Source organism: Sphingobium salicis subsp. salicis, from assembly GCF_049472635.1.
Taxonomy (GTDB): Bacteria; Pseudomonadota; Alphaproteobacteria; order Sphingomonadales; family Sphingomonadaceae; genus Sphingobium; species Sphingobium yanoikuyae_A.
Map to the genome: position 1 here is coordinate 167,500 of NZ_JAYRCS010000001.1, position 56,984 is coordinate 224,483.

At 65.2% G+C, this 56,984-nt stretch carries 51 protein-coding genes (2 of these 51 only partly in view); 36 read left to right on the top strand and 15 right to left on the bottom strand.

Going from position 1 to position 56,984, the window contains the following annotated elements:
* Window positions 1-541 carry the 3' portion of a chromate efflux transporter gene (chrA, locus tag VHN57_RS00825; protein WP_278988238.1) on the top strand. Its footprint begins 650 nt before the window's first position, so the window shows 541 of its 1,191 coding nt (coding positions 651-1,191); the start codon falls outside the window, past its left edge; the stop codon is at window positions 539-541.
* An 87-nt stretch (window positions 542-628) separates the two neighbouring features.
* Complete coding sequence (locus tag VHN57_RS00830) at window positions 629-1,609, top strand: phosphatase PAP2 family protein (protein WP_278988245.1); 981 nt, start codon at window positions 629-631, stop codon at window positions 1,607-1,609.
* Between the two features lie 2 nt (window positions 1,610-1,611).
* On the opposite strand, the gene VHN57_RS00835 is transcribed toward VHN57_RS00830, so the two are convergent.
* Entirely contained in the window at window positions 1,612-2,988 is a 1,377-nt protein-coding gene (locus VHN57_RS00835; RefSeq protein WP_278988241.1) for an amidohydrolase, read from the bottom strand.
* A gap of 147 nt (window positions 2,989-3,135) precedes the next feature.
* Between VHN57_RS00835 and VHN57_RS00840 the strand changes: the two genes are divergently transcribed.
* A complete protein-coding gene (locus tag VHN57_RS00840) occupies window positions 3,136-3,381 on the top strand; it encodes a type II toxin-antitoxin system ParD family antitoxin (RefSeq protein ID WP_010337577.1) in 246 nt (81 codons plus the stop codon).
* Window position 3,382: 1 nt separating this feature from the next.
* Entirely contained in the window at window positions 3,383-3,691 is a 309-nt protein-coding gene (locus VHN57_RS00845) for a type II toxin-antitoxin system RelE/ParE family toxin (RefSeq protein ID WP_423282344.1), read from the top strand.
* 6 nt (window positions 3,692-3,697) lie between these two features.
* Here VHN57_RS00845 and VHN57_RS00850 read toward each other — a convergent pair whose 3' ends face one another.
* From VHN57_RS00850 to VHN57_RS00860, 3 genes are all read right to left on the bottom strand, one after another.
* Complete coding sequence (locus VHN57_RS00850; protein WP_423282346.1) at window positions 3,698-5,212, bottom strand: S10 family peptidase; 1,515 nt, start codon at window positions 5,210-5,212, stop codon at window positions 3,698-3,700.
* 66 nt (window positions 5,213-5,278) lie between these two features.
* The gene (locus VHN57_RS00855) at window positions 5,279-6,556 is read right to left on the bottom strand and encodes an MFS transporter (protein ID WP_423285952.1); all 1,278 of its coding nucleotides are present in this window, start codon (window positions 6,554-6,556) and stop codon (window positions 5,279-5,281) included.
* A 147-nt stretch (window positions 6,557-6,703) separates the two neighbouring features.
* A complete protein-coding gene (locus VHN57_RS00860; RefSeq protein ID WP_423282348.1) occupies window positions 6,704-8,101 on the bottom strand; it encodes a helix-turn-helix domain-containing protein in 1,398 nt (465 codons plus the stop codon).
* A gap of 147 nt (window positions 8,102-8,248) precedes the next feature.
* Here VHN57_RS00860 and VHN57_RS00865 point away from each other — a divergent pair, with 147 nt between their 5' ends.
* On the top strand, window positions 8,249-9,841 hold the full coding sequence (locus tag VHN57_RS00865) for an isocitrate lyase (protein ID WP_278988028.1): 1,593 nt from the start codon (window positions 8,249-8,251) through the stop codon (window positions 9,839-9,841).
* A gap of 334 nt (window positions 9,842-10,175) precedes the next feature.
* Here VHN57_RS00865 and VHN57_RS00870 read toward each other — a convergent pair whose 3' ends face one another.
* The 3 genes from VHN57_RS00870 to VHN57_RS00880 all read right to left on the bottom strand — a co-directional run bounded on the left by VHN57_RS00870 (window position 10,176) and on the right by VHN57_RS00880 (window position 15,047).
* Complete coding sequence (locus tag VHN57_RS00870) at window positions 10,176-11,984, bottom strand: DUF885 domain-containing protein (RefSeq protein ID WP_278988027.1); 1,809 nt, start codon at window positions 11,982-11,984, stop codon at window positions 10,176-10,178.
* 550 nt (window positions 11,985-12,534) lie between these two features.
* Window positions 12,535-12,723: a hypothetical protein gene (locus VHN57_RS00875; protein ID WP_423282351.1), complete on the bottom strand. Its 189-nt coding sequence runs from the start codon at window positions 12,721-12,723 to the stop codon at window positions 12,535-12,537.
* Complete coding sequence (locus VHN57_RS00880) at window positions 12,720-15,047, bottom strand: GH92 family glycosyl hydrolase (RefSeq protein WP_278988354.1); 2,328 nt, start codon at window positions 15,045-15,047, stop codon at window positions 12,720-12,722. Before VHN57_RS00880 ends, VHN57_RS00875 begins: the two co-directional genes overlap by 4 nt.
* A 115-nt stretch (window positions 15,048-15,162) precedes the next feature.
* On the opposite strand from VHN57_RS00880, the gene VHN57_RS00885 reads away from it, so the two are divergent.
* The 9 genes from VHN57_RS00885 (at window position 15,163) to VHN57_RS00925 (ending at window position 22,382) form a co-directional block, all read left to right on the top strand.
* Window positions 15,163-15,864: a glutamine amidotransferase gene (locus VHN57_RS00885; RefSeq protein ID WP_278988352.1), complete on the top strand. Its 702-nt coding sequence runs from the start codon at window positions 15,163-15,165 to the stop codon at window positions 15,862-15,864.
* Between the two features lie 154 nt (window positions 15,865-16,018).
* Window positions 16,019-16,705, top strand: a complete 687-nt coding sequence (locus tag VHN57_RS00890; protein WP_278988237.1) for a glutathione S-transferase family protein — start codon at window positions 16,019-16,021, stop codon at window positions 16,703-16,705.
* A gap of 99 nt (window positions 16,706-16,804) precedes the next feature.
* Window positions 16,805-18,256, top strand: a complete 1,452-nt coding sequence (gene leuC / locus VHN57_RS00895) for a 3-isopropylmalate dehydratase large subunit (protein ID WP_278988233.1) — start codon at window positions 16,805-16,807, stop codon at window positions 18,254-18,256.
* Between the two features lie 109 nt (window positions 18,257-18,365).
* A complete protein-coding gene (leuD, locus tag VHN57_RS00900) occupies window positions 18,366-18,959 on the top strand; it encodes a 3-isopropylmalate dehydratase small subunit (RefSeq protein WP_004210902.1) in 594 nt (197 codons plus the stop codon).
* 57 nt (window positions 18,960-19,016) lie between these two features.
* Window positions 19,017-19,340, top strand: coding sequence for a DUF1476 domain-containing protein (locus VHN57_RS00905; RefSeq protein ID WP_004210904.1), 324 nt, complete (start codon window positions 19,017-19,019; stop codon window positions 19,338-19,340).
* A 13-nt stretch (window positions 19,341-19,353) separates the two neighbouring features.
* On the top strand, window positions 19,354-19,587 hold the full coding sequence (locus tag VHN57_RS00910; RefSeq protein WP_004210906.1) for a BolA/IbaG family iron-sulfur metabolism protein: 234 nt from the start codon (window positions 19,354-19,356) through the stop codon (window positions 19,585-19,587).
* Window positions 19,588-19,651: 64 nt separating this feature from the next.
* Window positions 19,652-19,984 carry a Grx4 family monothiol glutaredoxin gene (grxD, locus tag VHN57_RS00915; RefSeq protein ID WP_004210908.1) on the top strand — a complete coding sequence of 111 codons (333 nt, stop codon included), beginning with the start codon at window positions 19,652-19,654 and terminating at the stop codon, window positions 19,982-19,984.
* A 434-nt stretch (window positions 19,985-20,418) separates the two neighbouring features.
* Window positions 20,419-20,787: a BlaI/MecI/CopY family transcriptional regulator gene (locus VHN57_RS00920; protein ID WP_004210924.1), complete on the top strand. Its 369-nt coding sequence runs from the start codon at window positions 20,419-20,421 to the stop codon at window positions 20,785-20,787.
* A complete protein-coding gene (locus VHN57_RS00925) occupies window positions 20,784-22,382 on the top strand; it encodes a M56 family metallopeptidase (protein ID WP_278986727.1) in 1,599 nt (532 codons plus the stop codon). The genes VHN57_RS00920 and VHN57_RS00925 overlap by 4 nt, the downstream gene beginning before the upstream one ends.
* A 7-nt stretch (window positions 22,383-22,389) precedes the next feature.
* Here VHN57_RS00925 and hemW read toward each other — a convergent pair whose 3' ends face one another.
* The gene (gene hemW / locus VHN57_RS00930) at window positions 22,390-23,565 is read right to left on the bottom strand and encodes a radical SAM family heme chaperone HemW (RefSeq protein ID WP_278986726.1); all 1,176 of its coding nucleotides are present in this window, start codon (window positions 23,563-23,565) and stop codon (window positions 22,390-22,392) included.
* Window positions 23,566-23,617: 52 nt separating this feature from the next.
* Between hemW and VHN57_RS00935 the strand changes: the two genes are divergently transcribed.
* From VHN57_RS00935 to VHN57_RS00945, 3 genes are all read left to right on the top strand, one after another.
* Entirely contained in the window at window positions 23,618-24,193 is a 576-nt protein-coding gene (locus VHN57_RS00935; protein WP_010337592.1) for a CAP domain-containing protein, read from the top strand.
* Window positions 24,194-24,313: 120 nt separating this feature from the next.
* Window positions 24,314-25,030 (top strand): hypothetical protein, encoded by a 717-nt coding sequence (locus VHN57_RS00940; RefSeq protein ID WP_278986725.1) that lies wholly within the window; start codon window positions 24,314-24,316, stop codon window positions 25,028-25,030.
* 134 nt (window positions 25,031-25,164) lie between these two features.
* Entirely contained in the window at window positions 25,165-25,785 is a 621-nt protein-coding gene (locus VHN57_RS00945; RefSeq protein ID WP_278986724.1) for a CAP domain-containing protein, read from the top strand.
* 27 nt (window positions 25,786-25,812) lie between these two features.
* Here VHN57_RS00945 and rdgB read toward each other — a convergent pair whose 3' ends face one another.
* Complete coding sequence (rdgB, locus tag VHN57_RS00950) at window positions 25,813-26,442, bottom strand: RdgB/HAM1 family non-canonical purine NTP pyrophosphatase (RefSeq protein ID WP_278986723.1); 630 nt, start codon at window positions 26,440-26,442, stop codon at window positions 25,813-25,815.
* 96 nt (window positions 26,443-26,538) lie between these two features.
* Window positions 26,539-27,255: a ribonuclease PH gene (gene rph, locus VHN57_RS00955; RefSeq protein WP_004210935.1), complete on the bottom strand. Its 717-nt coding sequence runs from the start codon at window positions 27,253-27,255 to the stop codon at window positions 26,539-26,541.
* Window positions 27,256-27,351: 96 nt separating this feature from the next.
* Here rph and VHN57_RS00960 point away from each other — a divergent pair, with 96 nt between their 5' ends.
* A complete protein-coding gene (locus VHN57_RS00960) occupies window positions 27,352-27,888 on the top strand; it encodes a DUF6438 domain-containing protein (protein ID WP_278986722.1) in 537 nt (178 codons plus the stop codon).
* A gap of 613 nt (window positions 27,889-28,501) precedes the next feature.
* On the opposite strand, the gene VHN57_RS00965 is transcribed toward VHN57_RS00960, so the two are convergent.
* Window positions 28,502-29,539 carry an IS110 family RNA-guided transposase gene (locus VHN57_RS00965; protein ID WP_125990357.1) on the bottom strand — a complete coding sequence of 346 codons (1,038 nt, stop codon included), beginning with the start codon at window positions 29,537-29,539 and terminating at the stop codon, window positions 28,502-28,504.
* A gap of 229 nt (window positions 29,540-29,768) precedes the next feature.
* On the opposite strand from VHN57_RS00965, the gene VHN57_RS00970 reads away from it, so the two are divergent.
* From VHN57_RS00970 to VHN57_RS00990, 5 genes are all read left to right on the top strand, one after another.
* Entirely contained in the window at window positions 29,769-31,052 is a 1,284-nt protein-coding gene (locus VHN57_RS00970) for a hypothetical protein (protein WP_278986721.1), read from the top strand.
* 351 nt (window positions 31,053-31,403) lie between these two features.
* A complete protein-coding gene (hrcA, locus tag VHN57_RS00975; protein ID WP_161733000.1) occupies window positions 31,404-32,447 on the top strand; it encodes a heat-inducible transcriptional repressor HrcA in 1,044 nt (347 codons plus the stop codon).
* Complete coding sequence (gene grpE, locus VHN57_RS00980) at window positions 32,444-33,007, top strand: nucleotide exchange factor GrpE (protein WP_278986718.1); 564 nt, start codon at window positions 32,444-32,446, stop codon at window positions 33,005-33,007. Before hrcA ends, grpE begins: the two co-directional genes overlap by 4 nt.
* Window positions 33,004-34,008, top strand: coding sequence for a cobaltochelatase CobT-related protein (locus VHN57_RS00985; protein ID WP_423282360.1), 1,005 nt, complete (start codon window positions 33,004-33,006; stop codon window positions 34,006-34,008). The genes grpE and VHN57_RS00985 overlap by 4 nt, the downstream gene beginning before the upstream one ends.
* Window positions 34,005-35,246 carry a threonine synthase gene (locus VHN57_RS00990; RefSeq protein WP_278987823.1) on the top strand — a complete coding sequence of 414 codons (1,242 nt, stop codon included), beginning with the start codon at window positions 34,005-34,007 and terminating at the stop codon, window positions 35,244-35,246. The genes VHN57_RS00985 and VHN57_RS00990 overlap by 4 nt, the downstream gene beginning before the upstream one ends.
* Window positions 35,247-35,285: 39 nt before the next feature.
* Here the strand turns inward: VHN57_RS00990 and VHN57_RS00995 are convergent, their stop codons facing one another.
* The gene (locus VHN57_RS00995) at window positions 35,286-37,475 is read right to left on the bottom strand and encodes a TonB-dependent receptor (protein ID WP_278987825.1); all 2,190 of its coding nucleotides are present in this window, start codon (window positions 37,473-37,475) and stop codon (window positions 35,286-35,288) included.
* A gap of 295 nt (window positions 37,476-37,770) precedes the next feature.
* Between VHN57_RS00995 and VHN57_RS01000 the strand changes: the two genes are divergently transcribed.
* A complete protein-coding gene (locus VHN57_RS01000) occupies window positions 37,771-38,454 on the top strand; it encodes a PadR family transcriptional regulator (protein ID WP_278987826.1) in 684 nt (227 codons plus the stop codon).
* 4 nt (window positions 38,455-38,458) lie between these two features.
* A complete protein-coding gene (locus VHN57_RS01005) occupies window positions 38,459-38,737 on the top strand; it encodes a DUF2218 domain-containing protein (RefSeq protein ID WP_004210943.1) in 279 nt (92 codons plus the stop codon).
* A 224-nt stretch (window positions 38,738-38,961) separates the two neighbouring features.
* Here VHN57_RS01005 and VHN57_RS01010 read toward each other — a convergent pair whose 3' ends face one another.
* Window positions 38,962-39,453, bottom strand: a complete 492-nt coding sequence (locus VHN57_RS01010; RefSeq protein ID WP_278986090.1) for an EF-hand domain-containing protein — start codon at window positions 39,451-39,453, stop codon at window positions 38,962-38,964.
* Between the two features lie 17 nt (window positions 39,454-39,470).
* A complete protein-coding gene (locus tag VHN57_RS01015) occupies window positions 39,471-40,277 on the bottom strand; it encodes a DUF4198 domain-containing protein (protein WP_278986092.1) in 807 nt (268 codons plus the stop codon).
* Window positions 40,278-40,411: 134 nt separating this feature from the next.
* Between VHN57_RS01015 and VHN57_RS01020 the strand changes: the two genes are divergently transcribed.
* The 3 genes from VHN57_RS01020 (at window position 40,412) to VHN57_RS01030 (ending at window position 45,773) form a co-directional block, all read left to right on the top strand.
* Window positions 40,412-42,505, top strand: coding sequence for a TonB-dependent receptor domain-containing protein (locus VHN57_RS01020; protein WP_278986094.1), 2,094 nt, complete (start codon window positions 40,412-40,414; stop codon window positions 42,503-42,505).
* A 4-nt stretch (window positions 42,506-42,509) separates the two neighbouring features.
* Entirely contained in the window at window positions 42,510-43,277 is a 768-nt protein-coding gene (locus VHN57_RS01025) for an energy transducer TonB (RefSeq protein ID WP_107917655.1), read from the top strand.
* 324 nt (window positions 43,278-43,601) lie between these two features.
* The gene (locus VHN57_RS01030) at window positions 43,602-45,773 is read left to right on the top strand and encodes a TonB-dependent siderophore receptor (RefSeq protein WP_278986095.1); all 2,172 of its coding nucleotides are present in this window, start codon (window positions 43,602-43,604) and stop codon (window positions 45,771-45,773) included.
* Between the two features lie 70 nt (window positions 45,774-45,843).
* Here the strand turns inward: VHN57_RS01030 and VHN57_RS01035 are convergent, their stop codons facing one another.
* A complete protein-coding gene (locus VHN57_RS01035) occupies window positions 45,844-47,670 on the bottom strand; it encodes a DUF885 domain-containing protein (protein ID WP_423282365.1) in 1,827 nt (608 codons plus the stop codon).
* Between the two features lie 188 nt (window positions 47,671-47,858).
* Between VHN57_RS01035 and VHN57_RS01040 the strand changes: the two genes are divergently transcribed.
* The 8 genes from VHN57_RS01040 to VHN57_RS01075 form a co-directional block, all read left to right on the top strand.
* Entirely contained in the window at window positions 47,859-48,326 is a 468-nt protein-coding gene (locus tag VHN57_RS01040) for a (2Fe-2S)-binding protein (RefSeq protein ID WP_048938979.1), read from the top strand.
* Window positions 48,323-50,506 (top strand): xanthine dehydrogenase family protein molybdopterin-binding subunit, encoded by a 2,184-nt coding sequence (locus tag VHN57_RS01045; protein ID WP_423282367.1) that lies wholly within the window; start codon window positions 48,323-48,325, stop codon window positions 50,504-50,506. Before VHN57_RS01040 ends, VHN57_RS01045 begins: the two co-directional genes overlap by 4 nt.
* Window positions 50,507-50,682: 176 nt before the next feature.
* Window positions 50,683-52,419: a quinohemoprotein amine dehydrogenase subunit alpha gene (gene peaA, locus VHN57_RS01050; RefSeq protein ID WP_278986098.1), complete on the top strand. Its 1,737-nt coding sequence runs from the start codon at window positions 50,683-50,685 to the stop codon at window positions 52,417-52,419.
* Window positions 52,416-53,864, top strand: coding sequence for a quinohemoprotein amine dehydrogenase maturation protein (gene peaB / locus VHN57_RS01055; RefSeq protein ID WP_278986099.1), 1,449 nt, complete (start codon window positions 52,416-52,418; stop codon window positions 53,862-53,864). Before peaA ends, peaB begins: the two co-directional genes overlap by 4 nt.
* Entirely contained in the window at window positions 53,861-54,241 is a 381-nt protein-coding gene (gene qhpC / locus VHN57_RS01060; protein WP_017501471.1) for a quinohemoprotein amine dehydrogenase subunit gamma, read from the top strand. Before peaB ends, qhpC begins: the two co-directional genes overlap by 4 nt.
* An 8-nt stretch (window positions 54,242-54,249) precedes the next feature.
* Entirely contained in the window at window positions 54,250-55,341 is a 1,092-nt protein-coding gene (locus VHN57_RS01065; RefSeq protein WP_278986101.1) for a YncE family protein, read from the top strand.
* Window positions 55,338-56,357 (top strand): hypothetical protein, encoded by a 1,020-nt coding sequence (locus tag VHN57_RS01070; protein WP_423282371.1) that lies wholly within the window; start codon window positions 55,338-55,340, stop codon window positions 56,355-56,357. The genes VHN57_RS01065 and VHN57_RS01070 overlap by 4 nt, the downstream gene beginning before the upstream one ends.
* Window positions 56,354-56,984: the beginning of an ABC transporter ATP-binding protein gene (locus VHN57_RS01075; protein ID WP_423282373.1), read on the top strand. The gene runs 1,070 nt beyond the window's last position; the window shows 631 of its 1,701 coding nt (coding positions 1-631); the start codon lies at window positions 56,354-56,356; the stop codon falls past the right edge of the window. The genes VHN57_RS01070 and VHN57_RS01075 overlap by 4 nt, the downstream gene beginning before the upstream one ends.

A 56,984-nucleotide genomic window follows, 5' to 3' on the forward strand; every position in this document is an offset into this window, starting at 1 on the left:
AGCGCGGCCCGACATGCTGCTGTTGTTCATCGCCGGGCTGAAGGGTGGGCTGCTCACCTTTGGCGGCGCCTACACCGCCATTCCCTATGTGCGCGGCGATACGGTCGGGCGCGGCTGGCTGTCGGACGGACTGTTTCTCGACGGGGTGGCGCTGGCCGGGATATTGCCGGCGCCGCTGGTCATCTTCGCGACCTTTGCCGGCTATATGGCCGGAGGGCTGGGCGGCGCGCTGGCGATCACGGCGGGCATGTTCCTGCCAGCCTTCGCCTTTTCCCTGATCTTCTATGAGCGGCTGGAGGCGCTGGTCGAAAATCCGGCGCTCCACCATCTGCTGGCCGGGGTCGCAGCGGCCGTGGTCGGGGTGATCGCGGCAACGCTGGTGCAACTGGGCTGGGCGGCGGCGATGCGGGCAGACCGGCTCTGGGCGGCGGGCCTGATCCTGCTGGTCGGCGCGCTCTGCGCCTGGCGGATCAAGGGGCGCTGGAGCATGCCGGCGATCATCGCGCTGGGCGGTGGCGCGGGCTGGCTGCTGCAGCCCTGACAGGGGCGCCATGCAACGGTTCATCGCAGCTTAAGCACGGGAGGCGGAAGGGCGGCCTTTCCGCCTTTCTTCCCGGACATATGCGTGATGCCGTCGATCGAAACCTCCTGGCCCCTGGCTGAGCCTGTTGCCGCGCAGACGGCGCGTCGGGTGCCGATTGTCACGCGACCATTGGCGATCCGGCGGCATTTCCTGACGGCGCTGGGCGTGAGCATGCTGCTGCTCGCCCTGCTGCTGGACATGGCAGGCCTGCGTATCGATTTCTGGCAGGTGAGCAGCATCGCCTATGGCGCGGCGGCGGCGCTGTTGCTGGCGCTGCGCTTCGGCCTGCCGCGCAGCGGCTGGCGCCATGCCGGGGTGGTGGCGCCATTTGCCACCTATGTCGGCCTGTTCACGCTGATCTCGGTCATGGGCGCGGCGGCCAGCTATCCCGTGGCGGCGTTGACCCATGGCTATGCCGACGCGACCTTGCAGCGCATCGACGAAGCACTGGGGTTCGACTGGCTCCATTGGTATCGGCTGACGGCGTCGCACCGGACACTCCAATTCCTGGAAACGGCCGCCTATCGCAGCATCTATGTGACGCCGGCCCTACTGCTATGGTGCATGGCGCGGGCGGGCGAGCAGGAACGGGCCTGGCGTTTCATCGCCACCTTCTGGCTGGCGGCGGTCATCACCCTGATCCTGTTCAGCCTGATGCCGGCGGTCGGGCCATTCTCTTATCTGTGGCACGAACCGATCCACTACATGCCCGAAAGCGAGCTGTGGCAGCAGGGGCTGATCCCGGCGCTGCGGACGCATGCGGTCCATGCCATCGATCTGGGGCAGTTGCGCGGGATCGTGTCGGCGCCCAGCTTCCATACGGCGGCGGCGGTGCTGTATATCGCGGCGGGGTGGCGGATCGCGGCGCTGCGCTGGCCGATCGTCGTGCTCAATGCGGCGATGCTGCTGTCGACGCCGGTCGAGGGCACCCATTATCTGATCGACATGATCCTGGGCCTGGGCGTGGCGCTGACCGCGCTGGCGCTGATGGACATGCATCGGCGCCGCTGCGCGGCCAGCGCATAAGCTCAATCCTTCTTCAGGATATCCATGGCGAGGACGGTCATCGCCTCGCTGGCGGTGGCGATCACCTTGTCGGCCTCCGGCGCCCAGAATGGACTATGCAGCGAGGGCAGGGTGATCTGGCCGGCCTCGGCCGCCGCCATCTTGTCGGCCGGCACGCCGCCGACCCAGAAGATGAAGCTGTTGATCGACTTGTCGGCGCGGTAGAAGCGGCCGAAATCCTCGCCGCCCATCACCGCCGGGGTCTTGACCACGCGGCCCTCGGCGAAATGCCCCTTGAGCAGCGCGCCCATCTGTTCGGCAAATTCGGGCGGATTGTAGGTGGACGGGGTGAACTCGTCCTTGACGCTGACGACCGGCATCTTGTCGTCGGGCACACCCGCCGCAATCGCCTCGCCACGGGCGATCCGCTCGATCCCCTTGATCAGCTTGGCGCGGGTCTCGTCCGAATAGCTGCGCACGGTCAGCAGCAGCAGCGCCTGGTCGGGGATGATGTTGTGCTTGGCGCCGGCCTGGAAGCTGCCGACGGTGACGACGGCGGGATCCTGCGGATCCTGTTCGCGGCTGACCAGGGTCTGCAGCGAGGTGACGATGCGCGAACCCAGCACGATCGGGTCGCGGGTCGTCTGCGGATAGGCGCCATGGCCACCCAGCCCCTTCACCACGATATCGACGCTGTCGACATTGGCGAGGGCATAGCCCGGCGTATAGCCGACGACGCCGGCCTGGAGATTGGCGGCGTCATGGAAGGCGATGGCGTGGGTCGGGCGCGGGAAGCGGGTGTAGAGCCCGTCCTCCAGCATGTCGCGGGCGCCCTTGCCCACTTCCTCGGCCGGCTGGAGGATCATCACCAGCGTGCCCTTCCACTTGTCCTTGCTGGACGACAGCAGCTTGGCGGTCTCGATGAAGGCGGTCATGTGGGTGTCATGGCCGCAGGCGTGCATCACGCCGGTCTCGACCCCCTCGGGCGTCTTGGTGCGGACCTTGGACGCGAAATCGAGGCCGGTCTGCTCGACCACCGGCAGGCCGTCCATGTCGGCGCGGATCAACAGCACGGGGCCGGAGCCGTTCTTCATCACCGCGACGACGCCGGTGCCGCCGACCTTCTCGGTCACGTCGAACTTCATCGCTTTCAGGCGCTTGGCCAGCTTGGCGGCAGTGTTCACCTCCTGCAGCGAAAGTTCGGGATTGGCGTGCAGATCGCGATAGAGGGTCATCAGCCCCTCCATGTCCCTGGCGATCAGGCCGGGCAGTTCGCTCTGCGGCGTTGGGGTAGGCTGGACCATGGCCGGCTGAGCCGGCGGCGGCGCAGCCGGGGTTTGGGCGACGGCGATGGACGAAAAGCTGACAGCGGCCAGAAAGGCCGTGAGCGCGTGGCGCATATGATTGAATCTCCCTTGCTGGGCAGGAGCATAAGGGGATTTTACGGGCGTTAAAGGGGATTGTTGCGATGGCGAGGCATGCCTGTGAAGCCTTCGAATGATTGGCAATCTTTGCCAATTTGCGATAGGATAGGGCAGGAGCAACCTATGGCGACAATGAATATTTCTCTGCCCGATCCGATGAAGAACTGGGTCGAGGCACAGACGGCAACCGGCCGTTACAGCAATGCGAGCGATTATGTGCGTGACCTGATCCGGCGCGATCAGGAGCGGCTGGCGAAGGTCGCCCATATGCAGATGCTTGTCGATGAAGCGCGGCAGGGCGGGATCAGCGACGAGACGATGGAGGATATCCGCGTGCGGGCGCTGCATCAGGCCGGGTTGAAGCGCTAATATGGCGCGCTATCGTCTGACCCGCGCGGCGTCGGACGATATCGCAGCGATCTTCATCGACGGGATAGAACGGTTTGGGCTGGTGCAGGCCGATCTCTATCATGCCGGGTTGGCGGCGGCTTTCGACCTGATTGCCGAATATCCTTTTGCAGTGCGATTGCGGGACGAGATCATGCCGCCAGTGCGGGTGCGCCGCTTTCGGGCGCACCTGATTCTTTATGATCTGGTCGAGGATAGCCGGCCCCTCATCCTGCGCGTCCGCCATGGTCGGGAAGACTGGCAGGCGTTGGAGGAAGGGCCGGATCGATAGAGCCGCTTAGCGGGCGTTGATGAACGCCCGGATATCCGCGCTCAGCTTGCGCAGGTCGTCGGGGCGGACATACATCATGTGGCCGGCATCATAATAATGATACTGGATCCGCGCGGGATCGAAGCCGGTGCGGCTCATCGCATATTCGGCGCCGAAGAAGGGCGTGGCGAAATCATACCAGCCCTGGCCGACGAACACCTTGAGGCCGCTATTCTCGCGCAGCGCCTTGCTCAGATAAGGGGCAACACTGGCGTAAACTTCGCCGTCGCGGCCGCGCTGCCCCTGCAGCTTCCAGTCCCAGCCGCTGACCCCGCCGATCGTCACATATTGACGCTCGGTCTTGTACTTCAGCTCGTCGCGGGCATAGCTGTTCATCGCGGCGGTATAGGCGCCGTCGATCGCGTAGAAGCTGGGGTCGTTGTCCGGCTCCTCGCCGGCCGCATCATAATCCTTGCCGGTATAGCGGGTGTCGAGGCGGCCGATGGAAACGCCGCGATCGCGCAGCAATTCCTTGTAGAAACGGCCGGGCGAAATGCGCAGTTCGGCATGGTCGACAAACTGCTCCGACAGGCCGGTGAGGCGGGCCAGTTCGGTGCGGACGCTGGCGCGTTCCTGGTCCGACAGCTGGTTGCCCTTCAGCAGCGCGGCGGCATAGGGGCCGATGGCAAAGGCGCGGGCCTGCTGGGCGGCTTCGGCCACGGTCGCGGGCGGATTGCCCATCTTCTTGTGATACCAGGCGGTCGTCGCCATCGAGGGGAGGTTGAGGATATAGGGCATTTCATTGCCCTGCACCTCGGCCGAGGCGCCGAAGTCGAGGATCGACGAGATCAGGATGATGCCGTTGACCGCGACGTCATTATAGCTGCCTTCCAGCTCGTTGATGAGCGCGACCGAACGGGTGGTGCCATAGCTTTCACCGCCGATGAACTTGGGCGAGGACCAGCGGCCATTCTCATTGAGCCACAGACGGATATAGTCGGCGATCGACTTGGCGTCGGCGGAGACGCCCCAATAATCCTTGGGATCCTTCTTGCCGATGGCGTGCGAGAAGCCGGTGCCGACCGGATCGATGAAGACGAGATCGGTGACGTCGAGCAGCGATTCGGCATTGTCGACCAGCGGATAGGGCGGGGCGCCGTCATCCTGCGCATCGGGCAGCACCACGCGCTTGGGGCCGAAGGCGCCCATGTGGAGCCAGAGCGAGCCCGAGCCGGGGCCACCATTATAGAGGAAGGTGATCGGGCGCTTCTTGTCGCCGCCATCCTTGACATAGGAAGTGGCATAGATCGCCGCGAGCGGCTTGCCATCCTTGTCCTTCAGATAGGTTTCGCCGGTGGTCGCGGTGTAGCTGATCGCCTTGCCACCGAACACGCCCTTATGATGGGTGACCGAGACATTGGGGGCGGGCACGCCAGCTTCGGCGGCCGGTGCCTCGTCCTTCTTCTTGTCCCCGTCCTGGGCCTGGACGGCCATGGGCATGATGGCCAGCGCGAGCGCGGCCAGCGAAATCGTCAAACGCATTAAGGATGCTCCCCTTTCTTTTGTGGCGCACTGGCTAGCGGAGAGAGGGACGTGCGGAAAGGGGGCTCAGCAGGGCAGTTGTCGCTTTGGCGCGCTTTCGGGAAGGCGCCATAGCACCGGCAATACGCCGAGCGCGACGATCGCGATCAGCCAGCCGGGGGCCGATGCCCATCCGCTGGCCTGCGTCAGTTGGTGCGACAGATAGGGCGTAAGGCCGCCGAACAGGGCCGTCGCACTGGTGGCGCCAAAGGCGAGGCCACTCAGCCGTCCTTCGCCGGGAAATTGTTCGGCCGTGGTCACGGCGCCGACCGCGCTCACTGCTCCGCCCAGCGCCGCTAGGAGGATTGCGCCGATCAGCGCGCCGCCCAATGCGCTTCCCTGCGCCATCAGGGCAAAGAGCAGGGCGGGCAGGGCGATCCCCGCCAGCGCCAGCGCGATCAGCACTGGCCGCCGTCCGATCCGGTCGGACAAAGCGCCGACCAGCGGCGTCACCAGGATCACAACGAGCGCCGCCAGCGTTGAGAGTGTCAGCGCATCGGCCTCGCCCATGCGGCCGGTGCCGATCAGGAAGCTCGGCACATAGACGATGCCGACATAATAGGTGATCGACCCCAGCGCCGAAATGGCAAAGCCGCGGCCGATCGCCGGTCGATAGGCGCGCAGGCTGAGGCGCAGGGGCTGGACCGGGATGCTGCCACGGGCCCGCTGCGCCAGGAAATCGGGCGATTCCTCGATCCGCGACCGCGCCAGCAGGATAAGCGCCGCCAGCCCCGCACCGACCAGGAAGGGGATGCGCCAGCCCCAGTCGGCCAGCGCCGCCTCGTCCAGCAGCGCCACGGTCAGGGCGGACAGCGCCACCGCCAGCAGCCCGCCGACCTCGCTCGCCGCCGACGCCAGCGATGTGATGAGGCCCCGCCGGCCGGGCGGCGCTCCTTCCAGAAGATAGGCGACGACGCCGGTATATTCGCCCCCGACCGAGAAGGCCATGACACAGCGCAGCGCCAGCAGCAGCCAGCCCGCCATCGCTCCGGCCTGCGCCTGCGTCGGCAGCAGCGCGGTCGCCAGCATCGCCGCGCTCATCAGCGCCATCGACAGCAACATGGTCGGCCGCCTGCCATGGCGATCGCCGATATAGCCAAAGAATATCGCCCCTAATGGCCGCATCAGATAGGCGATCGCAAAGCCCGCCAGCACATGGCCCACGCCCGCCGCGCCCCCGCCATAGAAGATGCGCGACAGCAGGGTGGCGAGATAGAGATAGAGGGTGAAATCATACCATTCGACGATGGTCGACAGCCCGGCAATCGCCAGCGATCGCTTCGAGAGGCTCTGCGGCTGCCCCATCGGCGGCGTTTCCTCATCCATCAGAGCCTACCCCCAATCCGTTTGCTTCGAGCCTGTCGAGAAGCGGCAAGCGCCGACCTTCATGTCCCGCTTTCCTCCGTTTCTCGACAGGCTCGAAACGAACGGGGCGGGTTGGCGCGCCATGCTCTAACCATCGGCAAAGCCGAACGGCGCCCGCGTCCGCCGATAATCGTCGGGCAGCATGTCGCGGCCGATCGGCGGGGCGGACCGAGCCATGCACTGGCTGCGGTGGCACAGGCGACAGGTAACGCCGATCGGCGTTGGCGCGGGCGGCGGCGCATCCTGGCTATAGACCAGCCGATGGGCATGGTCGGCCGCGCAGCACAGCGCGATCGCCCGCTCCACCTTGGCCGCGCCCCAACTGCCGCCGCCGGCCGTCACGGTGCGCGCGATCGAGAAGAAGCGCTGGCCGTCGGGCAGTTCCAGCCATTGCGTCACCACCTCGCGCGGCGTCTCGAACACGCGATGCACCGACCAGAGCGGACAGGAGCCGCCATGGCGGGCAAAGGGGAAGCCGGCCCCGTCCAGCCGTTTGGAGACATTGCCGGCCGGATCGACCCGCAGGAAGAAGAAGGGCACGCGCTCCTGCCCCGGCTTCTGCAACGTAGTGAGGCGATGCGCCGCCTGCTCGAAGCTGACGCCGAACTGCCGGGCCAGCGCCTCGACATCATAGCGCTTCGCCTCCACCGCCTTGGCGAAGGCACCATAGGGCATCAGGATCGCCGCCGCGCCATAGCTGGCCAGCGCCCGCCGGGCGAGCCGCCGGCCGCTCTCGCTGGCGAACTGCCCGTCCTTCAGCAGCGCGTCGAAGCCCTTGCGCATTTCCAGATAGGCGATCTGCAACGCGAGCTGGAAGGCCGAGCTGGCGCCGTCCAGCGCATCGTCCAACAGTACCGCGTCGCGATGCCGGTCCAGCCGCCGCATCGATCCCGCCATCACGTCCGACGGCAATCGCCGCACCCGCAAATTGTGCCGCGCCTTGAGCCAGCCGGCCAGCCCCCCCTCGGCCTCCGCTTCCGCCGCCAGCTTCTCGGCCGCATCGTCGAGCAGCGGAAAGCTGTTGCGCCGCGCAGCGATGAAGCGCCGCGCCTCCGCCACCGGATCGGCGCCATCCTCCTGCGGCTCCGCCTCCGCCCCCCGGTCCGCCAGCGCCAGATGCTCCTCGCGATAGCTGGTATAGAGCCGCAGCAAAGCCTCTGTAATGCCCGGATAATTGACCGCGACATCGCCGGTCGCCAGTTGCGGCAGGTCGATATCGGCGAACATCGGGTCTTTCAGCACCGCCTGCAGCCGCGCCGTCTGTTCCGTGCCGCCGTCGCCCGCCACTTCGGCCATGTCGAGCTTGTAGGTGCGGGCGAGGCGTAGCAGCATGTCGGCGGTCAGCGGTCGCTGATTGCGTTCCAGCAGCGCGACATAGGAGGCGCTGATCTCCAGATCATTGGCCATGTCCGCCTGGGTCAGGCCCAGCTCGCGCCGCAGCCGCCGCAATCGCGGCCCCATATAGACGGGACGATCCTTGGCCATGACACCGACTCCTGTACGCTCTTTACAACTTTACAGCAGATTTTTGTAAAGATCGACAACTGGACTTTCGCAGGGGTGCCGCACCCCGTTTCCTGTGTCTACTTCGCTGTCATTCTTTCTTGCAGCTCACCCCGAGGGAATGACGACATGACCTATCAAAGTGAAATCGCGAAGGCCGACACGCTGATCGGTGGCCAGGGCCATTGGGACGGCATCGCGCCCGAATCCGTCGCCCGCATGCGCCTGCAGAACCGGTTCCAGAGCGGCCTCGACATCGCCCGCTACACCGCGAAGATCATGCGCGCCGACATGGCCGCCTATGATGCCGATCCGGCCAAGTACACCCAGTCGCTGGGCTGCTGGCACGGCTTCATCGGCCAGCAGAAGATGATCAGCATCAAGAAGCATTTCGGCACCACCAAGGGCCGCTACCTCTATCTCTCGGGCTGGATGGTTGCGGCACTGCGCAGTGAATTCGGCCCGCTGCCCGACCAGTCGATGCATGAAAAGACCAGCGTCCCCGCGCTGATCGAGGAACTCTATACCTTCCTGCGCCAGGCCGATGCTCGCGAACTGGGCGGCCTGTTCCGCGATCTCGACAAGGCCCGCGCGGAAGGCGACGAGGTCCGCGCCGCCAAGCTGCAGCAGCAGATCGACAATTACGAAACCCATATCGTTCCGATCGTCGCCGACATCGATGCCGGCTTCGGCAATGCGGAGGCGACCTATCTGCTCGCCAAGAAGTTCATCGAGGCCGGCGCCTGCTGCATCCAGATCGAGAATCAGGTCTCGGACGAAAAGCAGTGCGGCCATCAGGACGGCAAGGTCACGGTCCCGCATGAGGACTTCCTCGCGAAGATCCGGGCGGTTCGCTATGCCTTCCTGGAACTCGGGATCGACGATGGCGTGATCGTCGCGCGCACCGACTCGCTGGGCGCGGGCCTGACCAAGCAAATCGCCTTCACCCGGCAAGCGGGCGACATCGGCGACCTGTATAATGGCTTCCTCGATTGCGACCCGGTCGATGCCGGCGCGATCGGCCATGGTGACGTCCTCATCAGCCGCGATGGGCAGTTGATGAAGCCCAAGCGCCTGCCGTCGAACCTCTATCAGTTCCGCGCCGGCACCGGTGAGGATCGCTGTGTCCTCGACTGCATTACCGCGCTCCAGAACGGCGCCGACCTGCTGTGGATCGAGACCGAAAAGCCGCATATCGGCCAGATCGGCGGCATGGTCAGCCGCATCCGCGAGGTGATCCCCAATGCCAAGCTGGTCTATAACAATTCGCCCAGCTTCAACTGGACGCTGAACTTCCGTCAGCAGGTGTTCGACGCCTGGGTCGAAGCCGGCAAGGATGTCAGTGCCTATGACCGGGCGAGGCTGATGAGCGCGGACTATGACGCCACCGACCTCGGCGTCGAGGCGGACGAACGCATCCGCACCTTCCAGAAGGATGCGGCGCGGGAGGCCGGCATCTTCCACCACCTCATCACCCTGCCGACCTATCACACGGCGGCACTCAGCACCGACAATCTCGCCAGGGGCTATTTCGGTGATGCCGGAATGTTGGCCTATGTCGAGGGCGTGCAGCGGCGGGAAATCCGCGAGGGGCTAGCCTGCGTGAAGCACCAGAATATGGCCGGCTCCGACATTGGCGACGACCATAAGGAATATTTCGCCGGCGAAGCCGCGCTCAAGGCCGGAGGCACCCACAACACGATGAATCAGTTTGCGGCCTAAACCCTATCCCCGTCATCCCCGCGAAGGCGGGGATCCATCTCCCGACCTCGCGTCAGGAACCGGCGTTGGGAGATGGGTTCCCGCTTCCGCGGGAACGACGAAATAGAATCTGCCGCAGGCGCCCCATCTTCCCGGCGATATCCCGATGCTTGTCGGGAAGATGGGTTCCGCAAGCGTAACAAGCATGGAAGATTAGGGTTTCGCGGCCGGGGCCGTGAAGACAGCCAGTTCGCGGGGACTTCGACACTCCCTTCGCGATTTGGGTGGAGGGACCCTCGACGGCCCGGTGGCGCACCACCGGGCCGTTTTTTTGTCTGCCCCAAAGGGGAGGCGTTTAAGCGATCCCCGCCCGCTGGAGCACCGCCTGCTTCAATATGTCGAGCGGCATCGCGCCCAGCGTCAGCACCTCGTGGAACTGCTTGAGGTCGAACTTGTCCCCCTGCGCCGTCTTCACTTGCTCGCGCAGGTCGTTCCACACCGTATGGCCGATCTTGTAGCTGCACGCCTGGCCCGGCCAGACGGTATAGCGGTCGATCTCGCCCTGGCTGCGGCCGCGTGCGATGCCGGTGGTGGCGATAAGGTAATCGGTCGCCTTCTCGCGGCTCCAGCGCTTGGCGTGCATGCCGCTGTCGACCACCAGACGGGTGGCGCGGAACAGCAGCGACTGGAGATAGCCGACCTGGCCCAGCGGATCGCCCTTATACATGCCCATCTCGTCGGCCAGTTGTTCCGAATAGAGCGCCCAGCCCTCGGAATAGCCGCTGTAGAAGCCGCGGCGGCGGATCATCGGGATCGAATCTGATTCCAGCGCCACCGTCACCTGCAGATGGTGGCCCGGCACCGCCTCATGATGGGTCAGCGTCGCAAGGCCGAATTTCGGCCGGTCGAACGTGTCGCGCAGGTTGATGAAGTAAATGGCCGGCCGCGACCCGTCGAGCGAGGCATTCTGATAATAGCCGCCCGGCGCGCCCGCCTGGATCGTCACCGGCACACGGCGCACCTCGACCGGCGCCTTGGGCACGGTGTTGAACGCCTCGCCCAGCCGCGCCTGCATCGCCTTGATCTGGCTGTTGAGCTGTGCCAGCAGCGCCTCGCGGCCCGGATCGGTATTGGGGTAGAGCTGGTCGGGGCGCTTGTTGAGCGCGACCAGACGGTCGCCTACCGTGCCCTGGCTCATCCCTTCGCCCTTCAGGATCGCGTCGATCCGCGACGAGATGCTGGCGACCTGATCCAGGCCCATCTGGTGGATCTCGTCGCCGGTCAGCCGGGTCGTGGTCGCGGCCTCGGCGGCGGCGGCATAGAAGGCCTCGCCGTCGGGCAGACGCCAGCAGCCGGCATCATGCACCGCCTTGGCGCGCAACTGCTGCACCAGCGCGCGCTGGCGATCGACCGCGGGGAAGACCTTTTCCGCGACGATCTTTTCCGCCTGCGCCGCGCGTTCGGGCGGCAGGCCGGCGGCGGCCAGCTTCTTGGCAAAGCTCGCCACCAGCACGGTCTGGGCGGCGGGCTGGTCGCGCAGCGCCGCCTGCATCTTCATGGTGGTGTCGAGGATATAGTCGGGCGCGAACACGCCCTTGGCCGCGTCCGCCTTCTGCCGCTCCAGCTCGCCATCCATGCTGGTGGGGAAGGCCTCCAGCCGCGCCAGATAGGCATCGGCATCGGCTGCGTCCTTCACCCGGTGCTGGCTGTCGAGGAAATCGGGCGTCTCGCGATAGGAGCCGGTCAACTGGCTGAGGATATAAGGCGCATAGCGGCCCGCCGTCTCGCCATAGGCGAAACGTTCGCCACCCACCGCGCGGTCGAGCTGATAGGCGACGACATCATAGTCGAGCTGGCTGGCCGGGCTGAGCGCCGCACGGTCCAGGCCCGCCAGTTGCTTGGCCTGCGTCTTGGTGCGGGCGAGGTCGCGGGCCGCGCCGGCGGCGCTGGTGTCGCTGAGCTTGCCGCGCAGCGCCGCGCGGGCGCCGGTATCGAGGCCAAGGCGGGTCGCCTGTTCCGGGCTGTCGTCCAGCCGCTCATAGAAGAAGCCGTCCAGCATGGCGCGCAGGCGGGCATCCTGCGATCCCGGCTGCGCAAAGGCGCGCGGGGCGGATGCGGCCAGCGCGGTGGCGCCGCTGGTGGTGAGGAATTGGCGTCGGTTCACAAAATGCTCCCTGTTCTGGCCCTGGCGCGAACGGTCGCCCGCCCGCCGGGGTCGCCTTAGTGCCGCGCATGCAAGTGCTTGGCTAGAGCGGTTTTCGAACTGGTTGAATCAAGGAAACCGCTCTAATTATTTGTTTTGCCGCGATTTCTTAATCAGCAATCGATGCCGATTGCTTGGAAATCGCTCTAGGGGCGAGGGGGGAATGACGCGACAGTTGAAAGTTCACACCGTCATGCGTCGTGATTTCGGGGCGATTTTGGCGACAACGCGCCTGTCGCGCGCCCGTGAAGCGACAATGAAGCGACATTGGGGTCACGCTGAAGCGACAGCCAAGCGACTGCCGGGGGGGCTCGGAGCGCCAGCGCATTGGCCCCGCAGCGGTCGAGCCGGTGCCGGCGAGCCGATCGCGCAGCCGGCGGGCTGAGGGGGAAGAGGGAACTCCTGGACTATTCGATCCCGTCATCAATGCCTTTGCTTTCGGCCGCTTGGGCCGATCAGGCGGAAGGTGGGCGTGGCAGGAAGCGGGCCATGCGGGTGTGGAGCAAGGCGATCAGGTTCGCATCCATGAAGGCGTAATCGTCCGGTATGTCGAGGCAGACGATCCTTGTGCCGCCCAGCGCAGCATCTCATCGTCCAGCGGCGTTTCCGCATCATGGTCAGCGAAAATCTGCTCGGCGGTGGGGCTGCGCAGCTTGTTCTGGCTGCAGACGAAGAGATAATGCCGGTCTCGCGCCTTCACTTGCCATAGCCGGTCATGGAGAAGGGCCGCGCCTTCACGCCGGTCGCCCATGTCTTGTTGGGGCTGGCCTGCATGGTGAAGCGCAATTCGCCGCCAGCGCGGATTTCCGTGTCGGTGATATAGCCGCGATCGAGCGGCTTGCCGTTCAGCGTCACCTTGCCGACATAGCGATTGGCGTCGGAGAGGCCGTCGGCAATCACGGTGAAGCGCTGGCCATTCGGCAATGCCATGTCGGCGCGGTCGACGAAGGGGCGGCCGATCACATATTCGTTGCTGCCCGGCGCCACGGGATAGAAGCCCAGGGCGGTGAAGACCAGCCAGGCGGACATCTGACCCAGATCGTCATTGCCGGCCAGGCCCTCCGCCGTGGGCTTATACTGGCTGTCGACGATCTGCTTCAAGCGCTCCTGCGTGCGCCAGGGCTGGCCCGCATAGCTGTAGAGATAGGCGACATGGTGGCTGGGTTCGTTGCCATGGATATATTGGCCGATCAGGCCGGAAATATCCTCGGCATGGCTATAGTCGATCTTGCTATTGTCATAGTCGAACATGGCGTCGAGCTTGGCGATGGTTTTCGTGTCGCCGCCCAGCAGGCGGAACAGGCCGCCCTGATCGTGCGGCATGAACCAGCTATATTGCCAGGCATTGCCCTCCGTATAGTCGCTGCCATAGTTGATCGCGGTCGGATCGAAGGGGGTGCGGAAACTGCCATCCGCCTTGCGCGCGCGCAGGAAGCCGGTCTTCGCGTCGAAGCTGTTGCGCCAGTATTGGGCACGCTTCTCGAAGCGCTCTGCCGTGGCGGTGTCGCCCAACTGGCGGGCGAGGCGGGCGATGGTCCAGTCGTCATAGGCATATTCGACCGTCTTGGACGCGGCTTCGGGCTCGCGGTCGATGGGAACATAGCCAAGCTTCATATAGTCGCCGAGGCCGCCATAGGGGGCATAGTCGGCGCTGGCGACCATGGCTTTCAGCGCGGCGGCGCAGTCGATGCCCCTGATCCCTTTCAGGCAGGCGTCGGCGATGACCGGGACGGCATGATAGCCGATCATCGTCCAGGTTTCCTTGCCGCCAAACTGCCAGACGGGGAGGATGCCGAACGGGCTGGTCTTTTGCCCCGCGACCAGCGAGTTCACGAAATCGGCATTCTTCGCTTCGGGCTGGATCAGCGTCAGCAGCGGATGTTCGGCGCGGAACGTGTCCCACAGCGAGAAGGTGGAATGCATGGTGAAGCCGGTTCCTGCATGGACCTGATCATCCGGCCCGCGCCAGCGGCCGTCGGCATCGCTCCAGACGCTGGGCGCCATCAGGCTGTGATATAGGGCAGTGTAGACATTGGTGCGCATCGGCTTGGGCGCGTCGATCTGCACCGCACCCAGCGCATCGTTCCAGGCGGTGCGGGTCTTGGCGCGGATCGCGTCGAAATCGCCCGGTTCGCTGGCGAGGTTGGCGATGGCGCCATCCTCGTCCACGCCCGACAGCGCGACCTTCGCCTCCAGCGGCTTCGTCAGCGTGCCAAAGTCGAGCTGCGCCACCAGCGCGCGGCCGGAGAGGGAATCCAGCGTCTCGGGGCCGCGACCGGGGCCCTTGAAGCCCTTGTAGAGGATATCCTTCTCGGTGCTGACGAAGCGGTGGCCGGTCAGCGGCGCGGAAAAGCGGATGGCGAAGAAGATGCGCCGCGGCGTGGCCCAGCCGCGGACCTCGCGCGATCCGGTAATCGTGCCATCGGGGCGGATGCGGATCGAGGACCAGAGGATCTTGCCGGGATAATCATAGATGATCGAGCGCAGGTCCAGCACCAGATGCGCCGCCTTGCCGGTGGGGAAGGCATAGCGGTGGACGCCGACACGGGTGCCGGCCGTCATTTCCGCTCGCACGCCCGGATCGGTCAGGGTGACAGCATAATAGCCGGCCGAGGCGATTTCATCGGCCTTGTGCGAGCGGAAGCCGGGCGTCTTGTCGTCGCCAGCTTCCAGCGGGACCGTATCACCGCTGACCGGCATCACCAGGAAATCGCCCAGGTCGCTATGGCCCGCGCCGGAAAAATGGGTGTGGGAGAAGCCGAGGATCACCGGGTCTTCGTGGCGGTATCCGGCGGCCCAGTTATAGGTCTGGCGTGCTGGGCCGACATGGGTGTCGGGGGAGAGCTGGACCATGCCGAAGGGGGCGACGGCGCCGGGGAAGGTATGGCCTTCGCCCGAGGTGCCGATGAAGGGATCGACCGCATCGACCGGTGCGGAAGGCGCTTCGCTGGTCTGGGCGGAAAGGGCGGTGCCGGCGAGCAAAGTGGCCAGCAGGACGGGGCGAGCGATGCGGGTCAGGATCATGGCGCTGGGTTAAATCATGGCCGGGCGGCCGGGCCAAGCCGATAGCGGCAATTTTCTGTCCTCAAGAAAGGCTGGGCTGGCGTCGGCGGGTTTGGCTGGCTAGCTATCGGGAGTAATGAAAAGAGCGTTGATCGTCCGACATGTGCCGCGCGAGGGTGCGGCAGGCTATCTCCAGCCGATCGAGGCGGCCGGCTATCAGATCGAGCGGATCGATGTGGCCAGCCCCGATTTCGCCGATATCGACCTGACCGAGCCCGATCTGCTCATCATGATGGGCGGGCCGATGGGCGTCTATGAACAGGATGTGCATCCCTGGATCCCGGTGCAGATCGGCAAGCTTTCCGCGCGGCTGGCGGCGGACCGGCCGACGCTGGGCGTGTGCCTGGGCAGCCAGATGATCGCGGCGGCGCTGGGCGCGCGGGTCTATCCGGGTGGGCATATGGAACTGGGCTTTGCGCCGGTCAGCGTCAACGCGGCGGGGGCGGGATCGCCGCTGCGCCATATCGACGGCGTGCCGGTGCTGCACTGGCATAGCGACACGTTCGACCTGCCCGATCAGGTCGAATTGCTGGGGTCGACCGATCGCTATGCGCATCAGGCGTTCCGGCGCGGGGCCAATCTGCTGGCGCTGCAATTCCACGCCGAAATGGGCGAGGATCCGCGCTTCGAGGACTGGCTGACCCATTTCTGGGCCGATCTGGACGTCGCCGGAAAATGCGGCATCGCGCTGCGGAAGGATCATGATGTTCATGGGCCGGGCGCGGTGGCGGCGGGCCGGGCGATGATCGGCGAGTGGCTGGCGGGGATCAGGGTGTAAGGCACTGATCTCCCACCCAACTCCGCCAGGGTGCGCCGAGCTTCTTAATCCTGTCTGATAAGCTGAGCTTGTCAGGCCCGTGGATCGTTCCGCCTGTCGGTCCGTTTCCCGTTGCGCTAAGGGGACGCGCACCACGCACAGGGGAGATTGATCGATGGCCTATACGCTCATCACCGCCAACCGGAATTATTCGAGCTGGTCGCTGCGGCCCTGGCTGCTGATGAAGGGGCTGGGGATCGATTTCGTCGATCGGATCGAGCCCTTTGCCGCGCCGGTCAATTACAGCGCCTTTCGCAGCTTTTCGCCGACGGGACAGGTGCCGGCGTTGATCGATGGCGACCGGACGCTCTGGGATTCGCTCGGCATCCTCCTCTATCTGGCCGACCGGCATGAGGGCGTCTGGCCTGCCGATGCCGATGCGCGCGCCTTTGCCCAGTGTGCGGTGGCGGAAATGCACAGCGGCTTTTCCGCGCTGCGGTCGACCTGCACGATGAATGTCGGGGTGCGGGTGGAGCTGAACCTGATCGAGCCGGCGCTGAACAAGGATATCGCCCGGCTGCGCGAACTCTGGGAGCAGGGACTGGCGCGCTTTGGCGGGCCCTATCTGGCTGGCGCCGATTTCAGCGCGCTCGACGCCTTCTATGCGCCGGTCGCCTTCCGGGTGCGCAGCTATGGCCTGGATGTCGGGCCGATCGCGCGGGGCTGGGTCGAGACCATGCTGGCCCATCCGGCGATGCGCGAATGGGAACAGGCGGCGCTGGCCGAGACCTGGCGCGAGGAGGGCCATGAGGCGGAACTGGCGGCAGTCGGCCGCGTGGTCGAGGATTATCGCGCGGCGTAACATTATTGCTTCAGCCTTGCGAAAAACGCACATTATCCATCGCAAACTCCGTTTCTCCCCCTTTCCCCTGGCGCCTTACGGGTCTAGGGGGAGGGGACCATGGTTAAGCCACGCACCCTCTATGAGAAGATCTGGGACGCGCATGTCGTTGAACGGCGTCCCGATGGAACCTGCCTGATCTATATCGATCGTCACCTCGTGCATGAAGTGACGAGCCCGCAGGCGTTTGAAGGCCTACGCCTTGCCGGGCGCAAGGTGCGCCGGCCCGACCTGACCCTGGCGGTACCCGACCATAATCTGCCGACGACGCCGCGCCGCGACGCCGATGGTCATCGCATCCCGATCGCCGACCCGGAAAGCGCGCAGCAGCTTGCCGCGCTGGAACGCAACGCGCCCGAATTCGGCGTGCGCCTGATCGGCGACGCGGACCCGGAACAGGGCATCGTCCATGTCGTCGGCCCGGAACAGGGCTTCACCTTGCCGGGCACTACCCTGGTCTGCGGCGACAGCCATACCAGCTCGCACGGCGCGCTGGGCGCGCTGGCCTTCGGCATCGGCACGTCCGAGGTCGAGCATGTGCTGGCCACCCAGACCCTGCTGCTGAAACAGTCCAAGACCATGCAGGTCGTGGTCGAGGGCGAGCTGGGCTATGGCGTCACCCCCAAGGATGTGGCGCTGGCAATCTGTGGCACGATCGGCACCGCCGGTGGCACCGGATACGTCATGGAATATCGCGGGTCGGTATTCCGCGACATGTCGATCGAGGGCCGCCTGACCGTCGCCAACATGTCGATCGAGGCGGGCGCCCGGTCCGGCCTGTTCGCGCCGGACGAAAAGACCTTCGCCTATATCGAGGGCCGCCCGATGGCGCCCAGGGGCGCCGACTGGGATGCCGCCGTCGCCTGGTGGAAGACGCTGCACACGGATGAAGGCGCGGTGTTCGACAAGACGGTCGTGATCGACGCGGCCGACATCGTCCCCAACGTCACCTGGGGCACCAGCCCCGAGGATGTCGTGCCGGTGACCGGCGTCGTGCCCGATCCGGAAAGCTTCGCCGATGCGTCGAAGCGCGCCGCCGCGCAGAAGTCGCTCGACTATATGGGCCTCATCGCCGGGCAGAAGATGGAAGATGTCGCGATCGAGCATGTCTTCATCGGCAGTTGCACCAACAGCCGGATCGAGGATCTGCGCGCCGCCGCCGGCCTGCTGAAGGGGCGGCATATCGCCGCCGGCATCAAGCATGCGATGGTCGTGCCGGGATCGGGCCTGGTCAAGCGCATGGCCGAGGCCGAGGGGCTGGACCGCATCTTCCTCGACGCCGGTTTCGAATGGCGCGAGCCAGGCTGTTCGGCATGCCTGGGCATGAACCCGGACAAGGTGCCGGCCGGCGAACGCTGCGCGTCGACCAGCAACCGCAATTTCATGGGCCGTCAGGGTCCGGGGTCGCGCACGCATCTGGTCTCGCCGGAAATGGCGGCGGCCGCGGCGCTGACTGGCCGGTTGACCGATGTGCGCGCATTGATGGGTGAAAAAGAGGGGGTGGTCGCATGAAGAAGGTATTCTGGGTGTTGGCGCTGGGCGCGCTGGCCAGTGCGGCGATGGCCGCGACGCTGGGCCGTGCTGAGGACGGTCCCGCGGTGGAGGCGAAGCGGGCGCACTGATGGACAAGCTGACTACCGTCGACGGCCGGGCCTATCCGTTCGGGATGAAGAATGTCGACACCGACATCGTCATCCCGGCGCATTGGCTCAAGACGATTTCGCGCGCCGGCCTTGGCAAGGGTGCGTTCGAGGTGCTGCGCAAGGAACCGGGCAATGTCTTTGACGATCCCGAATATGCCGGCAGCCCGATCCTGATCGCGGGCGACAATTTCGGCTGCGGCTCCAGCCGCGAACATGCCGCCTGGGCGCTTGGCGACCTGGGCATCAAGGTGGTGATCGCGCCGAGCTTCTCCGACATCTTTTCGGGCAATGCGTTCAAGAATGGCATATTGACCGTGGTGCTGCCGCAGGAGGCGATCGACCGACTGATGGAAGTCGCCAAGACCGACCCGATCCATGTCGATCTGGAGCAGCAGAGCGTCACCACCCAATATCAGGATCGCTTCAGCTTCGAGATCGACCCGTTCCGCAAGCATTGCCTGCTGGGCGGCCTCGACGAGATCGGCCTGACCCTGGATGAGGCGGATGTGATCGACGCGTTCGAGGCGAAGGATGCGGCTTTGCGCCCCTGGCTGGTGCCGGCCGTTGCCTAAAGGCGCGGTTCCGCCTATCTCTGAACGCGACAGACGCATTTCAACAGGGCTTCACGCATGACCACTTTCGACGACCGCGAGCGCGCATTTGAAAATATGTTCGCGCACGACCAGGAGATGCAGTTCCGCATCCAGGCGCGCCGCAACCGCCTGCTGGGCGAATGGGCGGCCGCGAAGATGGGCCTGACCCCTGAGGAAACCGACGCCTATGCCAAGGCCGTCGTGCAGGCCGATTTCGAGGAAGCGGGCGACGAGGACGTCATCCGCAAGCTGCTGGGCGACATGACCCAGGCGGGCCTCGACATCGACGAAGCGGGCGTGCGCACCGCGCTCGACGAGCAGGCGGTGATCGCCCGCCGCATGTTCATCGAAGCGCAGTAAGGCAGGTATCGCCATGCCGATGGCAGCAGACGATATTGCCGAGATGATCAAGACCGCGATCCCGGATGCGCAGGTCGAGATTACCGACCTTGCCGGCGACGGCGATCATTATGCGGCGAAGGTCGTGTCCGAGAGCTTTCGGGGCATGAGCCGGGTGGCGCAGCAGCGCGCAGTCTATGCGGCGCTGGGCGGACGCATGGGCGGGGTGCTTCACGCCTTGCAACTGACCACCGCCGTTCCCAACTAACCGCCATAGCGACATATGCGTCCGCCGCGCGGCGACGCCAGACAAGAGAATTGGACCCAGTGAAATGACCGACGCCGTGCAGCAGCGGATCGCCGACATCGTCAACGGTAATGACGTGGTGCTCTTCATGAAGGGCACGCCGCTCTTCCCCCAGTGCGGCTTTTCCAGCCGCGCGATCGCGATCCTGGAGCATCTGGGCGTGAATTACGAGACGGTCGACGTGCTGCAGGACCAGGCGGTCCGCCAGGGCATCAAGACCTTCTCCGACTGGCCGACCATTCCCCAGCTCTATGTGAAGGGCGAATTTGTCGGCGGCAGCGACATTATGATGGAAATGTACGAGGCTGGCGAGCTTCAGCAGCTGATGACCGACAACGGCGTCGCTGCGGCGAACTGATCGCCGGCTCAGGGCGAAAGATCGAGGGGGCGGTCCGCTGGTCGGGCCGCCCTTTTTCTTGTCTGCAGTGCGGGCATATGAAGCCGGCCAGGGCCGGTTCAATGTGCTGCAAGCCCGGCTGACGATTAGGTCTGTGAAAGCTTCGGGAACGGCCACCGGGTGGGGGATGCCTGCGGAGACCGTGCCGGCATCCCCCGGTAGTTGAACGGTGGGTATGTGGGAAGAGAAGCATCCGGCGTGCCAGAAGTGGAAAGCCACGCATTCGTGCATGGTTCAAGGGTTAACGCCGCCAGTCGTCCGCTGTCGTTTGTAAGGTCGCCCGACACTTCCGTCGAAAAGCCATTTGGGCCGAGCCGCTTTCCTGATTGACTACATCCGTAATCGATGCGACTACATGTGTAGTTGGAGAGTCGGAACAGGGTCGGGATCAGGCAGTGAGCGAGAAGATCAGCGAAGCGGAACTGGTGGTGATGGAAGCGCTGTGGGAACAGGCGCCGGCAACCGCCAATGACGTCGCCGATCGCGTCACCGCCGAACGCGACTGGAGCCTGCAGACGGTCAAGACCTTGCTGTCGCGGTTGATGGCCAAGGAAGTGATCGCCGCCGATCAGGATGGCCGCCGCTTCCTCTATCGCCCGCTGGTGGCGCGCGAAGATTATGTGGCGAGCGAGTCCGGACGGCTGGTCAATCGCCTGTTCGGCGGTCGCATCTCTCCCCTGGTCGCCCAGCTGGCGAGCCAGGATCAGTTGAGCGCGGATGATATCGCGGAGCTTGAGGAAATCCTGAAGGGGTTGAAATCATGAGCGTCTGGATGGCCGAAACGCTGATCGCCACGACCCTGCTGATGGCGATGGTGATGATGTTGCGACGCCCGGTGGCGCGCTGGCTGGGGGCGGGGGCGGCCTATTGGCTGTGGCTGCTGCCGCTGGCCCGCATGCTGTTGCCAACGCTTCCGCGCGAGGTTGCCGCGCCTTCGCCGCTGCATAATGTCGTGGACCAGGCGGGCCTGCCGGCGCTGCTGGAGATCGCGCCTTCGCCCGCGGCACAGGCCGCAGCGACAAGCATCCCCTGGCTGGAAATGGCGATTGGCCTGTGGGCGCTGGGCGTCGTCCTGTTCCTGGTCGTGCAGGCGATCGGCTATGCCCGGTTTCGCCGCGACATATTGGCCGGATCGACGCCGCTGGGCGAGGAAGGGCGCATTCGCCTGATCACCAGTCCGCAGGCATCGGGGCCGCTCGCCTTCGGTATTTTCCGGCCCTATATTGTCCTGCCGGCCGATTTCGGGCTGCGCTATGACGCGCAGGAGCAGGATATGGCGATCGCCCATGAACGCGCCCATCATGAGCGCGGCGATCTGGCCGCCAACATGGTCGCGCTGCTGCTGCTGGCGTTGCACTGGTGCAATCCGGTCGCCTGGATCGCCTATCGCGCCTATCGCGCCGATCAGGAAACCGCCTGCGACGCGCGCGTCCTCTCGCTCTACGGCCAGGATCAGGCCCATGCCTATGGCCGTGCCATATTGAAGGCCGCCGGTGGTCGCCAATTCGCCGGCGCCTGCCATCTCACCCGCATCACCACGCTCAAGGGGAGGCTGAAAATGCTTTCGAGCCATGAAACATCGTTGAAGCGCATCAGCTGGGGCATGGCCGCCGTCGCCATGGTCGTTGCCACGGGCCTGGCCCTTACTGCATCGGGCAGCCGCGCCGCGCAGCAGATGGCGGCGATCACCGACAAGGTCGATCAGGCCGATTTCGCCAGGCTGACCAACCTGGTGTCGCAGCCTGTATCGGCGCGGGAGGCCCTGCCGCAGGCCGCGCCGGTTCCCGCCGCCGCGCCCATGCCGGCGGCAGCGCCTGCGCCGGTCGCCCATGCCGATCGCGTGCCGCCCGCAGCGCCCGTGCCGCCGGTTCCGGCCGCCGACATCGTGCCCCCGGTTCCGCCGGTCCCGCCCGTGCCGCCGGTGACGGTGCGCAGCGAGCCGGGCCGGGTGATCGTCACCCATGCCAATGGCCGGGTCGAAACCCATCGCATCCCGACCGAGGCGGAGATTGCCCGCATGGTGCCGGTGGTCGACGTGCGCGAAGGCTGCGAGGGTGACAAGGTCACCAGCCATCGCGAATTTGTCGATGCCAATGGCCGCCGCAACATCCGGGTGCGCATCTGCGAGCGGGCGATCGAGGCGCAGGCCCGCAAGGCGGAGCGGATCGCCATGCTGAACGCTCGCGATGCCGAGCGCATGTCCCGCAATGCCGAACGGGCGGGGCGCAATGCCGCGCGCGCCGGGCTGACCGCCGCCCGTGCCCAGATCGCCGCCAGCCGCATGCCGGAAAGCGATCGGGCCGAGGCACTGCGCGACATCGACCAGGAACTGGCCGACCTCGATCGCAATCCGGACTGAGGCTTTTTTAGACCGCCACCACTTCGGGCAGGATGGCGTCCAGCAGCAACATGCCCGCCGGGCTGACCTGAAGCCGGTTGCCGGTTCGCCAGACCAGCCCCAGATCATTCATCCGGTCGACCGCCCGATCATCCACCAGCGCGTCGATCGGCAGGCCCGAGAGGCCGGCGATCCGGGCCAGATCGACCCCTTCGCCCAGACGCAATCCCATCAGCAGCGCCTCGCGCGCCTTGTCCTCGGCCTGCAGCGGCACTTCCTGTTGCAGACCGTTGCCGTTGCGATCGACCGCGCCCATCCAGTTTTCCGGCTTCTTGTGGCGCAATGTCGCCATGCCGCCGCGGCGGCCATGGGCGCCGGGGCCGATGCCGACATAGTCGCCATAGCGCCAGTAGATGAGGTTGTGGCGGCTTTCCTGCCCCGGCCGGGCATGGTTGCTGATCTCGTAGGAAGGGATGCCGGCCTGCGCGGTCATCGCCTGGGTCAGCTCATAAAGGGTGGCGCCATGATCCGGGTCGACCGGTGTCAGCTTGCCCTGCGCGGCGAGCGTGGCGAAGCGCGTGCCCGGCTCGATCGTTAACTGATAGAGCGACAAATGGCCGGTGCCGAAGGAGAGGGCGCGCGCCAGCTCCGCTTCCCAGTCCGATTCGCTCTGGCTGGGGCGCGCGTAGATGAGATCGAAGCTCACCCGGTCAAAAATGCGACGAGCCGTGTCGAGTGCGCCCAGCCCCTCATCGACGTCATGGGCACGCCCCAGGAAGGCCAGCGCCTCATTGTCGAGCGCCTGCAGGCCGAGCGACACACGGTTGATCCCGGCGGCCGCGAGATCGCCGAAACGCGCGGCTTCCACCGAGTTCGGGTTGGCCTCAAGCGTGATCTCTATGTCGTTGGAAAAGCCCCAATGTCTTTCCGCCGCCTCGATCAGGGAAGCGGCGATGCGGGGCGGCATCAGCGACGGCGTGCCACCGCCAAAGAAGATCGAACGGAGCGGTCGCCGGCCGGTTTTTTCCGCTTCATGGGCAAGGTCGGCGAGCAGCGCAGCCTGCCACGCATCGGCGTCGATCCGGTCGCGCACATGACTGTTAAAATCGCAGTAAGGACACTTCGAAACACAAAATGGCCAATGAACATATAGGCCAAGAGCCTCGGTGAAAGCCGGTGGGGCGAGAAGGACTTCGGGTGACATGAGTGGACATATCTTTAGACGCGTTCAGCGCGGCCCGCTAGCGGCTGCACTGATGCTTTTCGGCGGGATGATCGCAGGGGCGGTCGCACCGGCATCGGCTTCGGTCAATCGCGACGTGTGGAATTATTATAATATCCAGCCGGCGCCGCGTTCCGACGCGATGCTGCGCCAGGTGGTGATGGACGTGCATAATCGCGAGCGCCAGTCGTTGGGCGTGCCCGCGCTGGCCTGGGACGATCGCCTGGCGGCCGATGCGGCCGGCTATGCGCGCCAGATGGTGCATACCAACCAGTTCCGCCATTCGCATGGCGGCGAGCGCGACGAGGAAATCGGCGAAAATCTGTGGATGGGGACGCACCGGGCCTATGGCTATACCGCCATGCTCGACGCCTTCATGGACGAACGCCGCGCCTTCGTGTTCAAGGCCCGCTTCCCCGACGTCAGCACGACCGGCAATTGGGAAGATGTCGGCCACTATACCCAGATGATCTGGCGCGGCACCCGTCGGGTCGGTTGCGCGCTGGGCGAAGGCGCCCAATATGATTATCTGGTCTGCCGCTATTATCCGGCCGGCAATGTGTATGGCATGAGCCCGTTCGATCGCGACTTTGGCGGCTGGCAGGGCTGAAGGCGTTTCCCAGGCGGATCATTTTTCCTCTCTGTCGATTATGCCTTGAAGCGCAGTCGGCAAAAGGGGGGAGGAAAAATGCAGCCCGTTTCAAGAACAAGGCCATGGGCCTGTATCAGCATGACGATCGCGCTGCTGGCTCTGGCTGCGTGCGGTTCACCGTCCCCGACGCCCGATAATCAGGGCGCTGCGCCCGAAAACGCCTCCGCCAACGCCGCCCAGCCGGACAAGGCACCGGCCCCCCGATCCACCCAGGCCGACCTGTCGCCCCTGTCCTGCACCGCCGAGATCGGCGCCGCAGCGGCCGAGCGCCGCGTGAAGCTGTGCATCAGCGTTTCGCCCGCCACCCATCCGCCCTGCAATGCCGCCAATAGCTGCGCGATGATCGAGGACGAGATCGCGCGCAGTTGCGCCCTGTTCGATGGCCAGGGCGAGCCGATGGCGGGATGCGCGCCCGAACCCAAGAGCATGGCGGCCGCGGCGGCCGTAGTGCAGCGTTATTATGCGGCGATCAACGCGCGCGACTATGGCACCGCCTGGAGCCAGTGGGGCGAGAATGGGCCGGCAGGGCAAACGATGGAAAAATTCCAGGCCGGCTTTGCCGCCACCCGCACGACCCATGTGACGATCGGCCGGATGACGCCTGGCGATGCGGGCGCCGGCTCCGTCTACCAGCCGGTGCCGGTGACGATCGACGCGGAGCTGACGGATGGCACGCGCCAGCATTTTGCCGGCACCTATGTCGTGCGGCGCGTCAATGATGTCGACGGGGCATCGGCCGCGCAGCGGCGCTGGCATATCGATTCGGCGAAGCTGCGACCCGTTTCGTCGGAGTGACGTGGACAGGCGATCGCCTGTACCGGACTATTCATCCCTGCTTCACACGATCGGGCGTTTAGCCGCAGCATCGCGTTCCGAACCGGCCGGGCCGGGGGAGAAGCGCGGGCTATCGGGTCGAAAGAATAAAGACGATGCGCGGGTGGAAATGGGGGCTGGCCGTTGCGACGGCCGCCATGATGCTGGGGATTTTCGGTGGCAAGGGAGAGGCTGCGCCTGCGCGGCGCGCGCTCAGCCCGGCCGAACAATATGGAATGGAAGAGGCCGATCGCGACGATGGGCTGCTGCAGGACGTGGTCCTGGGCATGCATAATGACGAGCGCAGTCGCTGGGGCCTGACCCCGCTCGCCTGGGACCGGACGCTGGCGGCGGATGCGGCGCGCTATGCACGGCAGATGGCACGGACCAACATCTTCGCCCACAGCCCGCGCGCGACCCGCGCGGTGCCGAGCGGCGAAAATCTGTGGATGGGGAGCCGGGGCCTCTATGATTATGAGGTGATGGTCGGCGCGTTCCTCAATGAACGGCGCTATTTCCGTCGGGCGGGCAAGATGCCCAATTTCAGCACCACCGGCCGCTGGCAGGATGTCGCCCATTATACCCAGATCATCTGGCGCGGCACCCGGTCGGTCGGCTGCGCGCTGGCCGAGGGCCGCAGCTTCGACTATCTCGTCTGCCGCTATTATCCCGCCGGCAACATGTTCGGCATGGGGCCGCTGGATGCGGCGCCGGTGCTGGCGGGCGGCGAGGAATAGGGGCGGCCGGGACCGCCCCCCATCCGATCAGATCACCGCTTTCACCAACTGGGCGAAGGCGTCGGCGCGGTGGCTCATCGCGTGCTTGGCGTCCGGGGCCATCTCGCCGAAGCTGATGTCGTGGCCGAGCGGCTGGAACATCGCGTCATAGCCAAAGCCATTTGCCCCGCGCGGCGGCCAGACCAGCAGGCCGTCGACCCGGCCCTCGAACGCCTCGACATGGCCGTCGGGCCAGGCGAGGGCGAGGGCACAGATGAAATGGGCGCCATGGCCGGCATCCGGCCCCTTGGCCTGCACCCCGTCCCACACTTTCTGCATCGCCATGCCGAAGTCCTTTTCCGGCCCGGCCCAGCGGGCGGAGAAGAGGCCCGGATCGCCGTTCAGCGCCTCGACGCACAGGCCACTGTCGTCGGCGAGCGCAGGCAGGCCGGAGAGGTCGGCCGCCTGCATCGCCTTCAGCTCGGCATTGGCGATGAAGGTGGTGCCGGTCTCGTCCGGCTCGGGCAGGTCGAGCGACGCGGCGGAGATCGGCTCGATGCCGTAGGGGCCGAGCAGGGCGGCGATTTCCCGCACCTTGCCGGCATTGTGGCTGGCGATCACCAGCTTGCCGGGCTTCAGCTTGCGGATCGCCTGTTCCTGTCCATAGTCGTCGCTCATCTGGCTCTACCCTGTGTCGTTCGTTTCGAGCGTAGTCGAGAAACGCACGAATGCGCTATCTGCTTCTCGACTTCGCTCGAAGCGAACGGATTTCAATTACCGACCCGTCGCCACATCCTGCGCGGCGAAGATCTTGGCGCAGCCGATGCGGGCGAGGCGGAGCAGGCGAAGCAGCTCTTCCTCGTCATAGGCCGCACCCTCGGCCGTGGCCTGCACTTCGGCGAACTTGCCGTCGCCGGTCAGGATCAGGTTGGCGTCGGTCTCGGCATTGCTGTCCTCGGCATAGTCGAGGTCGAGCACTGGCGTGCCTTCATAGATGCCGCAGCTGATCGCCGCGACCTTCTGGATGATCGGGTCTTCGCTGAGCGCGCCCGAGGCGAGCAGCTTGTCGACGGCGATGCGCAGCGCAACCCAGCTGCCCGAGATGGCGGCGGTGCGGGTGCCGCCATCGGCCTGGATCACGTCGCAGTCGATCACGATCTGGCGCTCGCCCAGCTTCTTGAGGTCCACGACGGTGCGCAGCGAGCGGCCGATCAGGCGCTGGATTTCCTGGGTGCGGCCCGATTGCTTGCCCTTGGCCGCTTCACGGCTGCCGCGGGTGTGGGTGGCGCGGGGCAGCATGCCATATTCGGCCGTGACCCAGCCCGATCCCTTGCCGCGCAGGAAGGGGGGCACCTTTTCCTCGATCGAGGCGGTGCAGAGGACACGGGTGTCACCGAAGCTGACGAGGCACGAGCCTTCGGCATGGATGGTGAAGCCGGGTTCCATGGTGATGTCGCGCATCTGGTCGGGCGCGCGGCCGGAAGGACGCATAATATTCTACTCCGAAGCGGTCAGGTGGCGGGCCTTAGCGCTCGGCTGCGCTGCATGCCAGTGCCAAGCGCCAAAAGTTGCGATAAGAGGGGCGCCATGAAGAGAGCGATGATGATGGGGCCGGTTGCGATGTTGGCGCTGGCGGGATGCGTGACCGACCGGGAGAAGGTGGAGCTGGAGCCGCCGACGGCCGCCGGCGACACGATCCGCTTCACCGCCGGCCGCTGCTTCGGCGCCTGTCCCGCCTATAGGCTCACGGTGACGCCCGATGGCTCGGGCCTGCTGGAGCCCGAGCGCTTCACCTCCGTCCCCGGTCCGACCCGCTTCACCGTCAGCGCCGCGCAATATCGCCAGCTGCGCACGGGCCTTGCCCCGTGGAAGCCGGCGACCGGCACGGCAAAGCGCATCGCCCAGGGCGAGAATTGCACCCGCTTCGCCACCGACATGCCGAGCTACACGATCGAATGGACGCGTGGTGGTGGTAAGGGCGGGGGCAAGGGCGCGAAACCGACCCGGCTCGATTTCCAGTCCGGCTGCATGGACAGCCGCTATGCGAAACTCCGCACGACGATCGGCGGGATACCCAAGACGCTGGGCATCGAACCGATGCTGAAGCCCAAGCCGGCAAGCTGAACCACCGCCCCGCGACGCGACAGCCCGAAGTTCACAGTGTCGCAGGGCTAAATTGCGTCGATTCCGGCGAATTGCGCCTGTCACGCGCCAGCGAAGCGTCAGCCACGCGACACGCGGGTCACGCCGACGCGACAGTCGCGCGCCTCTGACGCGACAGTGAGGCGACAGGGAAACGACAGCGACGCGACGGTTTTGGGCGTTGGGCGGGGGTGTGAAGGGGACGGCAGAGGCGCTCGGTTCCATCGCACAGCATAGATCAGAAGATCGGCGAATAGGAAAGGGAGGCGGGGATGCGCCCATCCAAGCCGTTCAATTGAGAAAATGGCGCACCGATGAGCGGTCAGTCCTCTGTGGATGGCTCCCGCGTTGCAAGTACAAATTGATGTTTTGACGTTCGGTCGGTTGCAGTCGTCTGTCCGGCCTACTGTTGCAGTCGGGAGGGACTGCTGGCCCTGATGGGGTCCGCAAACCAGGTCCCAATCGGCTTAACAGGCTATAACGCCTCTGACAGTCCATGGGTTGTCCTGGTTCCCGGTCTGACCGGTATCGCCATCACATCGCATCGCGCTTACAACATCGTGAAGCTGATCTCCTCAGCTTGAGCTCTTAGATGTCAGCCCGCCAGCATTGGGTTATGGCGTGCCTGATAGGTTTCCCCGCGCGTCATGAGCGCCCAGATGACCCTGGCCATCTTGTTGGCCATGGCCACCGTCGCGACCCTGACCGGCTTCTTCGCCAGCCACGCGAGAAGGCGCGGATCGGCAGTGTCGGGTTTGTATTTGGCATATCGGACCAATGCGGTTGCGCCGATGACGAGCAACTTGCGCAGATACTTGTCGCCCATCTTGGTGATACGACCGAGACGATCCTTGCCCCCGCTCGACTTCTGCAGCGGTGTCAGACCCAGCCAGGCTGCAAACTGACGCCCCGACCGGAACTGATGGGGATCGGTTACCGACGCAGCAAAAGCCGTCGCGCCAACAGGTCCAATGCCGGGGATGGTGGACAGGCGTCGTGCGAGGTCGTCACTACGTTGCAAGGCGCCAAGGCTCTTGTCGATTTCCCGGAGCCGGACATGTGTGTCGATCACTTGCTGCGACAGCATGGCAACCACCATTGTTGCCTCCACGGGAAGGCCTGTATCGACTTCTCCCTCAACAATCTGCCTTGCCATAGAAAGCGCCTTCTCAAGGCCTTCCGGAATGGCGATCCCGAACTCCGCCAACATACTGCGCATCATGTTCACCAGCTGCGTGCGCTGCCCCACCAGCAAGCTTCGGGCGCGATGCAGTGACAGCGCGGATTGCTGCTCGCGCGATTTCACAGCGACAAACCGCATCGTCGGGCGCGTGACCGCCTCGCAGATCGCCTCGGCATCGACAGCGTCATTCTTACCGCGTTTAACATAGGGTTTGACGTAGGCCGGTGGCATCAGACGCACCTCGTGACCCAACCCGATCAACTCGCGCGCCCAGTGATGGGAGGTGCCGCAGGCCTCGATTCCGACCAAGCATGGCGACAACTTCCTGAAGAACGGGAGCAACTGGGCTCGGCGCAACGCTTTGCGGACAACGACCTTGCCTGCTGCGTCTATGCCGTGAACCTGGAAAACATTCTTGGCCACATCCAGGCCGATCGTGGTAATCTCCATGGCGGATGGTTCCTTTGCTCGGGTTTGCCTGACAGCAAACCATCTTGGCACCTAGATGCCGTGAGCGGGAGCCATCCACCCTATCCGCTTATAACCACAACTGGGACAATTCTGCCGTTCCAGAACGGTGGGGCGAATGGCCGCTACTGTCAGAAACGAACGACATCGTTTGCGCAAGCCTCTTTGCCTTAGCGCTTGCTTCTGATCGTTTGCGGTCCATTTTACACTTATGGCCGATGAAGACACCCCGCTACCTATCGGTGAGCACGTCACCCGACAGTATCAGCAAATGCGACCCCTTATCGGACTGCTTGGGCTGTTCAATGGTGATGTTCGCCGTCAAGCTAGAGAGCTCGAAAAGCAGTTCGCTGATGTCGAACGCATGAAGGAAGACCGGCAGAAGTTCGCGGTGCGTTTCGGCCCGCGCGGCTGGACAATCTTCGATCGCCTTTCGGTCGAGGCGGTGCGGGTTGCGGTTGCCGAAAGCGACGATGACCTCGCAGATCAGGGCTTGGTGGTGCACCACCTCGATGCCGATATCCTCTCGTTCCTGGGATATCGATTCAACACCAGCCGGTTCGAGGCGTGGCACGATATCTACGAGCGCGCTGTCGAGCGGCTGCTTGCACAGGATTATCTGTCGGCGGTCCCGCTGCTGCTGATCATCATCGACGGCATCTGCACCACAAAAACGGGCAAGCATCCATTCTCGGGTGGCGCCGATGCGCCTGTTTTCGACACCGAGACGACCGGCCCGGGCGGGCTCTCCGGCGGGCTTGCAATTCTCGGCGCCACGCGTCGTAAACTCGATACCGATGCCATCGACAGCCCCTATCGTCACGGCATCCTACACGGCCTTAATCCTAATTTTGGGAACGCTCTGGTGGCGGCGAAGACGGTCAATCTGCTCCAGACGATGATCGACTATTTTGATCGGCGCGAAGACGAGGAGACACGCATCGCCAAAGCAGCTAAGGATCAACGTCAGCCATCTTGGTCGGAATTAGCTGCCACCGTTTCCGCGACGCAGGATACCAAGCGCAGAATCGAAGCGTGGAAGGCTCGTCAGGCAATCTCCGGACAAACGCTGGCGGCGCTTGGCGAGCCGCACAACTTTGAGGCCGAAAGCTCAGAAGCGGCGGCGGTCAGCTATCTCGATGCGATCGTGGCTCGCAACTTCGGGACGCTCGCGCAGATGACGATCGACTATCCACTCCGTTCGATCGGCTACCGGGCCGGTCGTCATCGGGAGGAGCTTGGTGACCTCAAGCTCACAAGCTGGACCATCACCGGCATGCGCGACGAGGCACCGGCGATCAGCGAAGTTGACGTCGCGATGGAGGGCATCCTCAACGACAGCCCCTGGTCGGGCACGCAGGTGATGAGGCTGATCTACAATGACGAGAAATTCGAGGTGCGCGTGCGCGGCGCGCCCGATGGACGCTGGACCGTGATGCCCAACTTCCTGCCGACGCTCTGGGGCACCGCCGTCGGCTCTTTCAATGGGGCCTGACGACGACTGATCCTCGCCTCGCCCGCGCGGTCTGGGTGGCGCGCTCGATCGGATCGCCAACTTCGTGCTCCGTCGAGATCGGACGTTCGCCGGTAAGAACCTGAGCGGCTGTGTCTGGTAGCGATCCAACGCCACGCGAACGACAGCTATCTTTGTATCTCCGCTCGAAACGCGACAGTCGCCTATCGGCCATTTGCGCGCATCACCACCTCGGCTTCGAGTTGCAGCTTCCCGCTGCTTTCCTGCTTGAACCAAGAAAAGCGGGATGCCGGGTCAGGCCCGGCATGACGGGTAGGGAAATGGCCAATCTCCCCCGTTGAGCCGGCGCTCAAAGCCGCCTACATCATCGCCATGGCCGCCACTGCCTCCATCGCTGAACTGAATGACCGCGCGCGCGACGTGTTTCGCATGGTGGTGGACAGCTATCTGGGCACCGGGTTGCCGGTGGGGTCGCGCACGATCAGCAAGATGGGGCTGAGCCTCTCGGCCGCCTCGATCCGCAATGTGATGCAGGATCTGGAGGAACTGGGCCTGCTCGCCGCGCCGCATACCTCTGCCGGGCGGATGCCGACCGAGACCGGGCTGCGGCTGTTCGTCGACGGGATGATGCAGGCGGCCGAGCCATCGGCCGAAGAGCGCCGCGCGATCGAGGCGGGGCTGGCCGAGGGCGGGCCGATCGAGGAGGCGCTGTCGGCGGCGACGGCGACGCTGTCGGGGCTTTCCGCCTGTGCCGGCATCGTCATGGTGCCCCGGCGCGAGCCGGTGTTGCGCCAGTTCGGCTTCGTGCCGCTGAATGACCGGCAGGCGCTGGCCGTGCTGGTCGGTCAGGATGGATCGATCGAGAATCGGGTGCTCGACCTGCCGCGCGGGGTGACGCCATCGATGCTGAACGAGGCGGCCAATTTCATGTCGGCGCGCTTTGGCGGGCTGACCCTGCGCCAGGCCGGCGACCTCTTGGCCCGCGAGATGGAGCAGGAGCGCTCCACGCTGGAGGGCGCCGCGCGCGAACTGGTGACGCGCGGCATCGCGATCTGGAGCCATGATGCCGATGACAGGCCCGTGCTGATCGTGCGGGGGCAGGCGCATCTGATCGACGATGGCACCGCCGCCGACCTCGACCGGGTGCGGCAATTGCTGGAGCAGCTGGAGGGCAAGCAGGAGATTTCGCGCCTGCTGGAGAGCGCGCTGGCGGGCAGCGCGACCAAAATCTTCATCGGTTCGGAAAACAAGCTCTTTTCCCTTTCGGGTTCATCGGTCATAGCCGCCCCCTATCGCGGCGGGGACGGCCGGGTCGTCGGCGTGGTCGGCGTGATCGGCCCCACGCGCTTGAACTATGCCCGAGTGATCCCCATGGTGGATTTCACCGCACAGACGCTGTCGAGATTGATGAGATGAGCGAAGACAAGCAGACTATCGAAAATACCGAAACCCTGGACCAGCTGCCCGAGGAGGAGACCCCCGTGGACGCCCCTGAAAACGCCAATGCCGAGCGTATCGCAGCGCTGGAAGCCGAGCTGGAAACGGCCAAGCAGGACATTCTCTACGCCCATGCCGACACGCAGAATGTGCGGCGCCGGCTGGAGAAGGAACTGGCCGACGCGCGCGCCTATGCCGCGACCAGTTTTGCCCGCGACATGCTGTCGGTGGCCGACAATCTGGGCCGGGCGCTGGCCGCCATCCCCGCTGAGCTGCGCGAGGACGATAAGTTCAAGGGGCTGGTGACCGGCCTGGAAGCCACCGGCCGCGAGCTGGAGGCCGTGTTCGGCCGCAACGGCATCACCAAGATCGAATCGGTCGGCCAGCAGCTTGACCCGAACAAGCATCAGGCGGTGATGGAACTGCCGTCGGCGGACGCCGAGCCGGGCACTGTGCTGGTGGAAATGCAGGCCGGCTACAGCATCAAGGACCGCTTGCTGCGCCCCGCCATGGTCAGCGTGGCGAAGAAGCCGGAGTGAATGAGCAAGCGGGCGATTTCGCCCGCTTTCTTTTTGCCCTGATCCCGGTCTCCTTGGTGCTTTGGGTCTATTGGGCAGCCGGCAGGCGTCGTCAGCATGGCCCTGCCCTGGTTGAAGATGAACCTAGTGGCACGGCCTATCGGGTCTTCACGCGCGACCATGATCAGCGGGTCCGAGGGCGTGACCTAGCGGCCCTGATGGGTGGCGCGACGAGCGATCGGGCGCGCGGCTGGGCGACGATCGGCGACATGGCATGGCAGGCGCAGGTTGCGGCAGCGCAGACGATCGCATCCGAAATGCCGGCTGTTGCGGCGGCCCGGCAGCTTGCCGACATTGTGCGACGCCATCCACACGACTGGGCACTCACGCTGCTGATCGACATGTCGGGATCGATGCGTGGCGACCCGATCATCCATGTCGCGGCGCATGTTCGATGGCTGTGCAACACGCTGCATGCTGCTGATGTGCCGGTCGCCCTTTTGGGCTTCTCGACCATGGGTTGGCATGGCGGGGCGGCCAAGTTCGAATGGGAAGCTGTCGGAAGCCCGGAGCGTCCGGGGCGGCTCTGCGCGTTGCTGAGCATGGATTTCAAATCCTTCGACGCGCCTCTGCAGGATGCTGACTGGAGCGCGATGCTGCATCCCGACGCGTTGCGTGAGAATGTGGATGGAGAGGCGCTGGAATGGGCCGCCGATTCCCTGCTTCACAGGCCTGAGCGCAAGAAGCTGCTCCTCGTCCTGTCCGACGGCGCGCCGGTTGACGATGCGACATTGGCCAATAATGGCTCATCTTATCTGGAGCGCCACCTTCTGACGATGATCGAATCGATCTTGCAGGATGGTGCGATATTGCTGGGTGCGATCGGCGTCGGTTATGCCGTTGATCGTTATTATCCCACAGCATTTGCGGTCGATGACTTTGACCATCTGTCGACGGCCATGGTCGATATGATCGACCAGTTATTGAGCATAGACCAACGATCATCGAAGGACTTGCATTGATCCACGACCTTAATCTCACCACCGACCGTCCGACCTTTGTCACCCATCTCGAATGTTCGCTGACCGGCGAGCGTTATGAGGCGGATCGGCTGCATGGGCTGTCGGCGGCGGGCAAGCCGCTCTTGGTGCGCTATGATCTGGACGGCGTGCGGGCCACACTGACCAAGGAAGCACTGGCCGCGCGGCCGATGGACCTGTGGCGCTGGCGCGAATTGCTGCCGGTGCGGCAGACCAGCAACATCGTCAGCCTGGGCGAAAATGCGACGCCGCTGATCCCGCTGCCGCGCACGGCCAAGCGGCTGGGCGGCGCGCAACTGCTCGCCAAGGATGAGGGGCGGTTGCCGACCGCGTCGTTCAAGGCGCGGGGCCTGGTGATGGCGGTTTCCATGGCCAAGGAACTGGGCGTGACCCAGGTGGCGATGCCGACCAACGGCAATGCCGGCGCGGCGCTGGCCGCCTATGCGGCGGTCGCGGGCATGGAATCGGTGATCTTCTGCCCGGCCGATACGCCCGAAGTGAATGTGCGCGAGATCGCGGCGCAGGGTGCGCGCGTCTATCGCGTCAATGGCTATATCGACGATTGCGGCGCGATTGTCGGCCAGGGCGTCAAGGAACGGGGCTGGTTCGATTTCTCGACCCTGAAGGAGCCCTATCGGATCGAGGGCAAGAAGACGATGGGGCTGGAACTGGCCGAACAGCTCGGCTGGGAATTGCCGGATGCGATCTTCTATCCCACCGGCGGCGGCACCGGCCTGATCGGCATGTGGAAGGCGTTCGACGAGCTGGAGAAGATCGGCTTCATCGGCTCCAAGCGCCCCAAGATGTTCGCGGTGCAGGCCGAGGGCTGCGCGCCGATGGTCCGCGCCTTCGAGCAGGGCGTGGAATTTGCCGAACGCTGGGAGGATGCGCAGACCATCGCCATGGGCATTCGCGTGCCCAAGGCGGTGGGTGACTTCCTGATCCTGCGCGCGGTACGGGAAAGCGGCGGCGCGGCGCTGGCGGTGTCGGACGCGGCGATCGCGGCGGCGGTGCGTGACGTGGCGCGCGACGACGGGTTGCTGCTCTGTCCCGAGGGCGGAGCGACGCTGGCGGCCTATCAACGCGCGCTGGACGAAGGGCTGATCGGCCGCGACGAGCGGGCGGTGCTGTTCAACTGCGCCAGCGGCCTCAAATATCCGCTGGAAGACCAGAGCCGCACGCTCGACCGGCACGCGCCGATCGATTTCGCGTCGCTCTGAAAAGGCGGGATGGGCGGGCCTGAACCCGCCCATTCGCCGTTAGAAGCGATAGTCCCAGCCCAGGGTGAAGAGCCGCCCGCGACCGGCGAAGAAGGCCAGATTGTCGTTGGGCAGGCGCGTGTCGCTATTATAGTCGATATAGAATTTATCGAACAGATTTTGAACGCTGAGATAGACGCCGCCCAGTGATGCGGTGTCGTAGCGGAGATAGGCGTCGGTGACCGCATAGCCGCCGAAATTGTTGCGCCGGTCCGGGTTCGCCTTGCCATGGAAATTGCGCGACAGATAATATTGGGTCTGCAGCCGCGCCGAGATGGCGCCATGGCGATAGTCTGCGGCGACGTTCAGGCGATCGGGCGAGATGTTGGTGCCGTCCAGATCGGTATCGACGATGCCGTCGGGATTGGCGCTGTCGCTGTCATAGCGGCCCTTGAGATGGGCATAGCCGGTGGAGAGCTTGAGCCCCGGCAGCGGCGTCTGCACGCCCAGGTTGATTTCCAGCCCTTCGATCTCGACCCGCTGGCGCTGCACGGTGAAGATGCCGTCACCCTGTGCGATCAATATCTGGCCCTTGTCGCTGGACGACCAGAAATAGGTGGCGCTGGCGTCGATCGGGCCTCGCTTCACCTCTAGCCCGATTTCGCGGTTGTTGGAGACGATCGGGCTGATGTCGAGATAATCGTCGAGGTCGACGCCCGCGACGCCGATTGACCGGGTGACGCGGCCGACATCGGGCATGGTGAAGCCCTCGGCATAGCTGGCATAAGCCCGAATGCCTTCAAGCGGCTCGAAGATGAGGCCGCCGTTCAGCAGCGCATCGGAGAATTTGGGCTTGCCGCCTGCGACATCGACGCCGCCATAATTGGGCGCGGTGGTGGAGGCGAGGGTGTGGAAATCGTCGATCTTCACCTGCACATTTTCCCAGCGCACGCCGCCGGCGACGCGGACCAGCCCGTCGGCGATCTTGAGATTGGCCTGGGCGAAGGGCGCGATGGAACGGAAGTCGCTGGGCGGCACCCAGGTGCGGCCGGTGACCATCAATCGCTGTTCCGTCTTGTCGAACAGGACGTCGAGGCCGACCGTGGTGGTCAGCGCCTCGAAGCCGGGCAGGGCGCGTTCATAGCTGATCTTGCCGCCGATCTTGCGCGACCGGTTCTGCGACTGGTCGAACAGGGTGCCGGGCGTCGCGATGGCGGGATCCTGGAAGGTCGCGATCGCGGCGAATTCGCCGCCGAAAATGTCGCGGCTGCGGTTGAAGAAAAGCTGGGTGACGAGGTTGCCGCCGGCGACATCGCTGTCGGTGTAGGAGAGGGACGCGCTTTCGGTGCGGTTCGATCCCGGCGTGCCGGGGGCGTCGCCCTTGACTGCGGTGGTGGGGAGGCCGTTGGCGCGGCTGCCGGCGAGCGGGACATAATCGCCATCGCCCTTCAGCTCATAGCGATTGAGGATCAGGTCCAGCCGGCCGGTATCGCCGACCGCATAGCCCAATCGCGCGAAGATGTCGGTGGTCTGCGACGCCTGGGTCTCGCCCTGGGTCATGTTGATGCCGATGCGGCGGTTGCGCGCGTCGTAGAAGGCGCCGCGCTTTTCATAGGAGGCGCCGACCGTGGCATCGAAAGCGCCGGCCTTATACTGGACCAGTCCGGCCGCCTTGCCACCAAAACCGTCGCCGTCGAAATCGTCGCTGGCCGATCCCTGCAGCAGCACCCGGCCGCTGATGCCCTCCTGCTTGGGCGCGCCGACCGTCACCTGGTTGACGATGCCGCCGGTGCCGCCAATCCCCTGCAGCGCGTTGGAGCCATAGATGAGTTCGACCCGGTCGATGAAGAAGCCGTCGATGGTGAAGCCGTCGCGGCTGCCGTCGCGCAGCGGGGTCGATTGCGGGATGCCGTTGATGGCGTAGAGCGGCGAGCGGCCGCGCAGCGTTTCGCCCGCGCCCGACAGTTTGCCGCGCGTGGGCGAGAAGCTGGGGGTGAGGGTGGAGATGGCATCGGTGACCGAGCCTGAAATCGCGATCTGCTGGTCCAGCATCTGCTTGTCGATCAGGTCGATCGTCAGCGGCAGCGCATTGGGCGGCAGGATTGAGCGGGCGGCCGTGACGACGATCGATTCGCTGCTCTTGGTGTCAGCGTCGGCCTCGGCCTGCTGCGCCATGGCTGGCGATGCGAGGGCGATGGTCAGCGCCGCCAGCGCGATTGCAGAGTGACGAATTTCGATATGACGCATCATCGCGATCCCCTGATCTATGTTGGGCAGGGCTGCTAACGACAATCGATCGCAAGAACAATCACATTCTGCATAATGCTTATGCGATGAGGCGATAAGCCCGATTTTCCGGCGTTTCTGGTGGGTGTCTCTATCATAAGATGCATAAAGATATATCTCATGTATTGACGTCGGTGATTTTTAAGATATATCACAATGCATCATGAAGCATTTTGAAAGAGAGAATATGCATTTTTCCCATTCCGATCGCGGCGCTGGGCGCCGGGGTTGCCGGCCGGGCCGGCACATGGATGACGTCATGGCCGATCGCGGTTTCGACCCGCGCAGTGCCGACCCGCGGGGCTTTGGCCATCATGGTGGACGCGGCCATGGCCGCTTCTTCGGACCGGGCGGCTTTGGACCCGAGGGGTTCGGGCGCGGTTTCGGCGGTGGTCGGGCAGGTGGCCGGGGCGGTCCGTTCGGTGAGGACGGTTTTGGTGACGGTCCCTTCGGCGGTGGCCGGGGCGGGCGTGGCGGCGGGCGCCGGCGGCTGTTCGGCAATGATGCGCTCAAGCTCATCCTGCTCAAGCTGATCGCCGATGCGCCGCGTCACGGCTATGACCTGATCCGCGAGATCGAGAGCCTGTCGGGGTCTGTCTATGCGCCCAGTCCGGGCGTCGTCTATCCGACCCTGACCTTGCTGGCCGACATGGACCTGATCGCCGAACAGCCCGGTGAAGGCAGTCGCAAGCTGTTCGCCATCACCGAGGCGGGCACTGCCCATCTGGCCGAGCATGAGGCCGGTGTTGTCGAGGTGATGGAGAAGCTGGCGCATCTGGCCCGCAAGGCGGAACGTAATGATGCCGCGCCGGTCCGCCGCGCGCTGCAGAATATGCGGGTGGCGATCCAGCATCGGCTTGAAAAGGAAGGCGCCGATTCCCAAACCATGTTCGACGTCGCGGCCCTGATCGACGAGGCCGCCAGCAAGATCGAAAGGCTCTGATCCCATGACGCTGACCGCCACCGTGCCGACCACCCATGGCAGCCGTTACCTGCAGCAGCTGTGCAAGCATTGGAGCCACAAGTTCGAGACCAGCTTCGACGCGGACAAGGGCGAGATCGCCTTTCCGATGGGGCCGATCCACCTGAGTGCCGATGCCGAGCTGCTGACCGTGGTGCTGGAACCCAATGCGGACGCGGATGTCGAGAAGTTCAAGCAGGTCGTCGCCGACCATCTTGACCGCTTCGCCTTCCGCGAGGCGCCCTTGCCCTTCAACTGGGCCTGAAGAAGGGCTTTCCGGCTGCTCGACTATCTTCCGTCATCCTGACGAAAGTCAGGATCCATTCGGCGCTACACCTGCAAGGAAGCGCTGAATGGATCCCGGATCAAGTCCGGGATGACGGCGGTGACTTGGGCGCGGGTGCGCATGCGAAAGGGGCCGGGTCTGCACGGCCCGGCCCCTTCCCTGGTAAGCTCCATGAGGACCGGCAACCCCGGTCCTTCTTTGTATCAGCTATCGTTCTTGGCGCGCATGGCGGCCATGCGGGCGTTGGTCGCCTGCACGTCGGCGGCGGTGACGATACCGTCCCTGTCGGCATCCTGCTCGGCAAAGGCACGCGCGCCCGATGCGTCATATTCGGCCTGGGCCATCTTGCCGTCCTTGTCCTTGTCGAGGACGTTGAAGCGGACATGGGCCTGGCGGATCTGGCGCTGGCGCTCCTCGGTCTTCTTCTCTTCGGTCAGGCTCGATTCCGCGAGCTGCTTTTCGAGGCGGGCGGCATATTCGCCGACATATTCATCCTCCGACACCCAGCCATCGCCATTGGCATCGGTCGCCTTGAAACGGGTGACGCGCACCGCGTCGAATTCGGCGCGGGTGACCTGGCCGTCATGGTCGCTGTCATAGTCATGGACGAAGGCGCCGCCTTCATGCGGGGCGGCGAAGGCGGGCGTGCCGGCGGCGGCAACGACGGCGGCGATCAGGATGGAACGGGTGTTCATGGTGTGTCTCCGGAATATCAGGCGGCGTCGAACGCCAGTGTGTAGGTGTAGCTGCGATAGGGTGTTTCCGACCCGGCCGGTGCGGCGCCGCGATGGCGGACCAGGATCAGATAGGTGCCGGCATCGTCCGGCTTCAGGCTGAAGCGGCCCTGTGCGTCGCTCTTGGTCTCGGTCGCGACCTTGCGGCCGTCATGCACGCCGGCGCTGCGGAACAGGGTGACCTGCGTGGCGGGCAGGGGCTTGCCGTCGAACAGCAGCACGAAGCTGGCGTCGCTGCCCGACACGATGGCGTTGGGATGGGTGACCGGCTGGATTTCGAGGCCCGTGCCGACCGGCTTGAGCGCGGCCTGCGTCGTCTGGCCGCGGGTGACATAGGCGTCGGCCAGCGTCATGCTCTGCACCTCGACCTCCTGCGTGCCGGGCTTGGGATCGCCGCCCTCGCCGCGCATCACCCAGGCATCGCCGACGCGGAACATCTTGCCCTTGCGCCCGGCGCGCTGGCCGGTGGTGATGCGATAGGTGCCGTCCGCCTTCAGATCAGCCTCGAACACCGACAGGTCACGCAGATAGGTGACCGGACCGGTCGTCGCCTGGCTGCCGTCCGGCGCGACCAGGTGGAAGGGGGCGTCGCGCATCGCGACTTCGGGGACGAAGGCGTCCTCGGCGAAGGCCGAGGTGACGGTGACATGATCGGCCTTTCCGGCGTCGAACAGGGTCGGCAGCACATAGGGCATATGCGCCTGGGCAGCGGTGGCGCCGGCCAATAGCAGCACAGGCAAGGCGGCGGCGAACAGGGCGTTCACCGGGCGGCGATGGTTGGACAATGGGGTTCCCCTTGGTTTCGTTACGCTCCTCTATAATATATAGTGAGAATCACTTGCAATAGCATTTAATGCGGGTAGAGAGCGGCCAACCCGGTGCGTGATGCGCCGCAACAAATGATACGGGGGCATTTCTCATGACCAAGTCCAAGACCCTGCTTCTGCTGGGCACCGCGCTGATTGCACTGCCGTTGCCGGCAATGGCCCAGGACCAGGGTGACGACATTGCGGTCGCGAGCGATTCGCAGTTCGCGCTCGACCGGATGATCATCTCCGCCGGCGTCGAGAAGGTCGCGCTGGACACGCCGCAGGCGGTGACCGCGCTCGACCAGGAGGATATCGACCAGCTGCAGGCGACGACGATCGGCGACCTGTTGGAAGGCATGCCGGGCGTCAATGTGCAGGGCGGCGTCGGCCAGCTGGGCCAGGGCTTCAACATTCGCGGCATGGGCACGGCGATCGGCGACAGCGACAACCGCATCCTGATGACGGTCGATGGCGTCACCAAATTCTACGAACAATATCGCATGGGCGCCTTCTTCAGCGAGCCCGAACTCTACAAGCGGGTCGAGGTGCTGCGCGGCCCGGCATCCTCCACCCTCTATGGCGCGGGCGCGCTGGCGGGCGTGATCAACTTCACCACCAAGGATGCGTCGGACTTCCTGCGCGACGGCGACAAGCTGGCCGTGCGCCTGAAGGGCGCGACCGAAACCAATGCGCAGGGCCATACCCTGTCGGGCATCGTCGCGACCGAGCCGGTCGATGGCGTCGAACTGCTGGGCAGCTATAATTATCGCCGCACCGACGATTACAAGAGCGGCAATGGCGACACCGTCGCTGCTTCCGCCACCGAATCCGACAGCTGGCTGGTCAAGGGCCGGGTCGCGATCGGCGGCAACAAGAAGCATGCGATCTGGGCGTCCTACCAGGACTGGATCAGCGACGCGCCGCAGGTCTATGACCAGATTTCGGCGGCCACCGGCAGTTCGCTGATGCGTCGCCGGGTCCACGACAAGACCGCCGTGCTGGGCTATGTGAACGACTTTGACGGCAGCAAATTCTTCAATGTCGAGGCGCAGGTCGCCTATTCGCTGTCCAAGGTCCACCAGACCGAGACGACCTTCCTGGGCGCGAACCTGGAATATTCCGATTTCTCCTATGAAAGCTGGCAGGCCAAGGTCCAGAATACCAGCGAGTTCGCCATGGGCGGCGACTGGACGACCTTCCTGATCCTGGGCGGCCAGTGGAGCACGCAGGAACGGCGCAACCCGCGCGTCAATTTCGACGGCACGGTGACGCCGGGCGCGGGCACCCATCCCGAAGGCGACATGGACCGCTATGGCCTGTTCGGTCAGCTGGAGATCGTCTGGTCCGACAAGCTGACCATCATGCCGGGCGTGCGCGTCGACTGGACCCGCCTGACGCCGGGCGACACGGTGGTCGGCGGCACCGTCTTGACCGACAAGGTGAAGGATAGTGGCGTATCGCCCAAGGTCGCGGCGCTCTACAATATCACGCCCTGGTTCGGCCTGTTCGGGTCGGTCGCGCGCACCGTGCGCATGCCCAATATCGACGAAATCTTCACCCGCAGCGCGACCCGGCCGAACAATCCGGACCTGAAGCCCGAGAAATCGGACAATTATGAAGCCGGCTTCACTCTGTCCTTCGACGATATGCTGGGCAAGAATGACCGCTTCCGCGCGAAGACCACCCTGTTCCAGAACGACGTCAAGGATCTGATCGTCAACGTCTCGGCCGCGGCGGGCACGCCCTATTTCCAGAATATCAACCGGTCGCGCTTCAAGGGCATCGAGCTGGAAGCCGAATATGGCATGGGCGGCTTCTATGCGCGCGGCAATGCCAGCTTCATCGATGGCAAGAACCGGCTGACCGGCGATTATCTCAACACCATCCCGGCGAACGACTATCGCCTGACGCTGGGCTATAATGATGTGGCGAGCGGTCTGTCGGGCGGCTGGACCGGCGAATTTGCCGAGCGGCAGGACAAGGTGACGCCGGGCAGCTTTGCCTCGGCCGGGTCGGGCCTGGCGACGCCGGGCTACAGCGTCCACAACCTGTTCTTCGCCTTCAAGCCGCAGGGCGGCGTGGCCAAGGGCTTCGAATTCCGCATCGCCATGGATAATATCTTCGACAAGCAATATCGCCGCCATTTGTCGTCGCTCGCCGCCGAGGGACAGAGCTTCCGCTTCACCGTGGCGAACACCTTCTGACGCCATGACGGGCGTGCGGCGTCCCTTTCGCGTCACGGGGCCGGCGGCGGCCTCGCTCGGGATCAACGCGCTGCTGATCGCGGCGCTGCTGAACCTGGGCATGGGCCGCGCGCCGAAGCGCGAGGAGGGGGCTGCACTGACCGTCATGTCGCTGGCGGCGCTGAAGGGCGTGGAGCAGGGGGCGGAACAGGCCGAGGCGGCGGAGGCGACGGCGCAGCCCGAAGCTCCGGTGCCGACGCAGGCGCCGCCCCCAACGCCGGTCAGCCCGCCGCAGCCGGTGCCGCCGCCGATGGTGGCGATCCCTTCCGCATTGTCGCTGCCCGTCGCGGTGGCGCCGGCTGCTCCGTCCACGCCGGCGGCCGCAGCAGCGCCGTCATCGCAGCCCGCGGCCAGGGCGGCGCCAGTCATGGCCGCCAGCGCCGGCGCGCCGCCGGCCCGGCGCGGCATTGCCGACGGGCTGGACGCCAACGCCCCGGCCGGCAACAGTCGCGCCTATGCCGCGCGGGTGCGTTCCTGGCTCTATGCCCACAAAATTTATCCCCGCCGCGCCAAGATGCGGCATGAGGAAGGGGTGGTGAAGGTCCGCTTCGTGATCGACCGCGCCGGCATGCTGATCGAAGGGCGGGTGATCAGCAGTTCCGGCCGCGCCTCGCTCGACGAGGAAGCCGCCGCCATGCTGCACCGCGCCTCGCCCTATCCCAAGGCCCCGTCCGACATATCCGGCGACCGCATCGAATTCACCGCGCCGGTGGAGTTCGTGTTGCCGGTGTAGCGGGGGGATGATCTGGTAACGACCAGAAGCGGAGCTTGCCTTTTCCCATCCTCACTATGCTTGCCTGCGGCTCCGGGCGAAACGATCCCGTGCAGCGATGCGAAGAGGCAGGCGAAAGCAATGGCCGGAGCTGTCCCGGCATCAATCGCCCACTCATCCCGGCAGCCATCATGACTGATCGATAGCGCCATATTGCGCCCCGACGCACATTTTGCATCAGTTCGTTTCCGAATCATTGCATTTGCAAATCAATCTCATTAAGGCGCAGCCCCAACATCCAGGGCGCCATGTTCAGGGCATGGCGAAATATGGGGGAAGTGCCTTATGTCCTTTGCATCGAAGAAGAATTTCGTCCGCTACGGCGCGGCGTCGATCGCTGCCTGCTTGCTGCTGGCTAACACCAGCGCCCAGGCCCAGGCGCCCGCGGACGAGCCTGATGCAAACGCGCCCGCCCCGGACTCGATCGTCGTTACCGGCCAGAATGAGACCAACGGCCTCAACCTCACCGCCCGCGAAACGCCCCAGTCGGTCACCAGCCTCGACAGTCTACGCATGCAGGAACAGGGGCTGACCGACATTTCCGAAGTGATGCAGCAGATCGTCGGCATCCAGACCAACCGCTCCAGCGCGCTCGGCACCGACGGCACTAACTATACCGCGCGCGGCTTTGCGGTGCAGAATTATCTGGTCGACGGCGTTGCCCGCCCGTCGAATATCTATGGCTTCACCGAAGATACCGCCGACATGATCGCCTATGACCGGATCGAGGTGATCCGCGGTTCGGCCGGCATGATGACCGGCACCGGCGAGCCGTCGGCGGCGATCAACATGATCCGCAAGCGGCCCGGTACGGACCTCAGCGCCACGGTCGCGGCGACCATCGGCTCCTGGGACAAGTACCGGCTGGAAGGCGATATCGGCGGTGCGCTGACCGCCAGCGGCCATATCCGCGCGCGCGTCGCCGGAGCCTGGCAGGATAACGACACTTTCATCGACCGCGAACATGCCAAGCGCCAGGCGCTCTATGGCGTGATCGAGGCTGATCTGGGCCCCAGCACCCTGCTGACCGCCGGCATCGAATATCAGAATTTTCGCAACGAAGGCGCCTCGCGCGGCGGCGTGCCCCTCTTCTTCACCGACGGCACGAAGACCGATTTCGCCCGCTCCACCAATGGCGGCGCCAACTGGTCCGACTTCAGCCGCAAGAGCGTCAACATCTTCGCCTCGATCGCCCATGATTTCGACGCCAACTGGCATTTGCAGGTCGACGCCGAGCACAAGTCGGGCTCCTATGACGAGACGATCGGCTATTTCTTTGGCACCGCGATCGACAAGGAAACCGGCGATGGCGGCACCTTCTACGCCACCCGCTGGGCGTCGGACCTGACGCTCGACGCGGTCTATGCCAATCTGCGCGGCGCGTTCCAGGCACTGGGCCAGGAACAGCATGTCGCCCTGACCGTGAGCCACACCCGTTTCGACGATGACCAGACGCCCTATCCCGGCTGGTGGGGTGGCAGCGACTATATGTATCCGATCAATGCCTATAGCTATTTCCCGACCGGTGACGTCGCCAAGCCCGACCTGACGCCATCGGGCGGCACCGCCGGCAACCGGATCGAGACCAGTTCGATTGCCGGCGTCGCCCGGCTGAAGCCGATCGGCCCGCTCTCGATCATCGCCGGCGGCCGCCTCACCTGGTGGAAGCAGGACAGCTATGCGCAGGACATGACCGGCCCCAAGGTCTGGACCCCAGTGGTTGATGAAAAGGCGGTCTTCACCCCCTATGCCGGCCTGGTGCTGGACTTTACCAAGACCCTCTCGGCCTATGTCAGCTATGCCAGCGTGTTCACGCCGCAAACATCGCGCACCGTCGATGGCGACGTCATCGCCCCGCTTGAAGGCAATACCTATGAAGCCGGTCTCAAGGCCGACTTCCTCGATGGCCGCCTCAGCGCTACCGCCGCCGTGTTCAAGATGCAGCAGGATAATTATGCCCTGGCCGACGGCCCCGGCATTTTCGCGCCCGATGGCAGTTCGGCCTATCATGCGGTGTCGGGCATGAAGTCGTCGGGCTTCGAACTGGAGGTGAAGGGCGAAATCCTGCCCGGCTGGCGGATCGCCGGCGGCTTTGCCAATGCTCGTGCGGAAGATCGCGACGGCGTGCGCCAGATGCCGCAGATCGCCAAGAACAGCTTCAAGATGTTCAGCGCCTATACGCTGCCCGGCAATTTCAGCGCGCTGACGATCGGCGGCAATGTCGAATGGCAGGGCAAGACCACGGCCGACGGCGAAGGACCGAATGGCGAAACCTATAGTCAGGGCAGCCTGGCGGTGGTCGACCTGCTGGCCAATTATCGCTTCACCGACCATCTCTCGCTGTCGGTCCATGTCGAGAATATCTTCGACAAGACCTATTATTCCGGCCTCTATCTCGGCAGCGCCCGCTACGGCGAACCCCGCGCGGTGAAGTTCACCCTGCGCGGCACGCTGTAAGGATCAGGGAGCGCTGCCTTCACCCGGCCTGCCCCCCTGCTGGTGGGACAAGCCGGGTGCGTAGGGCGGTTCAGCCCTTGGCCTTGGTGGCCGCGATATAGGCTTGGACCTGTTCGCCCAGCACGTCGAGCGGCAGGGCGCCATTGGCCAGCACCACTTCATGGAAGTCGCGAATGTCGAACTTGGGACCGAGCGCCTGTTCGGCGTCCTTGCGCAGCTGGGCGATGCGGATCTGGCCGATCATGTAGCTGGTCGCCTGACCCGGATTGTTGATGTAGCGATCGACTTCCTTGACGATGTCGCGTTCCGACAGGGGCGCATTGTCGCGGAAATACTGGATCGCCTGTTCGCGCGTCCAGCGCTTGGCATGCAGGCCGGTGTCGGTGACCAGGCGGATCGCGCGCCACATCTGCAGCGAGAGCATGCCGAATTCCGAATAGGGATCCTGATAAGCGCCCATTTCCTTGGCCAGGCGCTCGTTATAGAGGCCCCAACCTTCGGTATAGGCGCCATAATAGCCGAAGCGGCGGAATTTGGGCAGGTCGGGCAGTTCCTGCGCGCGGGCGATCTGGAAATGATGGCCCGGCGCGCCTTCATGATGGGCGATCGCCGCGACCTGGGGCTTCTGCACCTGATTCATGTCGGCAAGGTTGACGTAGAAGATGCCGGGGCGCGATCCGTCGGGCGCGGGCTGGTTGTAGAAGGCGACCGAGGCGGTTTCCTGGCGCCAGGCCTCGACCGCGCGCACCTCCAGCTTCGCCTTGGGCAGGACGCGGAAGAAGCGCGGCGCGGCATCCATGGTCTGGGCGATGGCGGCGCGGGCGTCCGCCAGATAGGCTTCGCGGCCGGCGGCATCATTGGGATATTTGAACTTGGGATCGGTGCGCAGCGCCTGGAAGAAATCGGTCAGTGATCCGGCAAAGCCGATCCGCGCCTTCACCGCCTCCATTTCCGCCCGGATCGCCTTCACCTGATCGAGGCCGATCTGGTGGATCTGATCGGCGTTGAGGCTGGTGGTGGTGTAGAAGGCGAGGCGGGCATTATAATAGGCCTCGCCACCCGGCAGGCTCCAGGCGCCGTCATTGCCCTTGGCCTTGGGTTCGATCGCATCGAGCGTGGCGAACAGGGTCTGGAAGCCTTTGGCGAAGGGGCCGGTCAACGCCGCCTGTGCGTCCGCGATCAGCTTGGCCTTCTCAGCATCCGATGCCTTGAGCGCGCCGACCTTCTTCTTGAAATCGGCGAACAGGGTCGAGTCCGGCCCCTGATCGAAGGGCGCGCCGCTGATCACCTTCTTCGCGTCTGCGCGGGCGGGGGCGAACACCATCTTGGGCGGGACGATGCCCTGCGCCGCCTGATCGCGCATCTTGGTCGCGACCTCGTTCATCACCCGCTCGCTGTCGCGCAGGCGGGCGATATAGGCCTGGGCATCGGCGACGCTGTCGACGCGATGCTCGTTGATCAGGAAGACCGGGATGTTGCCCGCGGGGCTGCCATTGGTGGACACGGGGAAGGCATATTTGGCGAAGGGTGCCTGCTGCTTGGCTGTCGCCACCTGTGCCTCGAACAGGCGATAGCTGAGGCGCGCGGAGGGGCCGAGCCGTTCGGGCGAGAAGCGGCGATGCAATTCGGCCAACTGCTGCTCCTGCAGCGCCAGGCTGCGGGCGTCGGCCCGTTCGCTATAATCGTCCAGCTTGCCATAGTCGGTCTTGAGGCCAAGGCTGGTCATCGATTCCGGGCTGAGCGCCAGTTGCTGGTCGAACGCCTGGTCGAGGAAGGCGAGCAGTGCCTTGTCTTCCTGTGCGGTCGCCGAGGCGGGCGCAGCGGTAGGCGCCTGGGCCAGGATCGGGGCGGAGGCGCCGAGGGCAAGGAGCAGCGCGAGCGAGATACGGACGGTCATGGCAATTCCTGTCGCGAATAGGGGTGGACAGGGAGAGACAGGCGCGCGGGCGCCAAGTCAAGCCGGGCCTTGCGAAAGCGATCGCTTTTCCGGGGCTTGGGTAGCTCTCCTCGAAGCCTCTGGACAGGCCGTGCCTTTCTGCCATCTATTTTGCGCGCGACAATCAAAGGTTGAGCGGGGGTAGGGCGATGGCGATCAGTCTCAAGGTCAATGGACAGACACGATCGGTGGAGGCCGATCCGGCCAAGCCTTTGCTGTGGGCGCTGCGCGAGGATCTGGACATGGTCGGCACCAAGTTCGGTTGTGGCGCGGGGCTGTGCGGCGCCTGCACCGTGCATATCGACGGCAGCCCGGCGCGCGCCTGCCAGACGCCGATCGGCGAGGCGCAGGGCATGGCGATCACCACGATCGAGGCGGTGGCGCAGAGCGATGCGGGCAAGCGGATATCGGACGCCTGGGTCAAGCTGGACGTGCCGCAATGCGGCTATTGCCAGGCCGGGCAGATCATGAGCGCGAGCGCGCTGCTGGCGACCACGCCCGATCCCAGTGACGAGGATATTGACGCGGCGATGATGGGCAATCTTTGCCGCTGCTCCACCTATGTTCGCATCCGCGCCGCGATCAAGGATGCGGCCAGAGCGGGAGCGAAGGCATGAACGCGCCGATCCTGTCGCGCCGCCGCTTCCTGAGCGCCTCGCTGGTTGCGGGCGGTGGCTTGCTGTTCGACCTCAACATTCCGCTGGCCGGCGCGGCCGAGGGCGCGCCGCAGATATTGACCGCCTTCGTGCGCATCCTGCCCGACAATCGCGTCATCATCGGCGCGAAAAATGCCGAGATCGGGCAGGGCGCCAAGACCATGCTGCCGATGCTGATCGCCGAGGAACTGGACGTCGACTGGGCGCAGGTGACGATCGAGCAGACCCATGCCGACCAGAAGATATTCGGCGGGCAGAGCGCGGGTGGCAGTCGCACGACGCCGCGCGAATGGCTGCCGACGCGCAAGGCCGGTGCCGCCGCGCGCGCGATGCTGGTCGCGGCGGCGGCGCAGCAATGGGGCGTGGCGCCCGCGGCATTGAAGACCGGCAGCGGCAAGGTGAGCGATCCCGCATCGGGCAAGAGCATCAGCTATGCCGCGCTCGCCGTCGCCGCGGCGCGGCAGCCCGCGCCCGATCCGGCGACATTGACGCTAAAAGACCCGAAGGATTTCCGCATCATCGGCCAGTCGATCGGCGGCGTCGATACGCCCGCGATCGTTGCGGGCAAGCCGCTGTTCGGGATCGATTTCAAGCTGCCCGGCATGCTCTACGCCGTGCTGGAAACCTGCCCGGCCTTTGGCGGGACGTTCCAATCGGCCAATCTGGACGAAGTGAAGGCACTGCCGGGCGTGGCCCATGTGCTGACGATCAAGGGCGACGGCACGCCGGAATCCTTGTTCGACGGCGTCGCCATCCTGTCGTCAAGCTGGTGGAGCGCCAACCAGGCGCGCGAGGCGCTGAAGATCGAATGGGACATGGGCGCGGTGAGCGGCTTTTCGACCGAGGGCTATGCCGCGCAGGCGGCCGAACGGCTGAAGGGCAAGGCCGATGGCGACATCGTCCGCGCCGGGGATGTGGATGCCGCCTTTGCCGGGGCGGCAAAGACAGTCAGCGCGCAATATGATTATCCCTTCCTGGCGCATGGCACGCTGGAGCCGCAGAATTGCACCGCCCTGTTCAAGGATGGCGCGATCGAGATCTGGGCGCCGACGCAGAATCCGGAAAGCGGGCGCGGGCTGGTGGCCAAGGCGCTGAACCTGCCGCCGGAAAAGATCCGCATCAATTTCACCCGCATCGGTGGCGGCTTCGGCCGGCGGCTGATGAACGATTATATGGTGCAGGCAGCGGCGATCGCGGCGCAATTGCCCGGCGTGCCGGTGAAGCTGCTCTATAACCGGCAGCAGGACATCCAGCGCGACTTCTACCGCCCGGCCGGCTGGCACGGGTTTCGCGCGGCGCTGGACAAGGGCAGGAAAATGACCGCCTTTCACGATCATTTCGTGACCTTCGGCAAGGACGGCAAGCCGGTGCGCTCGGCCGAGATGCCGGCGACCGAAATTCCCGCCGGCCTGATCGACACCGTGCTGCTGGAACAGAGTTTCCTTGCCACCAACATGCCGACCGGTTGGCTGCGCGCGCCCGGCTCCAACGCGCTGGCCTTCGTCACCCAGGCTTTCCTGGACGAAGTGGCGCAGGCGGCGGGCAAGGATCTGCCGACTTTGATGCTGGAATTGCTGGGCGAACCGCGCGAATTGCCGCGCGGCCCCAATGCGCCGCCCTTCGTCACCGGCCGCGCCAGGGGCGTGATCGAGAAGGTGGTGGTGATGAGCGGTTGGGCCGATCGCGGGAAATTACCCAAGGGACGGGGCAAGGGCTTTGCCTTTTACTATAGCCATATGGGCTATTTCGCCGAGGTGCTGGAGGTGGCGCTGGTCGACGGCATGCCGAAGGTCGCGACCGTGTGGGTCGCGGGCGATGTCGGTAGCCAGATCATCAACCCGATGAATGCGCTGCACCAGGCGCAGGGGTCGGTGATCGAGGGGCTGGGCCAGGCACTGGCCGGGCAGAAGATCACGCAGGTGGCCGGTGCGGTTGAACAGGCCAATTTCGACACCCATCCGTTGCAGCGCATCCCCGATACGCCGCAGATCATCGTCGAGTTCGTGAAGACCGATTATCCCCCGACCGGCATGGGCGAGCCGGCGCTGCCACCGGTGATCCCGGCGCTGGTCAACGCGCTGCACGCCGCCACCGGCAAGCGCATCCGCACCCTGCCGATCGTGCCGGAGATGTTCGCCTGAACCCTGTTTTCCGACCCCCTCTTTACTTGGTCTGAAAAATCTTGATGATCGTCAAGAATCTGATGGCGGATCGACATGGCGTCATCCGTCATGCCGGTCAGAGGGGCAAAAAAGCCCCCGCCTGAGATTGGGCCGCGTCCAGGGCAAAAGACCGGACGCCAAAGGGGGACATCAGGGTGAAGCAGCTTCCGGTGAAGTTCGGTCTGTTGGCGTTGTTCTCTGCGTCGGTTGTGCTGGCCCAAGGGGGTAGCGGGGCGGATGGCGGTTCCGACGGCGCCACGATGAAGGAGACGGAGGAGGGCATCCCCGTCACCGATCCGCTGGTCCAGGAAAAATGCGGCAGCTGTCATGCGCCCGATGCCAAGGGCAACCTGTCCCGCATCAGTTGGGTGCGCACCACGCCGGAGGGCTGGGCGCAGGCGATCAAGCGGATGGTGCGCCTCAATGGCCTCCCCATCACCCCCGAGGAATCGCGCGCGGTCATCAAGTCGCTCTCTGCCTCGCACGGGCTGGCGCCGGAGGAGGCGCGGCCGGTCATGTATCTGCCCGAAAAGCGGATCATCGACGAAGTGATGCCCAACGAGACGATGCGCGGCGCCTGCGCCAGTTGCCATGCCTTTGCCCAGCCCCTGTCCTGGCGCCGGTCGAAGCTGGAATGGAAGACGCTGCAGGATCTGCATGTTGCCCTCTATTCGCAGGCGGATGCCCAATATCGCCGCCCGGCCGAGGATAGCGAGCAGCCCGCCGGCCGCGACCCCAAGGACAAGATGACGCGCGGCGAATATGCGCTGACCTATTTGCCCAAGGTGGCAGGGCTGCATACGCCCGAATGGGCCGCCTGGAGCTCGCGCCTGCGCGCGCCGCGGCTGGCGGGCGACTGGCTGGTGGTGGCGTCGGTGCCGGGGCAGGGGCGCTTCGTCGGCACGATGACGGTGGCACCGGGCGCGGCGGCCGACGAGTTCAAGACCAGCGCGTCGCTCACCTCGCTCGCCAACGGCGCGACCATCAGCCGCAGTGGCACCGGCCTTGTCTATTCCGGCTATAGCTGGCGCGGCTCGTCCAGGGGCGGCGCGACGCCGGGGAAACCCGATGACCTGGGCAGTCCGGCGCGCGAGACGATGTGGTTCGCGCCCGACCAGCAGCGCGCCGAAGGGCGCTGGTTCTGGGGCGAATATCAGGAATTCGGCTATGACGTGAAACTGGTCCGCGCGACCGCCGCGCCGGCCATATTGGCGGTGACGCCGGGCGCGGTGAAGGCCGGGGCGAAGGGCGTTGATGTCACCATCTGGGGCCATAATCTGCCGGCGTCTCTGGCGGCGGCGGACGTCGACCTGGGCGCGGGTGTCACCGTCGCCAGGGTCGTGTCGGCGACGCCGGGCAAGGCGGTGCTGAGCGTCGATGTCACAGATGGTGCGGCGGCTGGCCAGCGCGATGTCGGCATTGGCGGCGCGGTGCTGGAAAAGGCGTTCCCGGTCTATCGCAAGGTCGATTATCTCAAGGTCACGCCGGAAACGAGCCTGGCGCGGCTGGGCGGCACCAAGTTCGCCAAGGGATACCAGCAGTTCGAGGCGATCGGTTACGATAATGGTCTGGATGGCAAGCCGAACACTGGCGACGATGTCGCGATCGGCCCGGTCGACGCGACCTGGTCGATGCAGGAATTCATGTCGGTCTATTATGATGACGACATGAAATATGTCGGGGCCTTGAGCCCCACCGCCTTCTTCACGCCGGGGCTGGAAGGCCCCAATCCCGAACGTCGGTTCAGCCGCAACAATTATGGCGAGGTCTGGGTCGTCGCCACGGCGAAGGCGGAAAAGGATAAATTCGGCAAGCCCCTGAGTGCTCGGTCCTATCTGGTCGTGACCGTGCCCATGTATCAGCGCTTCGACCAGCCGGAGGTGTCGCGATGACCGTCATGCAGGCCCCCGCCTATCGCCGCGCCGAATATCATGGCTTTGCCGCCGGCGGCAGCGACTTCGTCTATCTGGTGAGCGCCGGCGCTATCTTCGAGATCGATGCGCAGGTGCAGGCCGTGCTCGACCGGCTCGACGGCCGGGAGCTGAGCCATGCCGCGCTGGTCCGCGAACTGGCGGGCGAAGACGGCGACCTGGCCGGGGCGGAGGCGCTGGTGCGGGAGTTGCGCGCGGCGCAGCTGATCCATCTGGGCGCGGCGCCGGTGTCGGTGCCCGAAGCGCCGCCGGCCGATTTCCCGTTGCAGGCGCTGGTGCTCAACATCACCAACCAGTGCAACCTTGCCTGCACCTATTGCTATGAGTTCGGCGCGGACAAGATCGCAACGCCGGCCGGCAAGCCCAAATATATGACGCTGGAGACAGCCAGGGCGTCGGTCGACCTGCTGATCGCCGAAGCGGCCCATCGTCCGTCGGTGCATATCACCTTCTTCGGCGGCGAAACCTTGATGAATTTCAAGCTTCTGCGCGATGTGGTCGATTATGCCAATGGCGCGACGGCGGCAGCGGGCAAGGGGATCACCTATAGCCTCACCACCAATGCCACGCTGCTGACGCCGGAGATCGTCACCTTCCTGTCGGACAACCGGGTCGGCGTGACCGTGTCGATGGACGGTCCGCCGGAGTTGCAGGACAAGCATCGCGTCTACAAGAATGGCAATGGCAGCTATGCGGTGATCGAGCCGCGGCTGCGCACGCTGATCGCCCATCATCGCACCCGTGCCGTCACTGCCCGCGTCACCCTGACCGAGGGCGTGACCGATGTCGTGCGCATCTTCCGGCATCTGAAGGATGATCTGGGCTTTCACGAGGTCGGTTTCGCGCCGGTGACCACGGGGGAGACGCGGGCCTATTCGATCGATGCCGACGGCATGGACAGCGTGCTGGCGCAGTTCAACCTGCTGGCGCAGGAGTGGCTGGAGTTCGCGCTGCGCGGGCAGGTCCATGGCTTCACCAATGTCAGCGAGACGATCAGCGAGCTGATTTCGGGCGTCAACAAATCGCATCCCTGCGGTGCGGGCATGGGGCTGATGGGGGTCAGCCCGTCGGGCGACCTGTCGCCCTGCCACCGCTTCACCGACGCCGACACCCATGTGATGGGCCATGTGTCGAGCGGCATCGACCGGGCCAAGCAGGGCGATTTCCTGAGCCGCGGCCATGTCGGCGCCAAATATGATTGCCAGAGCTGCTGGGCGCGGCCGCTGTGCGCCGGCGGCTGCCACCATGAGGCGTTCGTCCGCTATGGCGACACCGGCCACGCCAATCTCCATTATTGCGACTGGATCCGGCAATGGACCGATACCTGCCTGCATATCTATGGCGAGCTGGCGGTGAAGAACCCCGGCTTCCTGGAGCATTTCGCTGAACGAAAGGGGCTGTCATGAAGCATCTTCGTGCCATCAACAAAAAGGCGCGGCGGATCGACGACGCCGTGACGCAGATGGAGGCGGCGATCGAGGCCGCCGCCGCGTCTGGCGCGACGCCATCCGACATGGAGGAGGATGTCGTCGCCCTGCAACAGGCGCCGCGTCCGCATGTGCCGATGGGCTGCACCCTGTCCTTCTCGCCTGGCTGGGAAGTGGATGCGGGCGGCGGCACGGCGGGGCTGTGCCAGCCGGTCGAGCGCGACATCTATGACTGCTACGTCACCTGCTTCTGGCCGGTGCAGGTGCCCGATCATGTGAACTATTCGCCCGACTGGGCCAGCAACTGCGCCACCGCGACCAAGGACTGGCGAAATCTCGACCTGGTATTCCCATGAGGCGTGCGATGCAGAAACTCCGTTATGTCCTGGCGGCGGGCCTTGCCGCGCTGGCGACCATCCCCACCCATGCGGCGACCCTGTTCATGGGCGCCTATCCCGACGTCCTGCTGGTCTTTGACGAGGGCAAGGGTACGGTGACGCAGAAGATCAAGCTGGACACCGGTCTGCCGACCGCCATGAGCCTGTCGGACGATGGCAAGCGCATCTATGTGTCGACCATCACCACCAGCGGGATCGAGGTGATCGACGCCGCCAGCCGGCAGGTGGTGAGCAAGTTCAGCCTGAACGACGGCCCCAATCGGGTGCGCTTCTATGGCGGCGTTGCGGACCCGGCGGGCCGCTATTTCTACACGATCATCACCAGGATCGACAAGGAAATGGACCGCTACAAGGTCAGCAAGCCGCTCTATGGCGTGGTGGACCTGAAGCTCGGCAAGCTGGTGCGCACCGCCGAGATCGAGAAGGAGGATGAAAAGGCGATCGGCGGCTTTCGCGTCGCTTTCAAGGTGTCGGGCGACGGCAAATATCTCTACGCCTTTGGCGAGAAGGTGATTGTCATCGACACCGCGACATTGAAGGCGACGGACCGCATCGACCTCGCCCGGCCCGAAGGTACGGGGCTGGAGAATGTCGGCTTTGGCGGATCGCTCGAAACGCTGCGGACGCCCGGCCAATATGTGTCGCTGTTCAACGCGGCCGACCCCTATATCCACAGCAAGATGTTCGGCCTGGCCCGGTTCGACCTCAACAGCCGCCAGTTCGACTTCACCCCGATCGGCCCGGCGCCGGCTGCCATGGCGGGCCTGGAAATCACGCCCGACGGCAAGCAGGCCTACACGGTGGTGACCAACGGCACGCTGGGATCGAAACGGTGCGAATTCTGGCACATGGACCTTTCCACCAACGCGGTGGTGGACAAGGCGGAATTCCCCTGCCGATCGCGCTTCCGCTTCGGCATGTCGATGGATGGGGCCAAGCTCTATATCTACGGCGCCAGCTTCGATATCGAGGTCTATGACGCGAAGACGCTGAAGCTGGAAGCCACCTGGGATCTGGGCAATGACGCGACCGGCGCCGGCATGGTGGCGGTGCCGTGACCCGTGCCGGCTGTCCCGACACTCCGATGGCCGTGGCCATCCGGGGCAGCGGGATGGCCGCCAATGCCTGCGCGCATCTGCTCAAAGGGGCGGGGCTTTGCGTCGGACAGGAGCCCGCCCATCGCCCGCCCGTGCCCAGCCTGTTGCTGAGCGAGGCGGCGCTGGCCTTGATGCGCGATCTGTTCGCCCGGCCGGACCTGTTCGCGGATGCCCCGCGCGTGCGCCGCCGGCTGGTCGCCGGGGGCGGCGCGCCGGTGCTGGTGCCGCATGAGGCCGTGCTGGCATCGGAGGAACGGGTGCAGGCCGCGCTTGGGGTGTCGGAGGAAACGCCGATGGCCGCGCCCGATTTCACCATCCACGCCGCGCCGCCGCTGCCGATGGGCGAGCTGCATGTCTTTGGGGAGCGTCACGCCGTCGCCGCCCGTGTGCGGCTGCGCGATCCGGCCTGCCGTGAAGAAGGGCGGGTCGAGGCGGTCGAGAGCGGCTGGCTGTTCCTGGTGCCGGCGAACGGGGGCGAGGGCTGGCTGCTGGGCGTCGGTGGCGAAATCGACGCGCTGCTGGCACAGAGCCGGCTGATCGCGCCGGTTGTCGATCCGATCGGGGGATCGTCGCGCCCCTTTCTCGCCGCGCCGCGGCTGCATCTGCCGCTGGTCGGCGACGACTGGCTGGCCTGTGGCACCGCGGCGATCGGCTTCGATCCGATCTGCGGCGACGGCACCGCCCAGTCGGTGCGCGAGGCGATATTGGCCAGCGCGGTGCTGACGGGCATCGCGCAAGGCGGCGACCGGGCTGCGCTGCTCGGCCATTATCAGGCGATGCTGATCGCGGCGATGCGCCGGCATCTGCTGCTCTGTGCCCAATTTTACGCCGATGGCGGCCGGGGCGAGTGGTGGCGCACCCAGCATGAGGCGCTGATGCAGGGGCATCACTGGTGTACCGGGCTGCTGGCTAAGCTGCCCGAGCCGCAATATGCGCTGCACGGCCTGCGGCTGGTGCCGCGGCGGGCGGCGGCATGAGCGCGCCTGCACCGGTCGCTGAATGGCGCAGCTATCGCCGGCTACTCCCCTATATCCGGCCCTATCGGCGCGGGCTGCTGCTGGTGCTGGCGATCAGTGTTCTGTCGACCGCGCTCGGTCTCGCCCAACCCTATCTGTCCAAGCTGATGATCGATCAGGCGCTGCTGCAGCGGGACATGGGCGCGCTGTGGCGGATCGCCGGCATCATGATTACGGTCACGATACTGGGGTTCGGCGTCAACATCCTCGCGAGCTATCGCTATGTCCGGCTGTCGGCGGCGATGCTCTATGACATGCGCGCCGCGCTGCTGCGTCACCTCCAGACGCTGTCGCCGCGCTTCTATGCCAGTTTCCGGCTGGGCGACCTAGTCTCGCGGATGAACAGCGATGTGAGCGACGTGCAGCGGATCGCGTCCGACACCCTGCTCTCGGTGGTCAGCAACCTGCTCTTCTTCATCGGCTGCGTCGCGATGATGCTCTGGCTCGACTGGCGGCTGTTCCTGGTCGGCGTGCTGCTGGTGCCCGCCAGCCTCGTGGCCTTCACTCATTATCAGCGGCGGCTGACCGCGCTGACCCGCGACATGCGGGAACGGGGCGCGGATCTGGGCAGCCTGCTGGTCGATACGG

Excerpts from the sequence above, each read along its gene's own strand:
- rph (WP_004210935.1), bottom strand. The coding sequence starts at position 27,255 with ATGCGTCCTTCCGGCCGCGCGCCCGACCAGATGCGCGACATCACCATG.
- VHN57_RS00960 (WP_278986722.1), top strand. The coding sequence starts at position 27,352 with ATGAAGAGAGCGATGATGATGGGGCCGGTTGCGATGTTGGCGCTGGCG.
- VHN57_RS00945 (WP_278986724.1), top strand. The coding sequence starts at position 25,165 with ATGCGCGGGTGGAAATGGGGGCTGGCCGTTGCGACGGCCGCCATGATG.
- VHN57_RS00965 (WP_125990357.1), bottom strand. The coding sequence starts at position 29,539 with ATGGAGATTACCACGATCGGCCTGGATGTGGCCAAGAATGTTTTCCAG.
- VHN57_RS00925 (WP_278986727.1), top strand. The coding sequence starts at position 20,784 with ATGAGCGTCTGGATGGCCGAAACGCTGATCGCCACGACCCTGCTGATG.
- VHN57_RS00970 (WP_278986721.1), top strand. The coding sequence starts at position 29,769 with ATGGCCGATGAAGACACCCCGCTACCTATCGGTGAGCACGTCACCCGA.
- VHN57_RS00855 (WP_423285952.1), bottom strand. The coding sequence starts at position 6,556 with ATGGGGCAGCCGCAGAGCCTCTCGAAGCGATCGCTGGCGATTGCCGGG.
- peaB (WP_278986099.1), top strand. The coding sequence starts at position 52,416 with ATGACCGTCATGCAGGCCCCCGCCTATCGCCGCGCCGAATATCATGGC.
- VHN57_RS01020 (WP_278986094.1), top strand. The coding sequence starts at position 40,412 with ATGACCAAGTCCAAGACCCTGCTTCTGCTGGGCACCGCGCTGATTGCA.
- VHN57_RS00880 (WP_278988354.1), bottom strand. The coding sequence starts at position 15,047 with ATGATCCTGACCCGCATCGCTCGCCCCGTCCTGCTGGCCACTTTGCTC.
- VHN57_RS00845 (WP_423282344.1), top strand. The coding sequence starts at position 3,383 with ATGGCGCGCTATCGTCTGACCCGCGCGGCGTCGGACGATATCGCAGCG.
- leuC (WP_278988233.1), top strand. The coding sequence starts at position 16,805 with ATGGTTAAGCCACGCACCCTCTATGAGAAGATCTGGGACGCGCATGTC.
- VHN57_RS00860 (WP_423282348.1), bottom strand. The coding sequence starts at position 8,101 with ATGGCCAAGGATCGTCCCGTCTATATGGGGCCGCGATTGCGGCGGCTG.
- VHN57_RS00940 (WP_278986725.1), top strand. The coding sequence starts at position 24,314 with ATGACGATCGCGCTGCTGGCTCTGGCTGCGTGCGGTTCACCGTCCCCG.
- VHN57_RS00865 (WP_278988028.1), top strand. The coding sequence starts at position 8,249 with ATGACCTATCAAAGTGAAATCGCGAAGGCCGACACGCTGATCGGTGGC.
- qhpC (WP_017501471.1), top strand. The coding sequence starts at position 53,861 with ATGAAGCATCTTCGTGCCATCAACAAAAAGGCGCGGCGGATCGACGAC.
- VHN57_RS01025 (WP_107917655.1), top strand. The coding sequence starts at position 42,510 with ATGACGGGCGTGCGGCGTCCCTTTCGCGTCACGGGGCCGGCGGCGGCC.
- VHN57_RS01040 (WP_048938979.1), top strand. The coding sequence starts at position 47,859 with ATGGCGATCAGTCTCAAGGTCAATGGACAGACACGATCGGTGGAGGCC.
- VHN57_RS01035 (WP_423282365.1), bottom strand. The coding sequence starts at position 47,670 with ATGACCGTCCGTATCTCGCTCGCGCTGCTCCTTGCCCTCGGCGCCTCC.
- VHN57_RS00840 (WP_010337577.1), top strand. The coding sequence starts at position 3,136 with ATGGCGACAATGAATATTTCTCTGCCCGATCCGATGAAGAACTGGGTC.
- VHN57_RS00935 (WP_010337592.1), top strand. The coding sequence starts at position 23,618 with ATGCTTTTCGGCGGGATGATCGCAGGGGCGGTCGCACCGGCATCGGCT.
- VHN57_RS01010 (WP_278986090.1), bottom strand. The coding sequence starts at position 39,453 with ATGAACACCCGTTCCATCCTGATCGCCGCCGTCGTTGCCGCCGCCGGC.
- VHN57_RS01005 (WP_004210943.1), top strand. The coding sequence starts at position 38,459 with ATGACGCTGACCGCCACCGTGCCGACCACCCATGGCAGCCGTTACCTG.
- VHN57_RS00835 (WP_278988241.1), bottom strand. The coding sequence starts at position 2,988 with ATGCGCCACGCGCTCACGGCCTTTCTGGCCGCTGTCAGCTTTTCGTCC.
- VHN57_RS00905 (WP_004210904.1), top strand. The coding sequence starts at position 19,017 with ATGACCACTTTCGACGACCGCGAGCGCGCATTTGAAAATATGTTCGCG.
- hrcA (WP_161733000.1), top strand. The coding sequence starts at position 31,404 with ATGGCCGCCACTGCCTCCATCGCTGAACTGAATGACCGCGCGCGCGAC.
- VHN57_RS01030 (WP_278986095.1), top strand. The coding sequence starts at position 43,602 with ATGTCCTTTGCATCGAAGAAGAATTTCGTCCGCTACGGCGCGGCGTCG.
- VHN57_RS01000 (WP_278987826.1), top strand. The coding sequence starts at position 37,771 with ATGGCCGATCGCGGTTTCGACCCGCGCAGTGCCGACCCGCGGGGCTTT.
- VHN57_RS00910 (WP_004210906.1), top strand. The coding sequence starts at position 19,354 with ATGCCGATGGCAGCAGACGATATTGCCGAGATGATCAAGACCGCGATC.
- VHN57_RS00830 (WP_278988245.1), top strand. The coding sequence starts at position 629 with ATGCCGTCGATCGAAACCTCCTGGCCCCTGGCTGAGCCTGTTGCCGCG.
- VHN57_RS01065 (WP_278986101.1), top strand. The coding sequence starts at position 54,250 with ATGCAGAAACTCCGTTATGTCCTGGCGGCGGGCCTTGCCGCGCTGGCG.
- VHN57_RS00995 (WP_278987825.1), bottom strand. The coding sequence starts at position 37,475 with ATGATGCGTCATATCGAAATTCGTCACTCTGCAATCGCGCTGGCGGCG.
- VHN57_RS00890 (WP_278988237.1), top strand. The coding sequence starts at position 16,019 with ATGGCCTATACGCTCATCACCGCCAACCGGAATTATTCGAGCTGGTCG.
- VHN57_RS01045 (WP_423282367.1), top strand. The coding sequence starts at position 48,323 with ATGAACGCGCCGATCCTGTCGCGCCGCCGCTTCCTGAGCGCCTCGCTG.
- rdgB (WP_278986723.1), bottom strand. The coding sequence starts at position 26,442 with ATGAGCGACGACTATGGACAGGAACAGGCGATCCGCAAGCTGAAGCCC.
- hemW (WP_278986726.1), bottom strand. The coding sequence starts at position 23,565 with ATGTCACCCGAAGTCCTTCTCGCCCCACCGGCTTTCACCGAGGCTCTT.
- grpE (WP_278986718.1), top strand. The coding sequence starts at position 32,444 with ATGAGCGAAGACAAGCAGACTATCGAAAATACCGAAACCCTGGACCAG.
- VHN57_RS00885 (WP_278988352.1), top strand. The coding sequence starts at position 15,163 with ATGAAAAGAGCGTTGATCGTCCGACATGTGCCGCGCGAGGGTGCGGCA.
- leuD (WP_004210902.1), top strand. The coding sequence starts at position 18,366 with ATGGACAAGCTGACTACCGTCGACGGCCGGGCCTATCCGTTCGGGATG.
- grxD (WP_004210908.1), top strand. The coding sequence starts at position 19,652 with ATGACCGACGCCGTGCAGCAGCGGATCGCCGACATCGTCAACGGTAAT.
- VHN57_RS00850 (WP_423282346.1), bottom strand. The coding sequence starts at position 5,212 with ATGCGTTTGACGATTTCGCTGGCCGCGCTCGCGCTGGCCATCATGCCC.